Annotated in this window: 47 protein-coding genes, 1 tRNA gene and 2 pseudogenes (1 of these 50 only partly in view); 28 read left to right on the forward strand and 22 right to left on the reverse strand. The window is 73.4% G+C overall.

What is annotated here, in order from left to right:
- Nucleotides 1-87 precede the first annotated feature (87 nt).
- The 9 genes from AACH11_RS05085 to AACH11_RS05125 form a co-directional block, all read right to left on the reverse strand.
- The gene (locus tag AACH11_RS05085) at nt 88-876 is read right to left on the reverse strand and encodes an L-fucose dehydrogenase (RefSeq protein ID WP_341373116.1); all 789 of its coding nucleotides are present in this window, start codon (nt 874-876) and stop codon (nt 88-90) included.
- 15 nt (nt 877-891) lie between these two features.
- Nucleotides 892-1,845, reverse strand: coding sequence for an amidohydrolase family protein (locus tag AACH11_RS05090; RefSeq protein ID WP_341373117.1), 954 nt, complete (start codon nt 1,843-1,845; stop codon nt 892-894).
- An 85-nt stretch (nt 1,846-1,930) separates the two neighbouring features.
- On the reverse strand, nt 1,931-2,611 hold the full coding sequence (locus tag AACH11_RS05095; protein WP_341373118.1) for a hypothetical protein: 681 nt from the start codon (nt 2,609-2,611) through the stop codon (nt 1,931-1,933).
- Between the two features lie 146 nt (nt 2,612-2,757).
- A complete protein-coding gene (locus AACH11_RS05100; protein ID WP_341373119.1) occupies nt 2,758-3,720 on the reverse strand; it encodes a ribokinase in 963 nt (320 codons plus the stop codon).
- A gap of 34 nt (nt 3,721-3,754) precedes the next feature.
- Nucleotides 3,755-5,059 (reverse strand): TRAP transporter large permease, encoded by a 1,305-nt coding sequence (locus AACH11_RS05105; protein ID WP_341373120.1) that lies wholly within the window; start codon nt 5,057-5,059, stop codon nt 3,755-3,757.
- A 46-nt stretch (nt 5,060-5,105) separates the two neighbouring features.
- Entirely contained in the window at nt 5,106-5,687 is a 582-nt protein-coding gene (locus AACH11_RS05110) for a TRAP transporter small permease (RefSeq protein ID WP_341373121.1), read from the reverse strand.
- A gap of 13 nt (nt 5,688-5,700) precedes the next feature.
- On the reverse strand, nt 5,701-6,714 hold the full coding sequence (locus AACH11_RS05115; RefSeq protein ID WP_341373122.1) for a sialic acid TRAP transporter substrate-binding protein SiaP: 1,014 nt from the start codon (nt 6,712-6,714) through the stop codon (nt 5,701-5,703).
- A gap of 28 nt (nt 6,715-6,742) precedes the next feature.
- On the reverse strand, nt 6,743-7,666 hold the full coding sequence (locus AACH11_RS05120; RefSeq protein WP_341373123.1) for a dihydrodipicolinate synthase family protein: 924 nt from the start codon (nt 7,664-7,666) through the stop codon (nt 6,743-6,745).
- Nucleotides 7,663-8,433, reverse strand: a complete 771-nt coding sequence (locus tag AACH11_RS05125) for a GntR family transcriptional regulator (RefSeq protein ID WP_341373124.1) — start codon at nt 8,431-8,433, stop codon at nt 7,663-7,665. Before AACH11_RS05125 ends, AACH11_RS05120 begins: the two co-directional genes overlap by 4 nt.
- 392 nt (nt 8,434-8,825) lie before the next feature.
- Between AACH11_RS05125 and AACH11_RS05130 the strand changes: the two genes are divergently transcribed.
- The 7 genes from AACH11_RS05130 (at nt 8,826) to fae (ending at nt 16,616) form a co-directional block, all read left to right on the forward strand.
- The gene (locus AACH11_RS05130) at nt 8,826-9,998 is read left to right on the forward strand and encodes a beta-ribofuranosylaminobenzene 5'-phosphate synthase family protein (protein ID WP_341373125.1); all 1,173 of its coding nucleotides are present in this window, start codon (nt 8,826-8,828) and stop codon (nt 9,996-9,998) included.
- A 102-nt stretch (nt 9,999-10,100) separates the two neighbouring features.
- Complete coding sequence (locus tag AACH11_RS05135) at nt 10,101-11,003, forward strand: NAD(P)-dependent methylenetetrahydromethanopterin dehydrogenase (protein WP_341373126.1); 903 nt, start codon at nt 10,101-10,103, stop codon at nt 11,001-11,003.
- Nucleotides 11,004-11,098: 95 nt separating this feature from the next.
- The gene (locus AACH11_RS05140; protein ID WP_341373127.1) at nt 11,099-12,679 is read left to right on the forward strand and encodes an ATP-grasp domain-containing protein; all 1,581 of its coding nucleotides are present in this window, start codon (nt 11,099-11,101) and stop codon (nt 12,677-12,679) included.
- A gap of 51 nt (nt 12,680-12,730) precedes the next feature.
- Entirely contained in the window at nt 12,731-13,759 is a 1,029-nt protein-coding gene (mch, locus tag AACH11_RS05145; RefSeq protein ID WP_423228692.1) for a methenyltetrahydromethanopterin cyclohydrolase, read from the forward strand.
- A 149-nt stretch (nt 13,760-13,908) separates the two neighbouring features.
- On the forward strand, nt 13,909-14,874 hold the full coding sequence (locus tag AACH11_RS05150; RefSeq protein WP_341373129.1) for an ATP-grasp domain-containing protein: 966 nt from the start codon (nt 13,909-13,911) through the stop codon (nt 14,872-14,874).
- Between the two features lie 206 nt (nt 14,875-15,080).
- Entirely contained in the window at nt 15,081-16,031 is a 951-nt protein-coding gene (locus tag AACH11_RS05155; protein WP_341373130.1) for a triphosphoribosyl-dephospho-CoA synthase, read from the forward strand.
- Nucleotides 16,032-16,106: 75 nt separating this feature from the next.
- Nucleotides 16,107-16,616, forward strand: a complete 510-nt coding sequence (fae, locus tag AACH11_RS05160; RefSeq protein WP_341373131.1) for a formaldehyde-activating enzyme — start codon at nt 16,107-16,109, stop codon at nt 16,614-16,616.
- Between the two features lie 268 nt (nt 16,617-16,884).
- Here the strand turns inward: fae and AACH11_RS05165 are convergent, their stop codons facing one another.
- Entirely contained in the window at nt 16,885-17,340 is a 456-nt protein-coding gene (locus tag AACH11_RS05165) for a dihydroneopterin aldolase (RefSeq protein WP_341373132.1), read from the reverse strand.
- A 586-nt stretch (nt 17,341-17,926) separates the two neighbouring features.
- On the opposite strand from AACH11_RS05165, the gene AACH11_RS05170 reads away from it, so the two are divergent.
- The 5 genes and pseudogenes from AACH11_RS05170 to AACH11_RS05190 all read left to right on the forward strand — a co-directional run bounded on the left by AACH11_RS05170 (nt 17,927) and on the right by AACH11_RS05190 (nt 23,864).
- On the forward strand, nt 17,927-20,230 hold the full coding sequence (locus tag AACH11_RS05170) for a sigma-54-dependent Fis family transcriptional regulator (protein WP_341373133.1): 2,304 nt from the start codon (nt 17,927-17,929) through the stop codon (nt 20,228-20,230).
- Entirely contained in the window at nt 20,163-20,804 is a 642-nt protein-coding gene (locus AACH11_RS05175) for a flavoprotein (RefSeq protein WP_341373134.1), read from the forward strand. The genes AACH11_RS05170 and AACH11_RS05175 overlap by 68 nt, the downstream gene beginning before the upstream one ends.
- A pseudogene (locus AACH11_RS05180) lies at nt 20,783-22,171 on the forward strand (DUF6513 domain-containing protein); the annotation flags it as partial. The gene AACH11_RS05175 and the pseudogene AACH11_RS05180, both read left to right, overlap by 22 nt.
- 245 nt (nt 22,172-22,416) lie before the next feature.
- Entirely contained in the window at nt 22,417-23,082 is a 666-nt protein-coding gene (locus AACH11_RS05185) for a DUF447 domain-containing protein (protein ID WP_341373135.1), read from the forward strand.
- Nucleotides 23,082-23,864, forward strand: coding sequence for a (5-formylfuran-3-yl)methyl phosphate synthase (locus AACH11_RS05190; RefSeq protein ID WP_341373136.1), 783 nt, complete (start codon nt 23,082-23,084; stop codon nt 23,862-23,864). Before AACH11_RS05185 ends, AACH11_RS05190 begins: the two co-directional genes overlap by 1 nt.
- A gap of 45 nt (nt 23,865-23,909) precedes the next feature.
- Here AACH11_RS05190 and AACH11_RS05195 read toward each other — a convergent pair whose 3' ends face one another.
- Nucleotides 23,910-25,301: a sensor histidine kinase gene (locus AACH11_RS05195; protein WP_341373137.1), complete on the reverse strand. Its 1,392-nt coding sequence runs from the start codon at nt 25,299-25,301 to the stop codon at nt 23,910-23,912.
- 333 nt (nt 25,302-25,634) lie between these two features.
- Here AACH11_RS05195 and AACH11_RS05200 point away from each other — a divergent pair, with 333 nt between their 5' ends.
- The 5 genes from AACH11_RS05200 to AACH11_RS05220 all read left to right on the forward strand — a co-directional run bounded on the left by AACH11_RS05200 (nt 25,635) and on the right by AACH11_RS05220 (nt 33,353).
- Nucleotides 25,635-26,015, forward strand: coding sequence for an Hpt domain-containing protein (locus tag AACH11_RS05200; RefSeq protein ID WP_341373138.1), 381 nt, complete (start codon nt 25,635-25,637; stop codon nt 26,013-26,015).
- A gap of 18 nt (nt 26,016-26,033) precedes the next feature.
- Complete coding sequence (locus AACH11_RS05205; RefSeq protein ID WP_341373139.1) at nt 26,034-28,307, forward strand: putative bifunctional diguanylate cyclase/phosphodiesterase; 2,274 nt, start codon at nt 26,034-26,036, stop codon at nt 28,305-28,307.
- Nucleotides 28,304-30,190, forward strand: a complete 1,887-nt coding sequence (locus tag AACH11_RS05210) for a GGDEF domain-containing protein (RefSeq protein WP_341373140.1) — start codon at nt 28,304-28,306, stop codon at nt 30,188-30,190. The genes AACH11_RS05205 and AACH11_RS05210 overlap by 4 nt, the downstream gene beginning before the upstream one ends.
- Nucleotides 30,191-30,442: 252 nt before the next feature.
- Nucleotides 30,443-32,677, forward strand: a complete 2,235-nt coding sequence (locus tag AACH11_RS05215; protein ID WP_341373141.1) for a DUF294 nucleotidyltransferase-like domain-containing protein — start codon at nt 30,443-30,445, stop codon at nt 32,675-32,677.
- 13 nt (nt 32,678-32,690) lie between these two features.
- Nucleotides 32,691-33,353, forward strand: coding sequence for a 3'-5' exonuclease (locus AACH11_RS05220; protein WP_341373142.1), 663 nt, complete (start codon nt 32,691-32,693; stop codon nt 33,351-33,353).
- Nucleotides 33,354-33,464: 111 nt separating this feature from the next.
- Here AACH11_RS05220 and AACH11_RS05225 read toward each other — a convergent pair whose 3' ends face one another.
- From AACH11_RS05225 to AACH11_RS05260, 8 genes are all read right to left on the reverse strand, one after another.
- Complete coding sequence (locus AACH11_RS05225; RefSeq protein ID WP_341373143.1) at nt 33,465-34,931, reverse strand: DUF1513 domain-containing protein; 1,467 nt, start codon at nt 34,929-34,931, stop codon at nt 33,465-33,467.
- Nucleotides 34,921-36,042: an imelysin family protein gene (locus AACH11_RS05230; protein WP_341373144.1), complete on the reverse strand. Its 1,122-nt coding sequence runs from the start codon at nt 36,040-36,042 to the stop codon at nt 34,921-34,923. Before AACH11_RS05230 ends, AACH11_RS05225 begins: the two co-directional genes overlap by 11 nt.
- Nucleotides 36,043-36,079: 37 nt before the next feature.
- Nucleotides 36,080-37,597, reverse strand: a complete 1,518-nt coding sequence (locus AACH11_RS05235; RefSeq protein ID WP_341373145.1) for a di-heme oxidoreductase family protein — start codon at nt 37,595-37,597, stop codon at nt 36,080-36,082.
- Between the two features lie 132 nt (nt 37,598-37,729).
- Complete coding sequence (locus AACH11_RS05240; protein WP_341373146.1) at nt 37,730-38,965, reverse strand: imelysin family protein; 1,236 nt, start codon at nt 38,963-38,965, stop codon at nt 37,730-37,732.
- Between the two features lie 243 nt (nt 38,966-39,208).
- Nucleotides 39,209-40,984: a cation acetate symporter gene (locus tag AACH11_RS05245; RefSeq protein WP_341373290.1), complete on the reverse strand. Its 1,776-nt coding sequence runs from the start codon at nt 40,982-40,984 to the stop codon at nt 39,209-39,211.
- Nucleotides 40,985-41,028: 44 nt separating this feature from the next.
- Nucleotides 41,029-41,340, reverse strand: a complete 312-nt coding sequence (locus AACH11_RS05250) for a DUF485 domain-containing protein (RefSeq protein ID WP_341373147.1) — start codon at nt 41,338-41,340, stop codon at nt 41,029-41,031.
- A gap of 153 nt (nt 41,341-41,493) precedes the next feature.
- A complete protein-coding gene (locus AACH11_RS05255) occupies nt 41,494-42,690 on the reverse strand; it encodes a GGDEF domain-containing protein (protein WP_341373148.1) in 1,197 nt (398 codons plus the stop codon).
- A gap of 171 nt (nt 42,691-42,861) precedes the next feature.
- A tRNA-Ser gene (locus AACH11_RS05260) sits at nt 42,862-42,951 on the reverse strand.
- Nucleotides 42,952-43,182: 231 nt separating this feature from the next.
- Here AACH11_RS05260 and AACH11_RS05265 point away from each other — a divergent pair.
- From AACH11_RS05265 to AACH11_RS05280, 4 genes are all read left to right on the forward strand, one after another.
- A complete protein-coding gene (locus tag AACH11_RS05265) occupies nt 43,183-44,022 on the forward strand; it encodes an energy transducer TonB (RefSeq protein ID WP_341373149.1) in 840 nt (279 codons plus the stop codon).
- A gap of 2 nt (nt 44,023-44,024) precedes the next feature.
- Nucleotides 44,025-44,279 (forward strand): hemin uptake protein HemP, encoded by a 255-nt coding sequence (hemP, locus tag AACH11_RS05270; RefSeq protein WP_341373150.1) that lies wholly within the window; start codon nt 44,025-44,027, stop codon nt 44,277-44,279.
- 153 nt (nt 44,280-44,432) lie between these two features.
- Complete coding sequence (locus tag AACH11_RS05275; RefSeq protein ID WP_341373151.1) at nt 44,433-46,808, forward strand: TonB-dependent receptor; 2,376 nt, start codon at nt 44,433-44,435, stop codon at nt 46,806-46,808.
- A 20-nt stretch (nt 46,809-46,828) separates the two neighbouring features.
- Nucleotides 46,829-47,521, forward strand: a complete 693-nt coding sequence (locus AACH11_RS05280) for a Fe2+-dependent dioxygenase (protein WP_341373152.1) — start codon at nt 46,829-46,831, stop codon at nt 47,519-47,521.
- 28 nt (nt 47,522-47,549) lie between these two features.
- Here AACH11_RS05280 and AACH11_RS05285 read toward each other — a convergent pair whose 3' ends face one another.
- A complete protein-coding gene (locus AACH11_RS05285; RefSeq protein WP_341373153.1) occupies nt 47,550-48,380 on the reverse strand; it encodes a symmetrical bis(5'-nucleosyl)-tetraphosphatase in 831 nt (276 codons plus the stop codon).
- A gap of 65 nt (nt 48,381-48,445) precedes the next feature.
- On the opposite strand from AACH11_RS05285, the gene AACH11_RS05290 reads away from it, so the two are divergent.
- From AACH11_RS05290 to AACH11_RS05320, 7 genes and pseudogenes are all read left to right on the forward strand, one after another.
- Nucleotides 48,446-49,768 carry a hemolysin family protein gene (locus AACH11_RS05290; protein ID WP_341373154.1) on the forward strand — a complete coding sequence of 441 codons (1,323 nt, stop codon included), beginning with the start codon at nt 48,446-48,448 and terminating at the stop codon, nt 49,766-49,768.
- A gap of 15 nt (nt 49,769-49,783) precedes the next feature.
- Entirely contained in the window at nt 49,784-50,584 is an 801-nt protein-coding gene (locus AACH11_RS05295) for a SapC family protein (protein WP_341373155.1), read from the forward strand.
- Nucleotides 50,557-51,117, forward strand: coding sequence for a MarR family winged helix-turn-helix transcriptional regulator (locus AACH11_RS05300; protein ID WP_341373156.1), 561 nt, complete (start codon nt 50,557-50,559; stop codon nt 51,115-51,117). The genes AACH11_RS05295 and AACH11_RS05300 overlap by 28 nt, the downstream gene beginning before the upstream one ends.
- 142 nt (nt 51,118-51,259) lie before the next feature.
- Nucleotides 51,260-52,426: a Rieske 2Fe-2S domain-containing protein gene (locus AACH11_RS05305; protein WP_341373157.1), complete on the forward strand. Its 1,167-nt coding sequence runs from the start codon at nt 51,260-51,262 to the stop codon at nt 52,424-52,426.
- On the forward strand, nt 52,423-53,550 hold the full coding sequence (locus AACH11_RS05310) for a PDR/VanB family oxidoreductase (RefSeq protein WP_341373158.1): 1,128 nt from the start codon (nt 52,423-52,425) through the stop codon (nt 53,548-53,550). The genes AACH11_RS05305 and AACH11_RS05310 overlap by 4 nt, the downstream gene beginning before the upstream one ends.
- Nucleotides 53,547-54,101 (forward strand): TRAP transporter small permease, encoded by a 555-nt coding sequence (locus tag AACH11_RS05315; protein WP_341373159.1) that lies wholly within the window; start codon nt 53,547-53,549, stop codon nt 54,099-54,101. The genes AACH11_RS05310 and AACH11_RS05315 overlap by 4 nt, the downstream gene beginning before the upstream one ends.
- A pseudogene (locus AACH11_RS05320) lies at nt 54,098-55,431 on the forward strand (TRAP transporter large permease). Before AACH11_RS05315 ends, AACH11_RS05320 begins: the two are co-directional and overlap by 4 nt.
- A gap of 103 nt (nt 55,432-55,534) precedes the next feature.
- On the opposite strand, the gene AACH11_RS05325 reads toward AACH11_RS05320, so the two are convergent.
- Nucleotides 55,535-55,882, reverse strand: a complete 348-nt coding sequence (locus tag AACH11_RS05325; RefSeq protein WP_341373160.1) for a protein tyrosine phosphatase family protein — start codon at nt 55,880-55,882, stop codon at nt 55,535-55,537.
- Nucleotides 55,883-56,015: 133 nt separating this feature from the next.
- A protein-coding gene (locus tag AACH11_RS05330) for a GatB/YqeY domain-containing protein (protein ID WP_341373161.1) crosses the window boundary here: on the reverse strand, nt 56,016-56,438 show its 3' portion. The gene runs 27 nt beyond the window's last position; the window shows 423 of its 450 coding nt (coding positions 28-450); the start codon falls outside the window, past its right edge; it ends in the stop codon at nt 56,016-56,018.

The following is a 56,438-nucleotide window of genomic DNA, read 5'->3' on the forward strand; positions in this document are numbered from 1 at the left end:
CTCGATGCAGATCGAGGCCCTTTTTCATTGCGCGGCCCGGATCTGCCGCGGGCCGTGTGTGGGCCGCGTGGGAGACAGGGCCCGTCGTCAGTCCAGTGCCCGATCCAGGTGGGTGTAGCCGCCATCGACGAACAGCCACTGGCCCGTCGTGTGCCCGGCCCGGGGCGACAGCGTGAAGACGACGCTGTCGGCGATCTCCCGCGGCAGTGTCATGCGCCGCTGCAGCGGAATGCGGCGTTCGATGGCCGCCCGGCGGGCCTCCGGATCGTCGAAGGTCTGCAGCCAACGCGCGTAGGACCCGGTCCAGACCTCGGCCGGCACGATGGCATTGACCCGGATGCCGTCGTCTCGCAGCGTGACGGCCCATTCCCGCGTCAGCGCCAGCAGGGCGCCTTTGGCGGCCACGTAGCCGCTGGTGTCTCCCTGCCCGGTCACCGCCGTCTTCGACGCGATGTTGACGATGGCGCCCCGGGCCTCGCGCAAGGGGCCCCGCAGTTCACGCGTCAGCACCATGGTGTGCAGCAGGTTGCGTTCGAGTGAACCGCGCCATGCCGCGGTGGGTGCGTCCAGGCCGATGCTGTCGTTGCCGCCGGCGTTGTGCACGAGACCGGCGAGCGCCAGCCCCTGTTCTTGCAGATGGTGCCGGACCTCGGCGGCGGCCCGCAGCAGTGCGGACTCGTCGTCGAGCGCGAGGGCCCAGCTGCGGCCACCCGGTGACGCGGCCTGAAGCGCGGCCTGTGTGGCGGCATCCGGCGCCTGCCGATCGAGGATCAGCGGCAGCGCGCCCTCCTCGAGCAGAACCTGCACGATCGCCGCCCCGATGCCCGCCGAGCCACCGGTGACCAGCACCGCCTTGCCACTCAATCCGAGATCCATGGTCGTTCTTCCGTGTCAGTGGCTGCCGGTACCGTCCGGCTGGCCGGTGGTGGGCGCTGGTGCATCGGCCCGCGGACCGCTGATGTCCAGGCCATAGAAGCGGACCGCATTGCCCGTGCGCACCGCCTGGCGCGCATCGGCGGCCAGGCTGTCGTCGATCAGCCTGTCGGCGCAGCTCAGCCAGCGGTCGTAGCCGCAGGCCAGGGTCAGGACCGGCCAGTCACTGCCCCACATCAGGCGGCCGGGTCCGAATGCCTGCAACAGGTGCTCCCAGACGGGCCGCAGCCGGGTCAGCGCGGCCTCGCCGCCCAGACGCGCCGCGCCGCCGGCCTCGGTGAGCAGTCCGCTGAACTTGCACATCAGCTGAGGGGCCTGGCCGAGCGTCGCGAGGCCGGTCTGCCAGCTCGCCCAGACGGGATCGTCCCGGTCCAGCGGGCGCGCCAGTGGTGGCTTGCCGGCGTGGTCGAGTACCACGGGCAGCTCGGGCCAATCGGCGACGAAGCGGCACAAGGCCGGCAGTTCACGCGGTGTGACCAGCGCGTCCAGGCGCAGGCCGAGCCGGATCAGCGTGCGCACCACCGCCGGATGGGGCGCCTGGGCGATCCAGTCGGCCTCGGGCAGGTCCTGCAGCATCGGCCGCACGCCCTTGAAGCGGGGATCACCGGCCAGTGCGTCGAGGGTGTCCACGCTGGCCGGGTCGCTCAGATCCACCCAGCCGACGACGCCGGCGATCCAGGGGTCTGCCGCGGCCAGGTCGAGCAGGAAACGGGTTTCGGCCACCGTCGGTGCGGCCTGGACCAGCACGCTGTGTCCGATGCCATGGGCCCGCGCCAGGGTCTTGAACTCCTCCGGCAGCACGTCCCGGCGCAGTGTGGACAGCGCGGGATCCGGGCCGTCCAGCCAGCCGTAGTCGCCGCGCGCCGGACGCCAGAGGTGGTGATGGCTGTCGATGCGTGGCCGCGGCGTCATGGGGCGATGCTCCGTGTGGGCGCGGAGGTCGATGCGCCCACCCACGGCCGCGCCGTCCGCGGTGTGGGGCTGCCGGTCGGCGGGCTCAGGCGGCGAGCTGCTGCGGTGGGCTGTCGCCGCTCAGGCTGTCGTGGGTGAGGTGCGCCGCTGCGGGGGGTATCGCGGGTCTGGCCCGCCACGGACATGCGGGCCACACCAGCGCATGCCCCAGCCCGGCCCAGCCCCGCTCGGCCAGTGTCCTGCCCAACAGCAGACCGGAGGCGACCGCGGTGCCGGCCACCCACAGGTAGAGCTGCAACAGCTCGGGCAGCGGAACCTGCGCCAGGGGCCGTGCCAGACCGAGGAAGGCGGCGAACAGCCAACTTGAGGAGCTCAGCGCGCCACAGCCCATCACCCAGCGCAGACGGGCCCGACTCAGGCGTACGCCACTGGCCAGCAGCGGGAAGGCCTGGCGGCTCAGCACGATGCCGTTGAGCGTGAGGGCCAGCACCACGACCAGCTTGGCCGCGATCTTGGGCTTGGCCGCCAGCATCGCCGGCGTGCCGCCGAGGTCGATCGCCACGACCGCCAGCCCGGTCAGCCACAGGGCGATCAACGAGCGGTGCACGCGCAGCCGCACGGCCGCGAGGTCCTCGCGTGCCAGGCGCCCCCAGAGCAGACGCCAGTCCGCCTGCAGCACATCGTGCAGCGCGAACACACAGGCCAGCAGGTGGGCGAACAGCAGGCCCAGGCGCAGCCCGGACATCCAGTCGAGAGGCAGGTTCACGATGCGTGACGACTCCGGAACAACGACACAGCGTGAGGGGAAGACCCTCAGCCTGACCGGCGGTGTGCACGATCATCACCTGAAAGAGGGACGGTGTTCAAGCCGGGCGTGGTGTGGATGTCATCCCTAGCTTGATGGGTGGACGGTCACGCCGCTGACGTGGAATGCAGCCAGCGCTCGGCCGTCGGCCGGTCCGGCATGCCGCCGAGTGCGCCACGTCCCTGTACCGACAGGGACGCGGCCGCATTGGCCAGCGTCAGCGCGTCTTCGAGCGCCTGTCCGCGGGCCAGCGCCGCGCACAACGCGCCATTGAAGGTGTCACCGGCGCCGACGGTGTCGACCACCGCCGGTACGCGGTGGCCGGCCCAGTGACGCGGCGGTCGATCCGGCCGCAGCAGCAGGCAACCGTCCGCGCCGAGGGTCACCACCACGGCCGCGCAGCCCCGGTCGAGCAGGCGCTGCGCGGCCTGCTCGACCGGGGCGTCCTCGCCCAGGCCCGCGAGCACGCGCACCTCGCTCTCGTTGGGGGTCAGCAGGTCGCAGGCGGCCAGCAGCGTGTCGGGCAGCGCGCGTGCCGGTGCCGGATTGAGCACCGTCAGCGGCCGTGAGGCGGCCGGCAGGGCGCGGGCGGCGGCAAAGGCCGTCTCGGTGGCGGCCGCAGGCACCTCGTTGGAGGCCAGCAGCACGCGGCAGGCCGCCAGTGGGCCGGCGGCGGCCTGCACCTGCTGCGCGCCCAGGCCGAGTCCCGCCCCGGCCGCGACGGCGATGCTGTTGTCGCCATCGTCGTAGACCAGGATCTGCGCGATGCCGCTGCGTTCGCCGGCGGCGATCTCGACCAGGCGGTGGTCGATGCCTTCGTCCGTCCACAGCTGCAGCGCCATGCGGCCGAAATCGTCGTCGCCGATGCGTGCGAGCACGGCGGTGCGTGCGCCCTGGCGTGCGGCGGCCACGGCGGCGTTGCTGCCCTTGCCACCGGAGCTGATCTCGAAGGCGTGGGCGGCCAGCGTCTCGCCGCGCGCCAGTGGCCGCGGCACACGGCAGACCAGATCGGCATTCCAGCTGGCGATGACGAGCACGTCGGTCGGCGCGTGGGCAGGGTGGTCGGACATCTCGGCGGGCAGGTGAGCGGTTGAAGGAGCGGCCTCAGCCGGCCGGCACATAACCCATCATCTGCGGCAACCACAGCACGATGGGCGGAAACAGCGTGATGACGAGCAGCAGCAGGATCAGCATCAGCAGGAAGCCGCGCCCCTCGCGCACCATGTCGCCGATCGGGATGCCGGCCAGCGCCTTGGTGACGAACAGCAGCATGCCGAAGGGCGGCGTGATCAGGCCGATCATCATGTTGAGCACGGTCAGCACGCCGAAATGGACCAGATCGATGCCGAGCGCCTTGACCGCCGGCAGCAGCATCGGCACGAACACCAGCAGCAGCACGCTGACATCGAGAAAGCAGCCGAGCGCCAGGAACAGGACGTTGACCATCAGCAGGAAGCCGATGCGGCCCAGGCCGAGCGCGTCGACCCATTGCGCCATCGCCTGCGGTACGCCCTCGGCGGTGAACGCGTAGTTCAGCACGTAGCTGCCGGCCAGGATGAGGGTGATGACGGCGCTGGAGCGGGTGCTCTCGGCCAGCACGCCCCACAGCGTGCGCCAGCTCAGCGCGCGGTAGACGACACCGGCCAGCAGCAGCGCGTGCAGCGCGGCCACGGCCGCGGCCTCCGTCGGCGTGAAGGCGCCGCTGTAGAGGCCGCCCAGCAGCACGATCGGCATCGACAGCGGCAGCGCGCCGCGCCACAGCACGGCCGGCCATTCGCGCAGCGGCACCGGTTCGTCGCGCGGCATGTCGCGCCGGCGGGCGATGACGGCCACCGTGGCCATCATCGTCAAGGCCATCAGCAGCCCCGGCACCACGCCGCCGAGGAACAACGCCCCGACCGAGGCCCCCGAGACCAGCGCGTAGATGACCATCGGGATCGACGGCGGGATCATCGGCCCCAGCGTGGCCGAGGCCACCACCACCGCCCCGGCGAAGCCCGGCGTGTAGCCCGGCTTCTTCAGCATCTGGCGGATGGTGACCAGGCCCGGGCCGGCGGCGTCGGCGATGGCGCTGCCGCTCATGCCCGAGAAGACGACGCTGACCAGGATGTCGACCTGGGCCAGGCCGCCGCGGAAGCGGCCGACCAGGATGCGGCAGAAATCGAACAGGCGCTCGCTGACGGTGCCCGCATTCATCAGGTTGGCCGCCAGCACGAACAGCGGCACGGCCAGCAGCACGTAGCTGTTGTAGAGGCCGTTGCAGATCTGTTCGGCCACCAGGCCGATGTCCTGGCCCTTGACCGCCAGGTAGGCGACGCCGGAGACGATCATCGAGAAGCCGATCGGCAGCCGCATCAGCAGGCCGGCGACCAGCACGAGGCCCAGCGCCCCCAGGGGATGGATGCTCATGGAAGGTACGGCAAGGAAAGGGGCGGGCGGACGCGCCGCTGACCGGTCATTGGGTGGGCACGCCGGCGTCCTCGAGATCGAGGCCGCGCAGCGCGCGCCAGATGCCGTGCAGGCTGCGCGCCACCAGCGAGATCAGCAGCAGCACGAAGGGCGCGTAGATCCACATGAAGGGGATCTCCAGCACCGGTGTGCGCTCGATGGCCATGTAGCTGACGTAGTCCCAGCTGGCCGGCAGCGCCCAGGCGGCCAGGCCGCCGAGCAGCAGCAGGGAGCTCACCCGCATCAGCTGCCGCGTGCGCCGCCCGGCGGCGTTCCACACCAGGTCGAAGACCACGTGTTCACGCTCGGGCACCAGGGTGGCCGCGGCCCACAGGATGACGACGACGTAGAGCGAGACGGCGACCTCGTCGGTCCAGGGCAGCGGCCGGTCGAAGCCGAAGCGCGCGGTGACCTGGACCAGGAAGACGAGGAACAGCGCGGTGAACAGCCCCACGCCGATGCCTTCGGCCGCCCGGTGGGCCAGCGCCGCCAGCCGGGTCAGCGGGCCGCTCGGGCCGCTCGATGCGGCATCGCCGCTGGCTGCTGCCGCGCCGGGGGTGGACGTGGGCTGGGGCTGTGGCGTGGCCATCGCGGCGGATCCGTCAGCGCGTGGCGTTGATGCGGTCGAGCAGGCCGGCCGGCCAGGCCTTGGCGATGTCGCTGCCCGCATAGGCCTGCTGCACGTGCTTGCGGAAGGCCTCGACATCGGGCGTCGTCACCGTCAGGCCCTGTTGGCGGAAGTAATCGACGATCTGCGCCTCCTCCTTGATCCGGCCTTCGTTGTTGAAGGCCGAGGCGGCGGCCGCGGCCGCGCGCACCTTCTGCTGCTGGGCCGGGGTCATCGCCGCCCAGGCCTTGTCGCTGATCGCGATGAAGATGCCGTCGACCAGGTGCTGGGTCAGCACCAGCTGCTTGGTGACCTCGTAGAACTTGGCCGCGCGCACCGTGGGCAGCGGGTTGTCCTGGCCGTCGATGGTGCCGGTCTTCAGGCCGAGGTAGACCTCGCCGAAGGCCAGCGGCGTGGCGGTGGCGCCGAGCGCCTCGCCCAGGAACAGCCATTCCTTGGAGCCCGGCATGCGCAGCTTGATGCCCTTGAGATCGGCCGGCGTGCGCACGGTGCGGGCCTCGCGCAGGTTGACCTGGCGGGTGCCCAGGTAGATCGGCGTCAGCAGCGTGACGGCCATCTTGTCGCTGGCCAGCTTGAACATCTCCTGGCCGATCGGGCCGCCGAACACCTTCTGCTGGTGCTGCGGGTCGCGGATCACGTAGCCGGCGGTGAAGATGCTGAACTCCGGCACCTGCTTGGCGATGTCGAAGGCCGAGATCGAGGACAGCTCCAGGTTGCCGCGGGCCATGGCCGCGGGCTCGGTGCCCTGCTTGAACAGCGTGGCGTTGAGGTTGATCTGGACGTCGAACTCGCCGGGCGCGGCCTTGTCCAGGTGGTCCTTGAACACCGTCCACATCTTGCCGTGCCAGTCCTCGGCCACGGCCGGGGTGGACACGCGCAGCAGCACCTTGGACTGGGCGGCCGCGGGGGCGCCCGACAGGCTGCCGGCCAGGGCGGCGGCGCAGGCGGCCAGGGTGCCTGCGGCGCGGCGACGGGTGATCGTGCTCATCGTTGTCTCCTCGGTTCAGCGGGTGGCCTCAGGCCACCTCGTCCACGGCCAGACCGCTGGCGGTCAGGTCCTCGCGCAGGCGCTGCAGGCCCGCGTCGTCGAGCGCCACCAGCGGCGCGCGCACGCGCAGCCACGACGCATCGCCGTCGCGCAGCGCCATGATGCCCTTGAGCGCCGGGATCAGCGCATAACCGCCCAGGCGGGCGAGCAGGGTGGTGATCTGCGTCAGGTCGGCCTCGGTGCTGCCGGCGTCGGGCGTGCAGACCAGCCGGTGCACGCGCCGCGGCCAGAAGTTGGCCAGACCGGAGACGGCGCCGGTGCTGCCCAGCCGGCCCATCGTCGGCAGATCGGGCTCGTTGCCCACGTGCACGGTGAGCTGCGGCATGAAGGCCGCGGCCAGGGCCAACGAATGCTCGCGCTGGCACTGGCTGTCCTTGATGCCGACGAAGACGCCCGGGTGCCGCGCCAGCAGCGTGCGGATCACCTCCTGCGACAGGCCCACGCCGGCCACCTGGGGGATGTGGTAGAGCATGATGCGCAGCCGCGGGTCGGCCACCTGTCCGACGATCCAGCTGTAGCTGTCGGCGATGCCGGCATCGCTGACGCCCTTGAAGTAGAACGGCGGCAGCATCAGGCAGCCCCAGGCGCCGATGGCCAGCGCGTGGCGGGTCAGGGCCAGGATGTCGGTCGGTGCGGCGGCGCTGGTGTGCACCAGGATGCGTGCGGCCGGGATGCCGCCGGCGACCAGGGCGTCGACGGCGGCGATGCGCTCGGCCACGCTGAAGGAGAGCCCTTCGCCGGTGGTGCCGAACGGGGTCACGCCGCCGGCGCCGGCGGCCAGCAGCGCGCGGGCATGGGTGGTCAGGCGCTCGTGGTCGATGCTCAGGTCGGCGTGCAACGGGGTCAGCAGGGCGGGCCAGATGCCGGGCAGGGAGGAGGTGGGTGCGGTCACGGTCGGGCAGGCGGCGCAGGCCGCGGGTTGGGTGTCGGTGGGGCGTCGGCCGCGGCCGCATCGGGCCGCGCGGTGGCTTCAGGCAAGGGCGGGCGCGGCAGGCCCAGCACGCGGCGGTGGGCACTGTCGATGTGGTGGCCGATGCGGCGCGCGACCTCGTCGGCATCGCGCGACTTGAGCGCCTCGATGAACCACAGGTGCTCGCGCATTGCCGGCACCAGGGCCTCGGGCGACAGCGTCGCGCCTTCCAGCCGGATCAGCCGCACGCGCAGGCTGTTGATGCGGTAGGTCTGCGACACCAGGTCGTTGCCCAGCGCATCGATCATCTGGTCGTGCAGGCCCCAGTCGATGGCGGTTGCGTCGTTCAGCAGCGTGTCGTCGATCGGGCCGTGGCTGGCGCGCGTGATGATGTCGAGGTGCGCCTGCTCGATGGCCTGCAGCTCGGCATCGCTGACGCTGGCCGCGTAGCGGCGGGCGGCCTCGCGTTCGAGCAGCAGGCGCAGGCCGAAGGCGTTGTTGACCAGGCGCACGTCGACCTGGGCGATCTGCAGCCCGCGCTGCGGCACGGTGCGCAGCAGGCCCTCGGCCTCCAGGCGCGGGATCAGCTCGCGCACGGCGCCCAGCGGCATGCCCAGCAGGGCCATCAGCTCGCGCTGGGAAACGAACTGCCCGGGCCGGATGTTGGCCTGCAGGATCTGCTGGCGGAAGTTCTCGTAGGCCTGGGCACGCAGCGTGCCGGTGGCGCAGGCGGGGTCGAGGGCGGACATCGGGTACGGTCGGAAACCGGGGGTGTGGCGCGGGTTGCCGTGGTGGCAGCGCGCTGACATGTTAGTCAGCACCGGCCATCGGCGGACCCGGGAGATCCCTGGTCCGACCCCGGCGCCCGGCGGCGTGACAGTCTGTCCCCGGCGCGTGACAGCGGCGGCGGGCCGGGTGCCCGGCCCGCGGGCCGTCGCTGCCGTGCGCCGCCGCGCGCTGCGCCCGTGCGTCCTGGGCAGGGCGCGGGTCCAGGCGGTGTTCCTGCCGCCGGCACCCGCCAGGGAACGGCTCTTGCTGTCAGGACCTGATGCCGATGCCGGCACCGGGCGCACAGCCCCGGGCCGGCCGGCGGACCGGCGACCGTCCATCGCCTGCGCCGGTCCTGCTGCGGAGACTGCTGATGAACCTGCTCGACTGCCCGACCATGACCGGTGCGCGCGCCCAGACGCCGCGGATCGCCGACACTGCGCGCCCGATGGACCGCCTGTTCGACCGCACCTTCGACCGCACCTGCCCGCCTGACGCCCTGACGGTTGCCGACGCCGCCGGGCGGGCGGCGGCCGCGCGCGACATGGGCGTCGAGATCGAGGCCGCCGGCCGCCTGCACCTGGGCTTCCTCGACCCGGCGGCGACGCTGGGCCGCCGCTACGGCAGCATCGGCCTGGTGATCGACGACCCGGTCGTGCGGCTGCGGCTGCGGCCGGCCGAGCGGGACGCGGTCCTGCTCGCCCCGGCGCTGGCCGCCGACGAGGCCGCGCTGGCGGCCGATGGCGCCGCCGATGTCTGCCGGTTGCAGACCTGGCTGGAGCGGCTGCGGGCGGCCAGCGGTCTGCGGACCCCGGTGGCCGTCGAGCTGGTGACGCGGCTGCCGGCCCATGCCGGCTTCGGCTCCGGCACCCAGCTGGCGCTGGCGCTGGCCCGCGGTTTTGCGCTCGTGCACGGCCTGGCTGTCGACACGCCGACGCTGGCGCGCTGGGTCGGCCGTGGCCTGCGCTCGGGCGTGGGCATCGCCGGCTTCGACCAGGGCGGCCTGCTGGTCGACGGCGGTCCGGCACCCGACGGCCGGCCGGCGCCGCTGCTGGCGCGGCTGGACCTGCCGGCCGACTGGCGGGTGCTGGTGGTCGGTGATCCGCGGCTGGCCGGGTTGTCCGGCCAGCGCGAGGTGCAGGCCATCGGCCAGTTGCCGCCGATGCCCGCGGCCAGCGCGGCCGAGATCTGCCACCGGGTGCTGATGCAGCTGCTGCCGTCCGCCGCGCAGCAGGATTTCCCGTCCTTCGCCGAGGCGATCACCGTGATCCAGGCCCGGCTCGGCGCGCATTTCGCCCCGGCCCAGGCCGGCAGCGCCTACACCAGCGCCGCGGTCGGCCGCCTGCTGGAGGCGCTGCGCGCCGAGGCCGGTGCCGGCATCGGCCAGAGCAGCTGGGGCCCCACCGGTTTCGCCTTCTTCCCCGATGCGGTGCAGGCCCGTGCGGCGCTCGCCGCCGTCGAGCAGGCCGGCCGGCTCGATCCGGCCCTGCGCCTGGATCTGGTCGGCGCGCGCAACCACGGCGCACGCTGGCAACCGGCCGGCTGAGACCGCGCCCGGCCCGGCCTGGCCCGGCCGCTCCTTCCGACCCGATCCGATCCGATCCGACCCGGCGCTCCGCGCCCCGACCGACCCGCAGACCCCGCCGCCATGGAACGCCCCTACATCCTCCACATGTTCACCCCGGGCCGCCAGATGAGCCCGTTCGACATCAACATGGCCGCCGACGCCGGCTGGCAGATGGTCGTGCCCTATGCCGAGTGCGGGCTCGACGCGATCGCCGGCCTGACCCAGGACACCATCTTCTCGCGCGGGCCCAAGGGCGTGGCCCGCACCGGCATCTTCATCGGTGGACGTGACGCGCTGCTGGCCGCCGACATGCTGGACCGCGCGGCCGGCGCGATGGTGCCGCCCTTCGTCGTCTCGCTGATGGCCGATCCGAGCGGCGCCTACACCACCGCCGCGGCGATGGTCGCCTGCACCGAGGCCGCCTTGCAGCGCCAGGGCCGCGGCCTGGCCGGCCAGCGCGTGGTCATCCTCGGCGGCATGGGGCCGGTGGGCCGCATCTGCGGCGTGCTGGCGGCGCAGGCCGGCGCCTCGGTCGCGCTGTCCAGCCGCCAGGGCATCGATGCGGCCGAGGAGGCCGCGCGCCAGACGGCCACGCGCTTCGGCGTCGCGCTCGAAGGCGTCAGCGGCGGGGACCGCGCCGCGGTGCGCGCCTCGGTGGCCGAGGCCGACGTGGTGCTGGCCTGCGCCGCCGCCGGCGTGCAGGTGCTGTCGGCCGAGGACCTGGCCTGCGCGCCGCGCCTGGCCGTGGCCGCCGACGTCAACGCCGTGCCGCCGGCCGGCATCGCCGGACTGGGCGTGATGGACCACGCGGTGCCCCTGGCCGGCACCTCGGCGCTCGGCATCGGCGCGCTGGCCATCGGCAACGTCAAGTACCAGACCCAGCACCGGCTGCTGCAGGCCATGCGCGAGACGGTCACGCCGCTGCGCCTGGGCCATGCCGAGGCTTTCGACAGGGCCCGTCAGGTGCTCGCGACGACCACCTGACGCGCGGTCCGTGCGGCCACGCCGCCACCGTTCGGGTGCACACTGTGCCCGCGCGGCCGGCGCCACCGGTCGTCTCCCGACCTTCACGGTTCACGATGTCCCTGTTGCTGCGTCCTGCCACCGCGCACACCCGTGCACCCCTGCGACTGGCCGTGCTCGGGCTGTCGGCCCGCCAGCTGGCCGAGCGCGCGCGCGAGGAAGGCTGTGAGGTGGTGCTGGCCGCCGACCTGTTCGGCGATGCCGACACCCGGCGCGCCAGCCGCCGCTGGTGCGATCTGCGCCTTCAGGCCGACGAGACGGTGCAGCCCGGCCTGGAGGCCGGGTTGCAGTTGTCGGAGCCGGGCTTCGCGGCCGCGCTGCGCCAGGCCCGGGCGGCCGGTGCGGCCGGCTGGCTGGCCGGTGCCGGTTTCGAGGCCCAGCCGCGGCTGCTGGCGCTCGGTGCGCGGCTGCTGCCGCTGTTCGGCACGCCGCCGCTGGCCCAGCAGGCGGTGCGCCGGCCGCAGGCCTTCTTCGGCCTGCTGGCGCGCCACGGTCTGCCGCACCCCGACTGGTTGCCGCTGCCGGCCACCGACGAGGAGATCGCTGCCCTCGGCAGCGGCTGGCTGCTCAAGCAGGCCCATGCCAGCGGCGGCGCCCATGTGCGGCGCTGGCAGCTGGGCGAGCCGGCGCCCGCCGCGGGCTGGGCCGAGGGCAGCTATCTGCAGCGCCACATGCCCGGCCAGCCGATGTCGGCCACCTTCGTCGCCGATGGCCACGTCGCCGAGCTGTTGGGCTACAACCGGCAGATCGTCGCCGGGCGCGGCGCGCGGCCGTGGCGTTTCGCCGGCGTGATCGGGCCGCTGCCGGTGCCCGCCGCGGTGCGCTCGGTGATCGAGCAGGCGCTGGCGGTGCTGGTGCCGGCCTTCGGCCTGCGCGGCTTGTGCAGCCTGGACTTCCTGTGGGACGGCCACGGCCTGCCGCAGCTGCTGGAGGTCAACGCACGGCCGCCGGCCAGCCTGGCGCTGTATCCGCAGGCCGCGCCGCTGAGTGCCCATCTGGCCGCCTGCTGGCCGCCGGTCGACGACGCCGGCACGCCGGCCTGGCCGGCCAGCCCGGTGGCGGCGATCGCCCGTGCCGTCGCCACCCTGGCGCCGGCCGAGACGTCCGCCGGTGAGCGCGCCGGGGCGGCGGTGCTGCGCGGCGATGGCCTGCCCGCCAGCGACACGCTGCCGCAGGCCGAGGCAGGGGCCTGGATCGGCCTGTGTGGCGGCGGTGCGCCCGGCCACGGACCGGCGCCCGTCCGTGGCCTGCGGCCGCCGGCCGGGCCGGCCACCTTGCGCGGTCTGCGCCTCGTCTGTGCCTTGCAGGGCCTGACCTGCACGCCCGCGCTCGCCAACGCCCTGGCGGCCCAGCCGGGCTGCCACGATCTGCCTCAGCCCGGCGCCTGGCTGCCGGCCGGCCAGCCGGTGTGCAGCATCAGCGCCATCGGTGTCGACGAGGGTTCGCTGCAGGACCAGCTGCAGCAGCGCGCGCTCGGCGTGCAGCGTCTGCTGGAGCGCCACGCACGGGCCGGCGACGCCGCGGCCGCACCGGCGTCGGCCTCGCCTTCGCCTTCGCCTTCGCCGGTGGTGTCCGATCCGTCCGCCTCTCCCTCGCCGTCCGCCATCCCGTCGACGGTGGCGCCGACCACCGGTTGACCGCCGCCTCCACCCGCCCGGCCCACCGCGCCGTCCACCCGAGTCCATCCGATGTCCAGCCCGCAGCCTCCCGCCGTCCCCCTCACAGATGCCCCGCCGATCACGCCCCATCTGAGCGTGAACGCCGGCGGCAATGCGCTGACCCTGCGTCTGCTGCACCAGTGCGATGAGCTCGGGCTGCAGGTCAGCAGCGGCCCGTCGGGCTGCACGATCATCGATGCCGGCCTGCAGGCGCCGGGCAGCGTGGCCGCCGGTCTGCTGATCGGCGAGATCTGCATGGGCGGGCTGGGCTCGGTCGGCCTGGTGCCGGGTGCGCAGCACGGCTGGCCGGCCTGGCTGGAGGTGCACAGCGCGCAGCCGGTGCTGGCCTGTCTGGGCAGCCAGTACGCCGGCTGGAGCCTGGCCGCGACGAAGGAGGAGACCGGTGGCCGCCGCTTCTTCGCGTTGGGCTCCGGCCCGGCGCGCGCGCTGGCCGGCAAGGAGGACCTGTTCCGTGAGCTGGCCTACCGCGACCGGGCGGATGCCGCCGTGCTGGTGCTGGAGGTCGATCGCCTGCCGCCGCAGGTCATCATCGACAAGCTGGTGCGCGACTGCGGCGTGCCGCCCGAGCAGCTGACGCTGATCATCACGCCCACCACCAGCCGGGCCGGCACCACCCAGGTCGTCGCCCGCGTGCTGGAGGTGGCGATGCACCGGGCCCACGCGCTCGGCCATACGCTGGCCGACATCGTCGAGGGCAGCGCCTGCGCGCCGCTGCCGGCCCCCTCGGCCGACGGTCTGGTGGCGATGGGCCGCACCAACGACGCCATCCTCTACGGCGGCCAGGTGCACCTGATGGTGCGCGGCAGCGAGGCGGCCGCGCAGCAGCTCGCGCGTGATCTGCCCTCGGGCAACTCGCCGGCCCACGGCCGCTCCTTCGCCGAGCTCTTCGCCGAGGCCGGCCACGACTTCTACAAGATCGATCCGGGCCTGTTCGCGCCGGCCGAGGTCTGGGTCAGCCACCTGGACAGCGGCCGCACCTGGCATGCCGGCGGCCTGCAGATGGACCTGCTGCACCGGCTGTGGATGGAAGCGGCCTGAAGGCGATCACCTGCGCTGTTTGCGCCACCTGCGCAGCCCGCACCGCCCGGCCACGGCCCCGGCCGCATCGGTGAGCCGGAGCGGCGGATCTTGCCCGCCGGTCGCTGTCCAGCCCCTGAGATGACCCGTCACCCGAGGAGAGCAGCCGCATGCGCGTGGCGATCATGACCGACGAGACCGGCTGGCACACCCGCCAGCTGCAGGCCGCGCTGCGCCAGCGCGGCGCCCAGGGCCGCTGCGTCGATCTGGCCGACTGCCACATCGACACCACCGCGGCCTGGCACGGGCTGCAGATTCCGGGCTTCGGCCGTGGCCTGCCCGACGCGGTGCTGGTGCGCGGCATCGCCGGCGGCAGCTTCGAGCAGGTCACGCGCCGGCTGGGCGTGCTGCACGCGCTGCGCGAGCTGGGCGTGCCGGTCTACAACGACGCCCGCGCGATCGAGCGCAGCGTCGACAAGAGCATGACCAGCCTGCTGCTGCATGCCGCCGGGGTCAGCGCCCCGCCGACCTGGGCGCTGGAGGACGTGGCGCTGGCGCGGCGCATCGTGCTGCGTGAGATGGCGGCCGGCCATGCGCTGGTGCTCAAGCCGCTGTTCGGCTCGCAGGGCAAGGGCCTGGTGCTGATCGGGGATCCCGCGCGTCACGGCCCTCAGGCCCGGCCGGCGCTGCCGCCGCTGGAGAGCGGCTACGGCCGGCTGGCCTATCTGCAGCGCTTCATCCCGCCGCAGGCCGAGCCCGGCCATGACTGGCGGGTGATGGTGGTCGGCGGGCGGGCGATCGCCGCCATGCGGCGCATCAGCGCCCACTGGGTGCACAACGTGGCCCAGGGCGCCCGCTGCGAGGCCGCCGCGCTGACGCCGGCACTCGCCCTGCTGGCCGAACAGGCCGCTGCGGCCTTGCAGATGGACTACGCGGGCGTGGACATCATGCCCGGCCCGGCGGGGGCGGCCGGTGGCCCGGATGCGCTGCAGGTGCTGGAGGTCAACGGCGTGGCCGCCTGGCAGGGCCTGCAGCGGGTGACACCGTTCCCGATCGCCCGCGCGCTGGTCGATGATCTGCTGGACCGGCGCTGCGCCGGCCTCGCGACGGCCAGCCCCGTGCAGCGCTGCGCGTGAGCGTCAGGACGACGCACGGGTGAGGGTCTTGCGGCGGGTCGCGCTGTCACACCCCCTCAGGCCCCCTCACACCCCGTCACCGTCCGCCGTCCCTCGTCGCCTCGCCCCGTTCCGCCCGTCGACGTCCCTGCCACGCGCCATCGGCTCGCGCCTTCCCGCGACCACCTTCCCGCGCCACGCCCACCTGACCGCCGTCCACCTGACCGATGCCCACCGACACCTGCCCGTCACCCCCGCCCACCCCCGCCGCCACACCCGGCCTGGACCTGCAGGCCGCCCGCGCGCTGCTGAGCGCCTGCGGCTGGGACGTGGCCGTCTGCAAGCCCGGCAACGTCAGCATCGGGCGCGACGGCCACCGCATGGTCGCGCGCCAGTTCCTCGACAGCGCGCAGGCGGTGGTGCCGGCACTGTGCACGGCCGGCCGGCCGGTGGGCCGCCGTGTGCATCTGGCCATGAGCGCCAGCCTGGCGGCCGCCGGCTGCAACACCAACCTCGGCATCGTGCTGCTGGCCGCGCCGCTGCTGGCCGCGCACGAACGCCTGGTCGGGCAGCCGGCGGCCGCACGCGACGACATCGCCTGGCGCGCGGCCTTGCAGCAGGTCTGCGCGGCGCTCGACCGGGCCGATGCCGCCGAGGCCTGTGCCGCGATCGCGATGACCCAGCCCGGCGGCCTGGGCCGGCTGCCCGAGCACGACGTGCAGGCCCCTCCCACGCTGGCGCTGCAGCCGCTGATGGCGCTGGCCGCGCCGCGCGACCGCATCGCCGCCCAGTACCGTGACGGCGGCCGCGAGCTGTTCGACATCGGTCTGGCCGCCTGGCGGGCGACCGCGGCGCAACCGCCCGCCCGGCGCGTGATGCAGGTCTGGCTGGCCTGGATGGCCAGCGGGCCCGATTCACACATTGTGCGAAAACACGGCGAGACGCTGGCACACACTGTCATGGCCGCGGCGCAGCGCTGGCGGGACCGGCTGCAGGCCGGTGAGCAGCCGGATCTGCCGGGCGCCTGCGCCGACGACTGGCTCGACTGGGACCGCTCACTCAAGCAGGCAGGCCTCAACCCGGGCACCTGCGCCGATCTGACCGTGGCCACGCTGCTGCTGGCTGCCGTGCGGGATGAGGATCTTCCCGTACCCCCGGTCGCGTGGCACGGAACGTGATTGAAGTTGCTTCGCGCCGCACCCGCGGCGAGCCTGTCCACTACCCTGACAACCGCTCACAGGAGATCAAGCACCATGGCAAAGATTGACCGCATGATGGTCGGCGAGTCGCTGGTCGGCGATGGCAACGAAGTCGCCCACATCGACCTCATCATCGGCCCGCGCGGCACGCCGGCGGAGTCGGCCTTCGCCAATGCGCTGGTGAACAACAAGGACGGCTTCACCGCCCTGCTGGCCGTCGTCGCACCGAACCTGATGTGCAAGCCGGCGACCGTGATGTTCAACAAGGTCACGATCAAGGGCGCCAAGCAGGCCGTCCAGATGTTCGGCCCGGCCCAGCGCGGCGTGGCCATGGCCGTGGCCGATTCGGTCGAGGACGGCACCATCCCGGCCGACGAGGCCGACAACCTGTTCGTCTCGGTCGGCGTCTTCATCCACTGGCTGGCCGAGGACGACAAGAAGATCCAGGACTACAACTACCGCGCCACCAAGGAAGCTCTGGCGCGCGCCGTCGGCAACTCGCCGACCGCCGCCGAAGTCGTGGCCAAGAAGGGCTCGTCGGCCCATCCGTTCGCCGCGGGCTGACAGCCCTCGGGTGACGGGGCGCCGCGCATCCGGCGGCGCTCCGTTCCGTGCACGGTCGCGGTGCTGGCCAGGGGGCGGCACCGCGGCAAGCAGGTCAGCCGGAGTCTGCCCCGGCTGGTCGATGTTCAAGGGCCTGGCGGCTTGCCGGGCCCTTTTTTTCTGCCGCTCGGACTGAGGTGAGGCGAGGCTGCCCGGCCCGGCCCGGCCCGGCCGTTCCGGGCCGCGGGCGCCTGCCGCGGCGCAGGGCCGCGCGTCGGTCGTCGGTCGTTCAGCGGCGCTCGGGCACCATGCCCGCGCCGATCAGGCTGAGCACCGGGGTCGCCCCGTGCGGTGTGGCGGTGCCGGCCCGGGGGGCGGCCTCCCGCTCGATCTGCACGCCGACGGCGGCCAGATCCGGGAACTTCTGCGGCTTGACCACCTTCACGCGCACCCACGCGGCGCCGAACTCGCCGATCGTGATGTCGCAGATCGCCTCGGCGAAGGCCTCCAGCAGCTGGATGCGGTGCTCGGCCGCCAGGCGCAGCAGGCGCTCGCGCAGCATGCCGTAGTCGATGGTGTCGGCGATCTGGTCGGTGTCGCAGGCGCGGGCACGCGGCAGGCCGGCGACGACGTCGATGACCAGCGGCTGCGGCACGTGCAGCTCGCTGACATGGATGCCGATCACCGTCTCCAGGCGCAGGCCTTCGATCAGGATCAGGTCGAGGGCAGGGCTGACAGCGGTCATCGGGCCGGATTCGGATGCGGGGCGGGCTGCGGAGACGAAGGCCATGGTGAGGGGCACCGGCGAAGGCGCGAGGGCTGGGGCGGGGCAGGGGGCGGGGTGCGGACCGGTGCGGCCGGCCATGGACAGGCGGGGCCGCGCGGCACCCGTCGGAGGGCCCACCGGCGCAAATTATGGGCCAGGGGTGTGGCCCGGCGATCGGTGCCGGCCCTGTGGACGGCAGGCGGGCGACGCAGTCCGCACGATCCACGTCGCGTGCAGGCTGTCCCCGGGCCCGGCGGCTGCGGACGGCGATGGATCGCCGGTGTCGGCGGCGATGCCGGTGCCGGTGTCGGTGTCGGTGTCGGTGTCGGTGCCGACACGCTGCCACGGCCGGTGCTCGGCGCCACTGTGCGGCCGGGCCTGCGGGCTCGGCGTTTCCCCGCACGGTGAAGGGCCGTGCCGCCGCCCAAAATCCGCGTGCCTGCCCGGTTCTGTGGCCCGTCCGCGCGCCTGCAGCCCCGTGTGGCCAGGACCGGTCTCCGCCTGCTGCATCCGCCGTCCGTCGTCCGCCCCATCCCAGCCGCACCGCCCCCGCCCGGAGACCACCATGAACCTGGACCTGGCCCCCGCCCACGACCCGGCCAACGAACTGCTGAGCCCCAGCGTGCGCGACCACGCCGATCGCGTGCTGCAGGCCGTGCGCCAGGGCGCGCGCGAACGCGCCGGTGACGTGGTCGCCCAGTCCTGGAGCCGCTGCGTCAACGAGTACCGGCTCCACCCCGACCGCGCCCGCACGCCGCCGGTGCTGCCGCGCGTCGAGCTCGAAGCGCGCCGCGCCCGCGTGGCCGACATCATCGAGTGCGCGCGCTACGAGATGACCAGCCTGTACCAGCAGCTGGGCGACACCGAATCGGCGGTGGTGCTGACCGACACCGACGGCGTGATCGTGCACATGGTCTCCTCGCCCGAGTTCGCGGCCGAGGCGGCACCGCTGGGCCTGCGCCCGGGCGCGCGCTGGAGCGAGACCGAGGCCGGCACCAACGGCATGGGCACCTGCCTGGCCAGCGCCGCACCGGTGTGCGTGCGCCGCGAGGACCACTTCTTCAGCAAGCTCACCGAGCTGACCTGCTCGGCCGTGCCGGTGTTCGATCCCTCGGGCGAGATCGCCGCCGTGCTCGACGTCACCAGCCGCTCCAGCCTGATGCAGCAGCACCTGCTGGTGCTGCTGGGCATGACCGCGCGCATGATCGAGAACCGCCTGCTCGACAAGCGTTTCCGCCACGCCCATCCGCTGCATTTCCACAGCCGGCCGGAGTTCGTCTACACGCTGCACGAGGGCAAGCTGGCGCTCGACGACGACGGCCGCATCCTGGCCGCCAACCGCAGCGCCCTGTTCCAGCTCGGCGTGCCGACCGTGGCCGAGATCCGCGCCCGCCGGCTCGAGGATCTGTTCCAGACCTCGCTCGGCGACATGCTGCAGCGCTCGATGAGCGCCAGCTACCACCCGGTGGTCACCTATCGCGCGAATGCCGCGTTGCGCTTCTTCGCCGTGGCCCGGCGGCCGGCCGAGGATGCCCAGGGCCAGCCGGCGCGGCCGATGGTGCCCGGGCTGCCCGCGGTGTCCGCCAGCCTGGGCGATGCCGGCCGCAGCCGTCCGGTCGTGCCGGCTCGGCCGGCCGCACTGTCCGCGGCGGCCACCGCCACCTTCCGTGATCCGCGCCTGGCCCATGCGCTGGACACCGGCCGCCGCGTGATCGCCCGCGGCACGCCGGTGCTGCTGTGCGCCGAGACCGGCGCCGGCAAGGAGGTCTTCGCCCGGGCGCTGCACGAGTCCAGCCCGCATGCCCGTGGCGCCTTCGTGGCTGTCAACTGCGCCAGCCTGCCCGAGACGCTGATCGAGAGCGAGCTGTTCGGCTACCGTGCCGGTGCCTTCACCGGCGCGCAGAAGACCGGGCGCCGGGGCAAGATCCTGCAGGCCGACGGTGGCACGCTGTTCCTCGACGAGATCGCCGACATGCCGCTGGAGCTGCAGGCCCGGCTGCTGCGCGTGCTCGATGAGCGCCAGGTCACGCCCCTGGGCACCGAGGAGACCCATCCGGTCGATTTCCAGCTGATCAGCGCCAGCCACGGCCGGCTGCCCGATCTGGTGGCCCAGGGCCGCTTCCGCGAGGACCTCTACTACCGCCTGTGCGGCATCGAGCTGGCCCTGCCGCCGCTGCGCGAGCGCGCCGACAAGCGCGAGCTGATCCGCGGCCTGCTGCAGACCGAGGGCGGCGCCGACACGGTGCTCACGCCCGAAGCCGAACGCCTGCTGATGACGCATCCGTTCCCGGGCAACATCCGCCAGCTGCGCCATGTGCTGCGCAGCGCGGCCGCGTTGTCCGACGGGACGCCGATCACGCCCGAGCACCTGCCCTCGCTGCAGGGCGCGTGTGCGACGCTGCCGATGCCCGGCGTCGCCGCGACCGTGGCGGGGGGCGGCACCGGGGCGGTGGTCGGCCTGCTGGCGGGCGCAGCCGCCGGGGGCGTGGGTGGGGCCGAGGCCGCCGCCCAGGGCGCCGACGCCTGGGGCGACGCGTGCCGGGATCTGCCGGCCGGCCAGCAGACGGCCGCCTCCGCGGCCGGTGCGGTGCCGTCGGGCGTCATGGCGGCTGCCGGTGCGGCCGGTGCATCAGGCTCGCCCGGCCGCGCCGCGACGCCCGCCCGCCCACCGGCCACCGCCGACGACGAGGCGGCCGCCGCGGTCGCGCGCCTGAACCCGATCCAGGCCAACGAGCGCCAGGTGCTGCTGCAGATGCTGGAACAATACCGCTGGAACGTCAGCAACGTGGCCAAGGCCCTGGATGTCTCGCGCAACACCCTCTACCGCAAGCTGCACAAGCTGCACATCGACATCTCCAGCCCCGACTGAGCCCACCGGCGCCGTCCACGGCCGGCGCTTCGCCTGGTGCGTGACCGGCAGCGGCCACGGCCTGCAGCAGTCGCTGGCGCTGGCCCGCCGCCTGCCCGATCTGGACCTGCTGTTGTCGGCCGCCGGCGAGGAGGTGCTGGCGATCTACGGCCTGACGCTCGACGTGCTCAAGCGTGATTTCCGCGTCGTGCGCGACAAGACCGCCTCGGGCGTGCCGGTCGGCCAGCTCTACGAGAACGTCTATCACACGGTGGTGATCGCCCCGGCCACCAGCAACACGGTGGCCAAGTGCGCGCTCGGTCTCAGCGACACGCTGCCGACCAACATGTATGCCCAGGCCGGCAAGCTCGGCATCCCTGGCATCGTCTTTGCCTGCGATACCGAGCCCGTCGTCGTCACCGAGGCCCCGCACGGCTGGGTCACGCTGCGCCCGCGCCGCGTCGAGCTCGACCACGTCGAGCGCCTGCGCGGCATCGAGCACACCACCGTCGTCGCCTCGGTGGCCGAGCTCGAGGCCGCGCTGTCGCGGCGCCTGGACCAACTGTCTCTCGCATGGAACACATCGTCTTCCTGACCGGCCGTCTGGCGCAGCCCGCGCTCGAGCGCGTGCTGCACGGCCTGTGCGAGGGCGAGGAGCCGCCGCCGTTCAGCTGGGAGGTGCGCGAGATCGGCGTGCAGGTGGCCGCGCTGATGACCGCCGACATGGTGCGCCGGCGCGTGCCCGCCCCGCTGGGCGCCGACCGCCTGATCCTGCCCGGGCGCTGCCGGGGCGACATCGATGTGCTGGCCGCCCACTACGGCGTGCCGGTGCAGCGCGGCCCCGAGGAGCTCAAGGACCTGCCGCGCTTCTTCAGGCGCCAGGCGCGGCCGGTCGACCTCTCGACCTGGCGCACCCGCATCTTCGCCGAGATCACCGACGCCCCGCGGCTGGACGTGGCCGCCACGCTGGCGCGCGCCGAACAGCTGCGCGCCGAGGGCGCCGACGTGATCGACCTCGGCTGCCTGCCGCAGACGCCGTACCCGCATCTTGAGGAGGCGGTGCAGGCGCTCAAGGCCGCCGGGCACGCGGTCAGCGTCGATTCGATGGACCCGCAGGAGCTGCTGCGCGGCGGCCGTGCCGGTGCCGACCATCTGCTGAGCCTGCACCTGGACACGCTGTGGATCGCCGACGAGGTGGCCAGCGTGCCGGTGCTGATCCCGCGCCAGCCGGGCGACGCGGCCTCGCTCGACGAGGCGATCACGCGCCTGCAGGCCCGCGGCCGACCCTTCCTGGCCGACCCCATCCTCGATCCGCTGCCCTTCGGCTTCACCGACAGCATCGTGCGCTACCACGCGCTGCGCCAGCGCCATCCGGACATCGACATCCTGCTGGGCGTGGGCAACCTGACCGAGCTGACCGAGGCCGACACCTCGGGCATCAACGCGCTGCTGCTGGGCATCTGCGCCGAGCTGGACGTGGCCGCCATCCTGACCACGCAGGTCAGCGGCCATGCGCGGCGTGCGGTGCGCGAGGCCGACTGGGCGCGGCGCATCATGCATGCCGCCAGGTCCGGCCGTCAGCTGCCCAAGGGCCTGGGCGATGCGCTGATGACGGTGCACGACAAGCAGCCCTGGCCCGACAGCGCCGAGGAGATCGCGGCCCAGGCCGCCGCCGTGCGCGACCCCAACTTCCGCATCCAGGTGGCCGAGGACGGCCTGCACGTCTACAACCGCGACGGCCTGCGCACGGCCACCGGCGCGATGGACCTGTGGCCGCGGCTGGGCCTGCAGGACGACGGCGGCCATGCCTTCTACATGGGCTACGAGCTGGCCAAGGCCGAGCTGGCCTGGCGCCTGGGCAAGCGCTACGTGCAGGACGAGCCGCTGGACTTCGGCTGCGCCGCGCCGCGCGCCGCCGAGCCCCTGGACGCCTGGTGCGGGCCGGGGCCGACCCGCTCGCGCCCCGGTGCCGGTCAGGCGCGGGCCGACCGGGGCGCGCCGCCCGTGGACCCGGCCCCGGTATCCGCCGCGTCCGCCGCGTCCGCCGAGCCGCCCCCGACGGCAGGCGCGGCGGTCACGGCGGCCGGACCCGAGGCCGGACCCGAGGCCGACGTGGCGGCCGCTCGCCTGCCGCACCGCCTCACCGATCCGTGTGTTGACGCCCGCGCCGTCAGCCCCGGCGCCGCCCCACCGACCGACCTCGCCGCATGAACGACACGATCTACGAGGCCATCGTCAGCACCCGCGCGCCGGATGGCCGCGCCCATGCCGCGCCGATGGGCATCCGCTACCGCGAGGACACCGCGGGCCGGCCGCAGGTGCTGCTGATGCCGTTCCGGCCCTCGGCCACGCTCGACCACATCCTGCACGGCCGCTGCGCGGTGCTCAACCGCGTGGTCGACGGCCGCGTCTATGCCGGCTGCATCACCGGCCGGCGGGACTGGCCGCAGCGGCCGGCCCTGCACGTGGACTGCGGCGTGCTGGAGGCCGCGCTGTCCCATGCCGAGCTGCGCCTGGCGCGCATCGAGGACGACGCCCAGCGCCCGCGCCTGTGGTTCGACGTCGTGCACGAGGCGCAGCACGCGCCCTTTCTGGGCCTGAACCGGGCCCAGGCCGCGGTGGTCGAGGGCGCGGTGCTGGTCAGCCGTCTGCACCTGCTGCCGGCCGACAAGATCCGCCGCGAGTTCGCGTGGCTGCAGATCGCCATCGACAAGACCGCCCGGCCGCAGGAGCACGAGGCCTGGTCCTGGCTGCGCGCGGCCGTCGACGCCCATCTGGCGGCCCAGGCCGGGGGCGTCGATGCTGTTGATGCAGCCGATGATCCGCTGCGCCCGACCGGCCTGGGCGGCTCCTCGCGCTGGGTGGAGCCGTGATGCGGGTGCTGGTCAGCGTCCGTGATGCGGACGAGGCGCGCGCGCTGCAGGCCGCCGGTGTCGACTACATCGATCTGAAGGAGCCGGCGGCCGGCGCGCTCGGCGGCCTGCCGACGGCCGAGATCGTGCGGCTGGTGGGTCTGCTGCGTGCGGCGGCGGGTCCGTCACGGGGGGCGGCGGTGCCGCCTGCACCGCCGCCCGTGCCCCGCATCAGCGCGACCATCGGCGACTGGCCGGCGCAGGCGCTGGAGATCGTGCTGGCGCAGGCCGAGGCCGTGGCGGCCTGCGGCGTCGATCTGGTCAAGATCGGTGTGCGGCCGGATCCCGGGCCGGCCGCCGTGGCCCTGCTGGAGGCGCTGGCCGGGCGCGCGCGGCAGTGGCAGGCGGCCGGCGGCCCGGGCCTGGTGCCGGTGCTGGTGGCCGATGCGGGCGTGCCCTGGACGGTGCTGGATGCGGCGCTGGCACCGGGCCGGCTGACGGCCTGGGCCGCGCTGATGCTCGACACCGAGGACAAGCGCGGCGGCAGCCTGCTGCAGCGCTGCGGCGAGGCGGCGCTGCGCGAGACCGTCGCCGCCGTGCGCTCGGCCGCGGCGGGCCAGGCCGTGCCCGAGCTGGGCCTGGCCGGCGCGCTGGGCCTGGACGATCTGCCCCGGCTGCGGGCCATCGGCCCGGCCTATGCCGGCTTCCGCAGCGCGGTGTGCGCGGGCGAGCGTGCCGGGCCGCTGTGCCCGCAGCGGCTGCGGGCCCTGCTGGCCGCGCTGCGGCCGGCGGTGGCGGCCTGAGTCGCTCAGGCCGCGCGGGCTCTGCTCGGCCGCCGCGCGGCGCGTTCAGAAGCTGCCGCTGCCTTCGCCCAGCGTGAAGTAGAAGCGGGCGCCGCGGCCCGGCTCGCTGTCGGCCCAGATGTCGCCGCCGTGGCGGCGCACGATGCGGCGCACCGAGGCCAGACCGACGCCGGTGCCGGCGAAGTCGCTGCTGCTGTGCAGGCGCTGGAAGACGCCGAACAGCCGGTCGGCGAAGCGCATGTCGAAGCCCGCGCCGTTGTCGCTGACGACGAACACCGCACGGCCCGACTGCCAGGCGCGCTCGAAGCGCAGCTCGGCCCGGCCGACCTTGGCCGAGTACTTCCAGGCGTTGCCCAGCAGGTTCTCCAGCACCATGCGCAGCAGGGTCGGATCGCCGTCGGCCTGCAGGTCCTCGGCGATGTGGATCTGCACCTCGCGCGCCGGGTTCTGCCGCCGCAGGTCGTCGAGCACGTAGCCGGCGATGCGGCTCAGGTGCACGCGCTGGCGCGCCAGCGGCCGGGTCGACAGCTGCGACAGCGACAGCAGCGCGTCGATCATGTGGTTCATGCGCGCGGCCGCGCCCAGGATGCGGTCCAGGTGGTCGTTGCCGACCCGGTCCAGGCCGCTGGCATGGTCCTCCTTCAGGATGCGGGCGAAGCCCTCGACGACGCGGATCGGCGCGCGCAGATCGTGCGAGATCGTGTAGCTGAAGGACGCGTACTCGGCGGCCAGTGCGCGGGCGGTCTCGGCGTCGACGCTGGCCGCGCCGGTGGCCAGCGGCAGGCCGGGCGAGGGGGCGACCGCGCTGCGGCCGGCCGCGGCGCTGGTCGCCGCGTCAGCGGCCGTTGCCAGGGTGGGCGATTCCGCGCGGGCGTCCCGGGCGCAGCCGGCCTCGGCCGGCAAGGGCAGCAGCAGGCCGCAGTGGCCGGCGAAGGCGCCATCGGCATCGTGCAGGGCCTCGGCCCGCAGCAGCCAGCCGGTGGGGCCGGGTGGCTCGCCCGTCGCGTCGGCCGCGTGCGGCCGCACCACCAGCGCCTCGATCGCGCCCTGGCCTTCGAGCCGCTGGCGCAGGCTGTGCGCGTCGTCATCCAGGCCGTGCCAGCAGGGCTGGCCGATGGTGCAGGGCAGGGGGGTGTCATCGCCGGTCGCCTCCGGCGTCGCCTGCTGCATCCAGTGCAGCCGGTGGCTGGCGTCGCTGCGCCAGGCCAGACCGGGTTGCAGCCGCAGCCAGGCCTCGCGCTGGCGCTCGACCGCCTGCAGGGCCGCACGCGCCTGCTCGTGACCGGACTGCCAGGCCAGCAGCGTCAGCAGCAGGACCGACAGGGCCAGCGCCAGGGTCAGGCCCGTGACGGTCAGCCAGTGCGCCGCCCGGCCGGCGGTGGCCAGCAGTGCGGCGCCCGACAGGGCGGCCAGCAGTCCGGCGACGGGCAGAGGCATGCGGAGCAGCTGGCGGGGGGCCTGAAGGCCGACGACTCGTTCTCTCCACATGTGGGGGATTGTAAGGAGACGTTGCGCGTGCTCTGCTGGCAGACCCGCTGGCGCGCGTCGCTGATCGCGTTCGCGTTGCGCCGGCGCCGCACCGGACCCGTCCGTGTGCCGCCATCACGCCGCCTGACGGTTGTGGTGGAATAGGCCCCTGAACAAGGGGGGTCCGGTCGCTGTGCTGGTCCGGTCGCCCATCCTGGTCATTGCGTACCGCCGATGTCCCTGCCGCCGTCCGACCCTGATCTTCCGCCTGGCCCGTCCGCGGCCTGTCCGGTCGCGCTGAGCGTGCCGTCGCCGTCCGTCGCGGCCGGCGGCCGCGGTGCGGCCCGGCTCGATCCGTCGGCGCTGGCCCAGCTCGAACGCATCGACACCGATGGCGAGCTGCTGCTGCGCGTGCTGCGCACCTACCTGTCCACCCTCCACAAGACCCGGCCCGTCCTGCGGGCCTGGGCCGCTGATCTTGACGGTCATTTCAGGGCCGTCCACACCCTGAAATCGTCGTCGGCCTCCATCGGGGCCCTGGCGGTGTCGGAGCTGTGCGCCAGCATCGAGCAGGCCCTGCGTGACGGGCGTGTCGATGATGTCGGCCGCCTCACGTCGGCCCTGTTGCACGAGATCACGCAGGTCGAACTGGCCGTGCGTGTCCGGCTGAACCACACGCGCTGAACCCGCATCGCCGACCCGATGATCACTCCGTATGCCGTGGATCCCGACCCGGAGGCCGCACGCCCCAAGGTGCTGCTGGTCGACGACGACGATGTCACGCTGATCCTGACGGGTGTCGCGCTGCGCGAGCGCGGCTTCGACATCATCGAGGCCTGCAGCGGCGAGGCGGCACTCGGCAAGCTGGCCCAGCTGACGCCCGACATCGTGGTGCTCGATGCGCTGATGCCCGGCATCGACGGCTTCGAGACCTGCGTCGCGCTGCGGCGCCAGCCCGGCTTCGAGTACCTGCCGGTGCTGATGCTGACCGGGCTCGACGACGAGGCGTCGATCAACCGCGCCTACAACGCCGGTGCCACCGACTTCTACGTCAAGAGCACGCAGTGGAGCCTGCTGGCCGGCCGCCTGCGCTACCTGCTGCGCTCGGCGCGCACCCGCACCGAGCTCGAACGCAGCAAGGCCAAGCTGGCCCGCGCGCAGGATCTGGCCCGCATGGGCAGCTTCGACTGGCGGCGCGAGGGCGTGCAGCCCCATGCCCAGCTGTCGATCTCGCCCGAGGGCCTGCGCGTGCTGGCGCTGCCGCCGCACCAGCGCGTCAGCCTGCGCCGGGTGCTGTCCTACGTGCTGGCGCCCGAGCGGCGCGGCTTCCTGCGCGTGCTCGCCGAGATGGACCGCCAGGGCTCGGTGCTGGCCATGGACGTGCCCTTCGTGCTGCCCGACGGCCGCCACCGCGTGCTGCACGTCGAGGCCGAGCCCGAGTACAACGAGCAGGGCGCGAGCATCGGCTACACCGGCATCCTGCAGGACGTGACCGAGCGCCGCGTGGCCGAGGACCGCATCCGCCACCTGGCCAACTACGACTCGCTGACCGGCCTGCCCAACCGCCGCCAGCTGATGTGGCGCGCCGAGCGCGCGCTCGAACACGCGCGGCGCCAGGGCCATCAGGCGGCGATGCTGCTGATCGACCTCGACCGCTTCAAGGTCATCAACGACAGCCTGGGCCATGCGGCCGGCGACGAGCTGCTGGTCGAGGTGGCGATGCGGCTGCGCTTCTGCGTGCGCCACAGCGACATGATCGTCGACCAGTCGCTCGACAGCATGGGCCCGCGGCTGTGGCGCTCGCTGGAGGCGGTCGGCCGGCTCGGCGGTGACGAGTTCATCGCGCTGCTGCCCGAGGTCGGCCCCGGCGACGTGCAGCGCGTGGCCCAGCGCATCCTGGAGGCGCTGCGCGCGCCGATCCTGATCGAGGGCCAGGAGTGCTTCGTCACCTGCAGCGTGGGGGCCGCGCTCTTCCCGGCCGACGGCCACAACGTCGCTGATCTGCTGCGCAATGCCGACGTGGCGATGTACTCGGTCAAGAACGCCAGCAAGGACGATTGCGCGCTCTACAGCCCGATGCTGGCCGGCCGCGGGCGCGAGAAGCTGGAGCTGGAGATGGCGCTGCACAAGGCCATCGAGCGCGACGAGATCGTGCTGCACTACCAGCCCAAGATCGATGTCACCCAGTGGCGCATGGTCGGGACCGAGGCGCTGATGCGCTGGCAGCGCGGCAGCACCCTGGTGCAGCCCGGCGACTTCATCCCGCTGGCCGAGGAGACCGGCCTGATCGTGCCGCTCTCGGAATGGGCGCTGAACGAGGCCGCGCGCCAGGCCCGGGTCTGGCAGGAGGCCTACGGCTTCGAGGATTCGGTGGCCGTCAACCTGCCGACGCGGCTGTTCGAGCGGCGCGATCTGGTCGAACAGGTGCACCGCGCGCTGACCCGCCACCAGCTGTCGAACGTCGCCATCAAGCTCGAGATCACCGAGACCGGGCTGATGAAGGACGTCGATGCGACCATCCCCTCGCTGTCGCAGCTCAGCGACATCGGGGTCGAGATCTCGATCGACGACTTCGGCACCGGTTACTCGTCGCTGGCGCGGCTGACCTCGCTGCCGATCTCGGAGCTCAAGATCGACCGCAGCTTCGTCAAGGACCTCGGCAAGGCCGAGAACCGGGCGGTGGTCAAGACCATCATGGCGCTGGCGAAGTCGCTGAAGCTGCGGGTGGTCGCCGAGGGGGTCGAGAACCTGCACCAGGTGGCAGTCCTGCACGGTCTGGGCTGCAGCGTGATGCAGGGCTACCTGTTCAGCCGCCCCGTGGCGGCCGATGACCTGCGTGATTGGCTGCAAGGTCACGTGCTGCCTCCTGAAGGTTTGCGCGAGCTGCTGCAGCCGGCCTCCGAGCGGGTCGAGCCGGCGCGCAGCCTGGCCGGAGCGGTCCCGCGCCGCCGCCGTGCCACCGCTGCCGTCCGATGAGCCTGCCTCCTTCCTCCGCGCCGTCCTCCTCCGCCGCACCGGCCGCCGCCGCCAACAGCCCGGCCACGCTGGCCAAGGGCGCGCTGCGCCGGCTGGCCCTGGCCAAGCTGGAGCCCACGCCCGCCAACTTCGCCCGTGCCTATGCCGAGGAGGCCGGCGAGCCCGCGGCCGCCGAGCATGCGCTGCCGGCCCGCCACCGGCCGGTGATCGACCGCCTGGCCGCCCGCTGCACCGACGACCCCGGCCTGCGCACCGAGCTCGGCGCCACGCTGATGGCCGGCCGGCTCGACGAGCTGCCGCGCCTGCTCGAACGCCAGGCGGGTGCCGCCGTCGTGCAGGCCCGGCAGTGGGCCGAGCTGGTCGAGCGCCTGGCCCGCGGCCTGGAGCGCGGCAGCCGCCACTGGACCGGCGGCCGCAAGAAGGACAGCCTGCAGCGCGTGCTCGATGCCTGCCGCAGCGATGGCCCGCGCCTGCAGTCGCGCCTGCGCACGCTGCTGTCGACCTGGGAGGCCGATGCGCCGGACGAGCCGGTCGAGGCCGCCGAGGGCGGCGACGCGACCGTCGGCGCCGATGGCCCGTCCGGTGCCGCCACGCCCACTGCTGTCACCGCTCCCGCCGAGCCGCCGTCCGGCCCCGCCGCTGGCACGGGCCACGCGGCCGAGCTCCGCGCCGCCGCACCCCCCGGTCACCACCCCCGCATCGTCGAGGCCCTGGCCACGACCGTGCGCGCCGGCCTCGCGCCGCAGGAGCCCCGCGCCCGCGAGCTGGCCGACGAGCTGGCCGCGCTGGCCGAGCGCATCGCCCGCGAGGGCGCGACGATCAGCCTGGCCGAAGGCGTGGCCGAGGTCTGCCAGCGGGTGCGCTGCCTCTATGGCCTGCGCCACGAACTGGTCGACGAGCTGCTGGGGCTGTGCCGCACGTTGACCGACGGCATGGCCGAGCTGGCCGAGGACGGCAGCTGGGCCCAGGGCCAGGCCGCCGCCCTGCGCCAGCGTCTGGACGGCCCGCAGGGCGCGCGCGCCGTGCGCGCCGCCCGGGCGCTGCTCAGCGACACCCGTGAGCGCCAGCGCACCCTGGCCAGCCAGCGCGCCCAGGCCCGCGACGCGCTCAAGCAGGTCATCGGCCAGATGCTGACCGAGATCGGCACCCTCGACGAGGCCACCGGCACCTTCAACACCCAGGTGCTGGCCCATGCCGACACCGTGCAGGCCGCCGACACGCTGGAGAGCCTGGCCGAGGCCGTGCGCCAGATGGTGCAGGACAGCCATGCCGTGCATGCCGTCGTCCATGCCGCGCGCGAGCGGCTGAGCGCCGAGCACGGCCGCGCCACCGCGCTCGAGAGCCAGGTGCGCGGGCTGGAGGCCGAGCTGCGCCAGCTGTCCGAGGAGGTCGGCACCGATGCGCTGACCCAGGTCGCCAACCGGCGCGGCCTCGGCAAGGTGTTCGAGGTCGAGCGCGCCCGCGTCGAGCGCGAGGGCGTGGAGGTCGCGCCGCTGGCCGTCGGCCTGCTCGACATCGACAACTTCAAGAAGCTCAACGACACGCTCGGCCACGCGGCCGGCGACGAGGCGCTGAAGAGCCTGGCCGCGCGGGTCAAGGAATGGCTGCGGCCGATCGACCATGTCGCGCGCTTCGGCGGCGAGGAGTTCGTCGTGCTGCTGCCGGCCACGCCGGTCGACGAGGCCCAGGCGGCGCTGACGCGGCTGCAGCGCCGGCTCAGCGCGGCGCTGTTCATGCACGACGGCCGCGAGGTCTTCGTCACCTTCTCGGCCGGCGTCACCGCCTGGCGGCCGGGCGAGGCGCTGGAGGTCGCGCTCGAACGCGCCGACGAGGGCCTGTACGAGGCCAAGCGCACCGGCAAGAACCGCACCTGCATCACCTGAGGCCGGGCGCGGCGGCCGACGCCGGCCACGGCCGGACGGGCGGGCCGGGCCTGCCGCCCATGCCGCCCATGCCGTCCGAGGTGTGCGTGGTGTGCCTGGTGTGCGTGCCGTCCTGGCCACGGGTTCCGCCCGCGCCGCAGGGGCCGCGTCCACCGTGCCCGACGCATCCTTGCGCTGGATCAGCCGCGGCCCAGGTCGCTGAGCCGACGCGCGGGCCAGCCGTGCGCGGCGCAGGCCTGGTGTCAGGCGGGCATGCTCCGATGGGGGTCTTCGCTGCCGTCGCCGAGACCGTCCGTGCCCAAGGCCTTCAATTTCGCCGTCACCCCGTTCGACGCGCTCGATGCCGCGCAACGCCAGCGCGTGCGCGACGCGGTCGACATCGACTACGTGCCCGAGGGCCGGGTGATGCTGCAGCCCGGCGAGGCGCCGAGCCATCTGCTGGTGCTGATCAAGGGCCATGTCCAGCAGTGGGACGGCGAGGAGCTGCTGGCCACCTGCGGCCCCGGCGAGTGCTTCGACGGCCGCGCGCTGGTGGCCGGTCGCTGCGGCAGCCGCTTCGTCGCCGCCGAGGAGGTGCTGGCCTACCGCCTGCCGCGCGAGACGGTGATGGCGCTGATCGCCGACAACGACACCTTCGGCGCGCTGCTGTTCGCCGACCTGTCGCACAAGCTGAGCGCGCTGACCGCCGCCCAGGACCAGCACGAGCTGCAGAACCTGACGCTGTCGCGGGTCGACCAGGCTGCGCTGCGGCCGGCCCTCGTCGTCGATGCGGCCACCGACATCGTCAGCGTCGCCCGCCTGCTGCAGGCGCACAAGGCCAAGTGCGTGCTGGTCGCCGGCCTGGGTGCCGGGCCGGGGTCGGCTGCCGCGGCGGCCTCGGTGGTCTCGACGGCGGTGGCACCCGGGGCGTCCGGTGTGCCTGGTGTGCCCGGTGTGACCGGTGAGCCCGGTGAGCCCGGTGAGCCCGGTGCCCTCGGCATGCCGGCCGGCGAGGCGCTGCAGGACCTCGGCATCTTCACCGCCACCGGCCTGCAGCGCGCCATCCTCAGCGGCCGCGAGCTCGCGCGCCTGCCGGTCGGCGAGCTGGCCAGCCGGCCGCTGGTGACCGTGCGCGGCAGCGACGTGCTGGTCGATGCCCAGGCGACGATGATCCGCCACCGGGTGCAGCGGGTGGTGGTGCTGGCCGATGGCGTTGCGCCCGGGGCGGCGACAGGCCGCGCGCAGGACGGGCCCGGTGCTGGCACGGGTGCAGGTGCAGGTGCACCCGGCACCGCCGCCGCCGCCGCCGCCGCCGCAGCAGCCGCAGCCGCAGCCGCAGCAGCAGCCGATCCGGCCGCCATCCCGGTCGGGCCCGGCGCCTTGCCCCCGCTGCTGGCCCGCCCGGCCATCGCCGGCATCCTCGAACAGCTGGATCTGCTGAGCTTCCTGTCCAACCACAGCGTGCTGATCACGCGCCAGATCCTGGAGGCCGCCTCGCTCGATGATCTGGCCGTGGCCGCGCAGCAGATCGAGCGCGTGATCGGCCTGCTGCACCGCGGCGGCACCCGGGTCGCGCACATCGCGCGCCTGGTGCAGGAGCTCAACGCGGCGCTGATGCAGCGCACCTGGGCCCTGCTGGCGCCGCCCGTGCTGCAGCAGGTCAGCTGCCTGTTCGTGATGGGCAGCGAGGGCCGTGGCGAGCAGCTGCTGCGCACCGACCAGGACAACGGCCTGGTGCTGCGCGACGACTGGCGCGAGGCCAGCGGCGCCGACGAGGCCGGGCTGGGCGCCGCCTGCGAGGCCTTCTCGCAGGCGCTCGAGCGCTTCGGCTGGCCGCCGTGCCCGGGCGGCATCATGGTGCGCAATGCCGACTGGCGGATGAGCGTCAGCGCCTGGAGCGCGCGGGCGCGCGGCTGGCTGCTCGAACCCTCGGCCGACGCGCTGATGGCGCTGGCCATCTTCGTCGATGCCCAGCCGGTGGCCGGTGACGCCCGGCTGCTGGCCACCGTGCGCGAGGCCGTGGCCACGCTGGCCGCCGACAGCGACGTGCGGGTGGCGCGCTTCGCCGCCGCCGCGCTGCAGTTCGATGCCGCCGACACCAGCACCGGCAGCGCCTGGTGGCAGCGCCTGTTCACGCTGGACGGCGGCGCGCAGGACACGCTGGACCTGAAGAAGGCCGGCATCTTTCCGCTGGTGCACGGCGTGCGCGCGCTGGCGCTCGCCCAGCGCATCGAGGTCACCGGCACCGTCGCGCGGCTGGACGCGCTGGTGGCCGCCGGCGCGCTCGGCGCGGCCATGGCCACCGATCTGCGCGACAGCCTGCACTTCTTCATGGGCCTGAAGCTCAAGACCGGCCTGGCCGCGCGGCAGCAGGGCCGGCCGGCCGGCAGCGGCCTGCACTGGGACCGGCTGAGCAGCCTGGACCGCGATCTGCTGAAGGACACGCTGGGCGTGGTGCGGCAGTTCAAGGGCCTGCTGCGCCAGCGCTTCCGGCTCGACACCCTGTGAACGGGGGCCGCCGATGAACCCGGTCGACGGCATCGAGGGCGCGTGGCGCGGGCTGGTCCGCGCCTGGGACCGCTGGCACTGCGGCGACGAGCGCTATGCCTTCATGTGGGAGGCCGAGCCGCCCGACGAGGCCGTGGTGCTGGACTGCGAGACCACCGGCCTGGACGTCGGGCGCGACCAGATCATCTCGGTCGGCGCGGTGCGCATCGTCGGCGACCGGCTGCTGACCAGCGAGCGGCTGGAGCTGCTGATCCGGCCCACGCGCGCGCTGTCGACCGAGGCCATCCGGGTGCACGGCCTGCGCCTGCGCGACCTGCAGGACGGGCTCGACATCCAGGAGGCGATGGCGCGCCTGCTGCGCTTCATCGGCAGCCGGCCGCTGGTCGGCTACTACCTGGAGTTCGACCTCGCGATGATCCACCGCGCGATCTTTCCCTGGCTGGGCGTGCGGCTGCCGCAGCGCCGCATCGAGGTCTCGGCGCTGTACCACGACTGGAAGCACCGCCAGCTGCCGCCCTGGGCCCAGCAGGGCAACGTGACGATCGACCTGCGCTTTGCCACGCTGATGCGCGAGCTCGACCTGCCCGAGCGCGCGGCCCACGATGCGCTCAACGACGCGGTGATGACGGGGCTGGCCTGGATCAAGCTGCGGCGGTTGCTGGGCGAGGGGCGTTGAGGCGGCTGGGGCGGCTGAGGCGGGAGCGGCCGTCGCAGCCACGGCCACGGCCCGTGTGGCCGACGGCGATGTCGCCGCTGTCGACACCGCCGCGGTGAGCGGCCACGGCGCTCAGCCCGCCTGCCACTGCCAGTGGTTGTCGATCTGCAGGCCGTCCACCGCGCTGCCGGACTGGGGCTCGGTGGCGTCGGTGCGGCGGCGCTGGGCCTGCTGCAGCCCGCCGACCCACCAGCGCGCGCCGTCGCCGGCGGCTGCCAGCGCATAGGCCTGCTCCAGGCTGCGCAGGCCCACCCAACGGCCATCCTGCGCATACAGCGCGACGCCGTCGACCCGCGGGCAGCTGACGGCCCAGCCGGCGCCGGTGGCGCACAGATCGCCGCCGTAGCCGGCCAGCGGCAGCGGGGCGTCGATCGCGCGCAGGCCGTCGGCGTCCAGCAGCGCCAGCACAGGGGCCCGGGCGCGGGCCTCGGCCGCGTCGTGCTCGGCCTGCAGCGCGATCGCCAGCCAGGGCCGGGGGGGGCTTGTCGGGCCTGCCGTGCCGGCCGCGAGCGCCGCGGTGGATGCGGTGGGCTGGCCGGCCGCATCCAGCCGTGCCGATGTGGTGGACATGGGCGCCGTGGTGGATGCCGAGTCGGGTGCGGAGGTGTTCGCCGAGGTGGCGGACGGGGTGGCCGCCGTGTTCGCCGGGGCCACTGCCGAGGGACCCGGCCGCCCCCGCGGGCTCGGCCGCTCGTCCGCGGGCCGGGCCAGATGGCGCAGGCTCAGCCGCGGATCGTCCAGCCGCCACTGCGCCAGCAGCCGGCCGTCATGGCCGTCCAGGCGCACGATCGACGAGTCCATCGTGCCCAGGGCCAGCTTGCGGCGGCCGGTCTCGGGCAGCGTGGTGATGCCGCCGTTGGCCACGTACAGCGCACCGGGCGCCTCGGCGCCGGCCCAGATCAGCTGGTGCGGGTCGCGGCCGCCGCTGGGCCAGACCTCGACGGTGGCGAGGCTGGCGGCGTCGCGCCGCACGATGCGGCCCAGGCCGTCGAGCAGATCGGTCTCGGTCGACAGCAGCCAGCGGCCGTCGGGCGAGGGCAGCAGGTGGCCGTTGTAGCGGCGGTCGTCGTCGGCCCAGCGCCACTGGGCGCGGTGGCCGGGGCCGGCCCAGCGCAGCAGCCAGTCGCCGGGCCGGCGGGCGACGGCCAGCAGCGCGCCATCGGTACCCGCGATCACCTGATGGGCGCGGGTGGGCACGTCGAGCGCGGCCAGCACGCGCAGGGCGCCGCCGTCGGCCGGCAGCGCCAGCCAGCCGATCTGGTGCTGGCCGTCGCGGCGCTGCCAGGCGGCGCTCAGCACGGTCTGGCCGGCGGCCGCGCGCCGCAGCGCGGGTGGCAGCGCCGCGGGGTGCTGGGCTGCGGGGCGTGGGGCCGGCAGGGGGCCGGGGCCCGGGCCGCCGGTGGCCGGTGCGCGGCCCGGGTTCGCGGCGCTGCCCGCGCCGGTGCCGGCCGCCGCCCAGGCGTCGCCGACGCACCACAGCCCGCCGCCCAGGCCGAAGGCGGCCAGCCGGCGCAGGGCGTGGCGGCGCTCAGTCGCCATCGGCGTCGGAGAAGCCGATGGTCACGTTCAGCGCCGTGGCCACCTCGTTCTCGGCCAGATGCTTGAGCGTGCCGAGCGCGCGCACCGCGGCGGCGCTGCGGGCGGCCGCCCCGGGGCGGGCCGCGGGCAGGCTGGCATCGACGGCCCGCACCGCCTGCAGCAGGCGGTCGGCCAGCGGGTTCAGGCCCTTGCTGCGCAGCTGGGTCTCGAAGGGCACCAGGGCGCCGTCGGCCGGTGCGCCGTCGGCATCGTGCACGCTCATGTGGCGCAGGGTGGCCCAGTGCGCGGCCCAGCTGGCCACCGTGCTGGCGCTGGCCGCGCGGGGAAAGTCCGTCGGCCGGCCGCTGGCCGCCGGCTTGCCGATCTGTGCCCAGCGCAGGCGCTCCAGCCCGCCGACCCACTGGTTGACCCATTCGGCATAGGCGGCCAGGGTCTGGGCCTGGGCGGCCTCGTCGAGCTCGCGGGCGGCCACGTCCGGTGCGGCCAGCGTGGCCTGGGCGGTGCGCAGTCCGTCGGCGGCGCGGGCCAGCTCGTCGGCGATGGCCACCGCGTAGTCGCACTCGGGCGTGCCGGCGGCCACCGGCCGCGTCCACAGCAGATGTTCGAGCGCCGGCAGGCCCTTGGCCGGCGTGCCGATGCGCTCCAGCGCGGCGCCGTCGCGCGGCCGGGCCGCGACGGCCTTGTCGATCAGGGCCGGGCGGGTCGGCTGGAAGTCCAGCTGGCGCAGCGACTGCTGCTCGATCAGCGGGCCCAGCGCCACGGCCGACTGGCGCTCCCAGCTGCGGGTGGCCTGCAGCCAGGCCGCACGCGGCGCGGCCAGCGCCGATGCCGGGGCGGAGGACGGCCGGGCGCTGGTGCTCTGCACGGCGCTGCAGCGCTGGCGCAGGGCCTCGGCCAGCGCCTGGCTGTCGCGGGCGAAGCGCCCGGCCGCGGCCAGGCCGTCACCCTGCAGGCCGGCCACCAGCTGGCCCGGGGTGTAGACCGGCACCGGTGTGCGGCGCCAGTCGTTCTGGGCCTGCACCGGCGCGGCCGTCCACAGCAGGCCGGCGCACACCAGGCCTGCGGCGTGGGCGATGCGGCGGTGGCGCGGCATCCAGGGCATCCGGTTCATGGAGCATCCAGTCGGGTGTGCGGACATCGCGCGGATCTCAGAGGGAATTGACGAAGGCCACCAGGGCCTCGCGGTCGGCACGCGACAGGCGCTTGACATGCTCGCGTGCGCCTTCGGCCTCGCCGCCGTGCCAGAGGATGGCCTCCAGCACGCCGTTGGCGCGGCCATCGTGCAACAGGCGCTGGTGGCCGTTGACGTCGCGCATCAGGCCGATGCCCCACAGCGGCGGGGTCTTCCACTGGCGGCCGCTGGCCCGGAAATCGGGCCGGCCGTCGGCCAGATCAGGGCCCATGTCGTGCAGCAGCAGGTCGGTGTAGGGCCAGATGCGCTGGCCGGCCACCTTCGGCGTGCTCAAGGCGGGGAAGGGCGGCTCGCCGGTGACGTAGCTGGGCCGGTGGCAGCTCGCGCACTGGGCCTGGGTGAACAGGTCCTGGCCGCGGCGCACCGGGGCGTCCTCGGCCCGGCGGCGGGCCGGTGGCGCCAGCGTGGCGGTGTAGAAGATCACGTGGCCGAGCGTCTCGTCGTCGATCTCGGGCCGCTCGGCGCTGGCCTGGGCGGCGGTCAGCACGCCACCGCCGGTGCGTCCGCCGCCGCCGTGGGCCGCGGCCAGGCAGTCGGTCTGCGCGGCCGTGCAGGCCTCACGCGCGTTCAGCCGGCTGGTGATGCCCATGTCGCCGAGGAAGGCGCCGGCGCTCTGGTGGGCCACGCTGCCGGTGTTGGCCTTCCAGCCGAAGCGGCCGATCACCTCACGTTGCGCGTACATGTCCCACACCCGGTTGGGCATGCCCTTGATCGGACCGGGCTGGCCGGCCTGGGCGCGGGCATTGGCCAGGATCTCGGTCTCGGGAATGGCCTCGATCAGCCCCAGGCCGATGACCTGAGGGGCCACCCGCGGGCTGATCATGACGTCGTGGGCGAGCGGCCCGTAGCCCGGGTCGACGATGCGGTAGAGCGGCTGCCGCAGCACGTAGCGCGTGCCGTCGGCCATCCGGCCGGGCAGTGGGCGGGCGCGGATCTCGACCCGGCCTTCGGGGCGCACGCCCTGGACGGCGGCGTTGTCGAGCTGGTCGCCATAGACCGGCTCGGGCCGCACGCCGGCCTGCGGATCGGCCGGCCCCGGCACCGACAGGCGCAGCAGCAGGCCGACCGTGGCCTCGGGCCGCGGGCCCAGCGTGCGCCCCCAGTCCGGCGGCGCACCGCGGCCGTCCATCACGTGGCAGCCGCCGCAGGAGCGGGCGATGAAGTGCGGGCCCAGGCCGTCGCGCGCGGTGGTCGAGGCCGGGGCCTCGACCCAGTTGCGCTTGAAGAAGGAGTTGCCGATGACGAAGCGCGCCTGCTCGGCATCGTCCAGATCGGCCAGCGGGAACGAGTAGGCCTGGCGGCCGGTGGCCTCCACCGTGCCACGGCCGCCGGTCTGGATGCCCAGCGGATCGGCGTCCGTCGGGGAGGAGGGATCGGCGGGCGCAGCGATGATCCAGGAGGAGAGGACCAGCGACGACAGCGCCAGCCCCGTGGCGAGCGCGAGGCGCTTGGCTGGGGACTGCAGGACAGGCATGGCAACACGCGGCCGGGGCCGCCGTGACAGGAGGACGGATGGCGACCGCACGCCAGCGCGCCGTCCAGGACGGGCGCCGCCGCGTGCGGCCGGTTCAGCGGATCACGGGCGCCGTGCGCCTCGGGATCCGTGTCAGGGCTCGACCAGCGTCAGCTTGGCGATGCCCACCGCGCTGGCGGATTCGACCAGCAGCTTGGACTGCGCGACCAGGCTGGCCACCGTCTGCTCGATGATCGGCCGGCCGGCCGAGCCCTTGATGATCGCGCGGTCGAACGGCGCCGGAATGGATTCGGCCGACTGCACCGAGCGGCTGATCTGGGCGGTGGTCTTCTCGGCCAGGGCGGGATCGCGCACGGCCACCAGGGCCGCGATGCCCGGGCCTTCGATCACGCTGCCGTCACGCCGCACATAACGCCCGGTCCAGACGTTCTGGATGCCCTTGGCATTGGTCGCGGCGTCGCGGTGGGTGTTGTCGGAGAAGCAGGAGTGCTCGTCCTCCTGGTCCTGCGAGTTCAGCGCCACGGTCAGGCGCTCGCCGGACAGCTCGCCACGCGACAGCGAGCCCAGGCCGACGATGATCTTGCGCACCGATTCGCGGCCGCCGCGCTCGAAGCGCGCGCGGTAGTTCTTGCGGTCCGGTTCCCAGGCCGCGACCAGACCGGACAGGTCATCGACCAGCAGCTCGGTGGCCACCGTCAGATAACGCGCACGGCGATCGGCGTTCGGCGCCTTGCCGGCCACGTAGTCCTCGAAGCTGCGGTTGCCGGGGCCGGTCTCGCTGCGGTCCTGACCCCACAGCAGGAACTCGATGGCGTGCCAGCCGGCGCTGATGTTCTCCTCGCCGCCGCGTTCGTTGGCCTTGGCCAGCGCGGCCTTGGTGATCGCGAACTTCGGCTTGTTGACCAGGCCGGCGCCGGGCTTGCCTTCGACGTAGTCGACATAGGACTCGTCGAGCGGCCAGGCGTTGAGCTGGCCTTCCGGGCCCTTGGCGTCGTCGATCGGGCCACCGTAGAAGCGGAAGGCCTCGGTCTGGCCATAGGACTCGCGGGCGGCCAGCCAGGCCTTGCGGGCGGCGGCCAGGCCCTCGGCGCTCGGCGCCCGGGTGAAGGCCTGGATCGCCGATTGCAGGTCGCGTGCGGCGGCCAGCGTGTCGGCGTAGCCGGCCTGCACCAGCACCGCGTAGTGACGGGCCACGGCTGCAGCGTCGACCGGTGCGGCCGCCGTCGGCTGGGCCTGGGCGGCCGCCGGTGCCGCAGCCTGTGCCCGGACGGCCTGAGGGGCCACCAGCGTGGTGCCGACCGCAGCGGCCAGCAATGCCGCGCGCCACGGGCGCAGGACGGAACGGGAGGTCGGGGCAAGGGACTTCATGGTCGTGCGGGGTTCGGGATCAGGACAATTCGTCTTTATATCAGGAACGAGAACCATTCTCGTTAACCGACATCAATGGAGACCTCGGGTGGCGATCCCGCACCGCGGTGGCCGCAAACGACACGGCCCGCCCTCCGTTGCCGAAGGGCGGGCCGTGCGGGACCGCGGCCGGACGCTGGCCTGGCAGCGTCCGGAGCTGGCGGTGTGGCCCGGTGCGCGATGGCGCGCACCGGAGCGGGAGCCTCAGTGGCCGGAGGCCGCCGAGGCGCCCAGACCGGTCTCCGAGCGCACCTGCTGGGCGTCGAAGTTCTCGCGCTCCTTGGCCGCCTGGGCGCTGTTGTCCAGCACCGAGAACAGCCACACGCCGACGAAGCCGATGGTCATCGAGAACAGCGCGGGCGAGCTGTACGGGAACCAGGCCGAGCCCTTGGGGTTGCCGAGCGTGGCTTCCCACACCGACGGCGAGACGATGGTCAGACCCACCGACGAGGCCAGACCCAGGAAGCCGCCGATGACGGCGCCCTTGGTCGTGCAGCCCTTCCACAGCATCGACAGGAACAGCACCGGGAAGTTGGCCGAGGCGGCGATCGCGAAGGCCAGCGACACCATGAAGGCGATGTTCTGCTTCTCGAAGGCGATGCCCAGGATCACGGCGACGACGCCGAGGGCCAGCGTGGTGATGCGCGAGACCTTGAGCTCGGCGGCCGGGTCGGCATGGCCGCCCTTGAACACCGTCGCGTACAGGTCATGCGAGACCGCCGAGGCGCCCGACAGCGTCAGGCCCGCGACCACCGCCAGGATGGTGGCGAAGGCCACGGCCGAGATGAAGCCGTAGAACACGTCGCCGCCCACCGCCTTGGCCACCAGCACCGCGGCCATGTTGGCCGTGCCCGCGCCGCCCTTGATCACGCCCTTGGCCGTGTCGGCGAACTCGGGGTTGGTCAGCACCAGGGTGATGGCGCCGAAGCCGATGATGAAGATCAGGATGTAGAAGTAGCCGATCCAGGTGGTGGCCCAGAACACGCTCTTGCGGGCTTCCTTGGCGTCGGGCACCGTGAAGAAGCGCATCAGGATGTGCGGCAGGCCGGCGGTGCCGAACATCAGCGCCATGCCGAAGCTGATGGCCGAGACCGGATCCTTGATGAAACCGCCCGGGCCCATGATGGACAGGCCGACGGCGGCCGGATCGGTGGCCTGGGCCTTGGCCAGCGCGGCGGCGGCGCTGGCGGCGGCCTCCGGCGTGGTGGCCGCGGCGCTGGCGGCGGTGGCCGCGGCGATCGCCGCATCCTTGGCGTTGGCGGCCATGGCGGTCTTGACCTCGACGCCCTTGGCGAACAGCGCCTCCGGCGAGAAGCCGAACTGCGACAGCACCATGAAGGCCATGAAGGTCACGCCGCACAGCAGCAGCACGGCCTTGATGATCTGCACCCAGGTGGTGGCCGTCATGCCGCCGAACAGCACGTAGACCATCATCAGCGCACCGACCAGCACCACCGCGACCCAGTAGTCGAGGCCGAACAGCAGCTTGATCAGCGAGCCGGCGCCGACCATCTGCGCGATCAGGTAGAAGGCCACGACCACCAGCGTGCCCGAGGCCGCGAAGGCGCGGATCGGGGCCTGCTTGAAGCGGTAGCCGGCGACGTCGGCGAAGGTGAACTTGCCGAGGTTGCGCAGGCGCTCGGCCATCAGGAAGGTGATGACCGGCCAGCCGACCAGGAAGCCGATCGAGTAGATCAGGCCGTCATAACCCGACGCCATCACGGCCGCGGAGATGCCCAGGAAGGAGGCGGCCGACATGTAGTCGCCGGCGATCGCCAGGCCGTTCTGGAAGCCGGTGATGCCGCCACCGCCGGTGTAGAAATCGGCGGCCGAGCGGGTCTTGGAGGCCGCCCACTTCGTGATCCAGAGCGTGCCGGCCACGAACAGCGCGAACATGATGATGGCCGTCCAGTTGGTGGCCTGCTTGGCGGTCTGGCCCAGGTCACCGCCGGCGGCGTGGACGGCGCCGGCGGCCAGCATCAGGCCCGCGGCCGTGAGGCCGCTGCGGGAAAGCGTGCGCGGGTTCACTTCTTCGACTCCTCGGCCAGCAGGGCGCGGTTGAGTTCGTCGAACTCGGTGTTGGCCCGGCGCACGTAGAGGCCGGTGATCACGATCGTGAAGACGATCACGCCCAGGCCGATCGGGATGCCGACCGAGGTCACGCCGCTGCCCAGCGGCTGGGCCAGGAACGGCTTGTTCCAGGCGATCAGGGCGATGTAGCCGTAGTAGACGACCATCATCAGGATGGTCAGCATCCAGCCGAAGCTCGACCGCTTCGAGGTCAGCTGCTGATATTTCGGGTTTGCCCTGATCCGGGCCACCATGGGGTCGGTCATCGCTTGCTCCTTTGTCGATGTGGTCGATGCTGGAGCAAGTCTTGATGTCGAGTCTGACCGCGTGCTGACCGGCATGACCCGCCGCCGGTACGGGGGCCTTGCATTGATGCAGCGCAGTCGGACGGCGATGCGGCCGCGTCTGTCAGGAAGACGTCATGCGGCACCGCCATGCGCGCGACGGCTGGCGGCCAGCGCCTGTTCGGCCCGTTGAATGACCTCGGTCAGCGGCTCGTCCTCATAGAGGCCGCCGACATGACAGGCCCAGCCGACCGACAGCGCATAACCGATGCGCTCAGGGCCCACGCGCAGCCGCTGCAGCGTGGCGTCATCCACCAGCCGGTGCGCGAGTTGCTCGGCCTGGCCCGGGCTGACCTCGGGGGCCAGCAGCCAGAAGCCGTGGGCGTCGCTGCGGCAGCACAGGTCGCTCAGCCGGATGCGTTGCATCATCTGGCGCGCGGCATGGGCCAGCACGGTCTCCAGGCCCGCGGTGCCGTGCTGCTGCGCGATCTGCTGCGCATCGTCGATCTCCAGCTTGAGCACCGCATAGGGCCGGGCACTGAGCACGGTCGGCAGCGCCCGTTCGGCGAAGGCCTCGGGCGTGTAGAGGCCGGTGAGGCCGTCGCGCCGGCTGCGGTCCCCCTGGCGCTGGCGGCGCTGCTCCTGCACCAGGAAGAAGAAGCCCGCGCTCAGCAGGCCGACGGCGCTCGCCGCGCCCAGCAGCAGCCGTTCCGGTGACGGGGTGGGGGGCAGCCGGTCGCCACGCAGCAGCAGCCAGGCGGCCAGCATGCCGCAGCCCAGGGCCAGGCCACCGAAGGCCATGGCCAGCAGGCGACGGCCGGGCGGCCGCCGACGCGGGTCGGGTCGGCCGCTGCGCAGCGCCAGCCCGATCCAGCCCAGCATGGGCGCGCTGGCGGCCGCCGCGGCCGCCGGGCCCAGGCGTGGCGGGGCATCGGGCCACTGCGTGGCCAGCAGACCCAGCACGCCCAGGCCACCACAGCCCCACAGCAGCCGCGCGCGCACCGGCACGCCCAGCACCCGTGCGAAAGCCCGCATCGCCAGCGCCGGCAGGCTCATCAGCGCGATGGCCAGCAGGATGCGCAGGCCCAGCGCGACGGCCGGGATGGGGGAGGACGCCGGATCACCGCGGTCCGGATGCAGGCCGGCCTGCAGCGCGCCGAGCGCCGCGGCGCCGCCCAGGCCACAGGCCCAGGCCCAGTCCCGCAGCGCGGCACGCTCGGGCTCCGCCGTGCGTGCGAAGGCTGCCGCGCAGGCCGCGGCCAGCAGCAACAGGGCACCGAGTGCCCATTGCAGCGTGGCCGGTTCCGGAAAGCCTGGACTCAGGACAGACACCTGTGACACCCGAGAGAAGAGGTTGCGGGTGTCGCATGCGGACCGCGCCACCCCTGTGGCGGGTTATCGGCCGTGTGGCCGGGGTCTTGACCCGGCCGCCGGTGCGGCGGGCCGCGGGTGGGCGCCGGAAAAGAAAAAACCCCAAGCACATCAAGCACTTGGGGTTTCGTTTGGCGGAAGCGGTGAGATTCGAACTCACGGAGGGGATCAACCCTCGCCGGTTTTCAAGACCGGTGCCTTAAACCACTCGGCCACGCTTCCCGGTGGTCGTCCGGGCGCAGGGCGGGACCGGACGGACGCGTGATTCTGACAGAGAACGCGTTGCTCGCCGTCGCCGTCGCCGGCCCCGCATCCAGCGGCCCGTCGGGTCTGTCCGATCGGCGATCCGGGTCAACCCGCATTTGCCCGGCGTGTCAAGTCTTGTCCGACAAGTTGACATCGCCCAAGGAACTTCAATAAGAACGATTCGTGTTGCGATTACAGTTCGGCGCCATGAACTCCGCTGTACTTCCTTCGCAGCCCGCGCCGCGCGCCGCGGCCGCCGCGCGCCAGGTGCCGTCGGGCCCGTCGCTGGTGCAGCCGCCGGTGGGCGCGCCGGCAGCGGTCGCGCAGGCCTCCGGTGAGGTCGCCGGCTGGCAGCCGTCGCGCGGTCCGCGCCCGGCCATCGTCGGCATCGTCGCGCTGCACGCGCTGCTGGGCTGGGCGCTGTTGCAGGGCAAGGTGTTGCCGCAGGCCGTGGCGCAGGTGCCGTTGTTCGTCTCGATGATCGATCTGCCGGCGCCGCCGCCGGAGCCACCGCCGCCCGCGCCGCCACCCACGCCGCAGAAGAAGGTCGTGACCCGGGCCGACGTGACGCCGCCGCCGATGCCGCTGCCGCCGCCGGAAGTGCAGGTGTCCGTGCCCGCACCGCCCGCGCCGCCGCCGGCCCCGCCCGCGCCGGTGATCGACACCCCGGTGCCGGTGGCCGCGCCCGTGGTCGCCGCCGCGGTGGCCGCACCGCCGGCGCCGCCGGCCCCGCCGCCCCGGCCGGCGCCGGTGGCCCCGCGCGAGGTGCCGTCGTCCGCGCTGGCCTATGTCGAACTGCCCGAGGTGGTCTATCCGCGCCTGTCGCGCCGCAACGGCGAGTCGGGCCGGGTGGTGCTGCGCGTGCTGGTCGGCCCCGATGGCGGGATGGCGCGCGAGGTCACCGTGGCCCAGTCGTCCGGCCATGCGCGGCTGGACGATGCGGCCATCCAGGCCCTCAAGCGGGCGCGCTTCAAGGCGTTGATGGTCCAGGGTGTGGGCCAGACCGTCTGGGCGCTGGTGCCCATCGATTTCGATCTGGAGAGCTGATCATGTCCGTCGCCATGGCCCTGTCCGGGTCGACTGCCGAACTGCCCCTCGACAGCAGCGTCGTGCGCGAGCCCTCGTCGCAGGCCGCGCTGCCCTCGGCCGCACGGCCGGCCATCGAGGTGCCGGACCTCGCCGCGATGCGCCGCTACAGCAGCCGTCAGCTGCTGGGCCGCGACAAGGAGGTGCTCATCGAGCACCAGGGCAGCGTCTACCGCCTGCGCCAGACCGCGTTGGGCAAGCTCATCCTGACCAAGTGAGTCCGGCGCCGCCTGGCGGCGCCAGCACCTCGGTTCGACCGCCGGGTCACGCTGTCGCGTGCCTGGCTTTTCGTCCGTTTTTCCTCGGCACCAGCCAGCCCGCGCCAGCCCGTGCTTGATTCCTGTCGTCCTCCTCTGAACAAGCACTCGACCATGCGCACATCCCAGAAGTCCCGTCAGGCCCGTCGCGGCCGTTCCTCGTCTGCGGCCACGCCGGCAGCCGACGCTGCCCGTCTGCTGCCGCTGGGCGCACTGGCTGCCGGCCTGGGACTGCTGAGCCTGCCGGCTCTGGCCCAGGACCAGGCCGCCGCCGCACCGGCCGCCGCGGCCAGCGCCGCCGGCCAGCAGCCCACCGTGCTGCCGGGCCTGAAGGTCAAGGCCAAGGTCGAGACCGACGCCAACTCGGTGCGCGCCACCACCACCGGCATCGCCAAGGGCCAGCAGGACCTGCGCGACATCCCGCAGGCCGTCACCGTGCTCACCGAGAAGCTGCTGGACGACCGCCGCACCGACACCGTGCAGGACGCGCTGCGCCAGACCGGCGGCGTCTCCTTCCTGGCCCCCGAAGGCGGCGAGCAGGACATCCGCCTGCGCGGCTTCAGCCTGGCCCAGACCGGTGACATCTATTTCGACGGTTTGCGTGACCCGGCCTTCTACGACCGCGACACCTTCGCCTTCGACCGCGTCGAGCTGCTGAAGGGCTCGGCCTCGATGCTGTTCGGCCGTGGCTCGACCGGCGGCCTGGTCAACCAGTCGTCCAAGCAGGCCTATCTGCGTGACGGCTATTCGCTGGACGTGACGGCCGGTGACGGCAAGTTCGGCCGCGTCGTGGTCGACCTGAACAAGAAGACCGGCGAGAGCACCGCACTGCGCGTCAACGCGATGAAGACGGAGGCCGACAACTGGGGCAACTTCGTCAACAAGCACGGTGCGGCGGTCGATCTGCGCCACGGCATCGGCGAGCGCGACGAGTTCGCCGCCTCGATGTACCACCTGGACAACTTCAACGGCATCAACTACGGCATGCCGTGGATCCGCACGAACTCGGCCAGTTCCACGCCCGCCACCATCATCAAGGACATGAACCCGCGCAACTACTACGGCGCGGCCAGCGACTACAACTCCGGCAGCGCCACCCACGGCACGCTGCAGTGGACCCGTCGCCTGGGCATCGGCTCGGAGCTGAAGACCACGCTGCGCCACGGCGTCTACGTGCGCGACATGCGCGCCAGCACGATCCGTTTCTGCACCAGCGCGACCACCAACGCGGCCTGCTCGGGCTTCACCACGCCCGGCCTGACCGGCTCCTCGCTGCTGACGGCCGCCACCCCGCTGCAGCGCGGCACCAACAACAAGATCCAGAACCTGCAGACCACCAATCTGCAGAGCGACTACAGCTTCCGCGCCAACTGGGGCGGCAAGCGCCATGACGTGATCACCGGCGTCGACCTGTCGCAGGAGAACTTCGACGGCTTCGCGCCCAACGTGCTGCCCACCGGTGTGACGCTGAACAAGAACAGCACCATCACCTACTACGGCACGCCCAACGACGGCAGCGGCTCGGTCGACGAGACCCAGCGCCTGCGCCGCCAGGCCTCGTCCTTCGACACCTCGTCGATCGGCCTCTACGCCCAGGACATGGTGTGGCTGACCGACGAGCTGAAGCTGCTGGCCGGCCTGCGCTGGGACAACTTCGGCGGCCACTACAAGACCTACCAGACCGCCACCAGCACCACGGTGCCGATCGGCACGGTGACGGCCGACCGCGGCCGCCGCGACCATGTCTGGAGCAAGCGCCTGGGCCTGATCTGGCAGCCGAGCGATCTGCAGAGCTATCATATCTCCTACAGCACCTCGTTCAACACCTCGGGTGACTCGTTCCAGTACGACGCTGCCGGAACCAACACGCCGCCGGAGAGCAACCGCAACATCGAGATCGGCAGCAAGCTCGACCTGTTCGCCAACCAGCTGAGCGTGCGCGCCTCGCTGTTCCACGCGACCAAGCTCAACGAGCGCAACCGCGACAGCGAGAGCCTGACGCCGCTGGACGACTACCTGCTGTCGGGCAAGCGCCACGTCGCCGGCCTGGACCTCGACATCGCCGGCCGCATCACGCCGGAGTGGGAGGCCTTCGTCAGCTATGCCTGGATCCCGTCGGCCGAGATCGACAAGGGCGCGCTGACGGCGTCCGGCTCGATCACGGGTGAGCTGCAGGGCCAGCGTCCGTCGCTGACGCCGCGCCACAGCGGCTCGGTCTGGAGCACCTACCAGGTGCTGCCCAAGTGGCGCGTCGGCGGCGGCCTGAACGTCCGCAGCTCGATGACGCCCAACCGCAATCCTGCGGGCATCGTCGCGCCGAAGTGGGTGACCGGCGACCTGATGCTGGAGTACACGCACGACGACAACTACAGCGCCAAGCTCAACGTCAAGAACGTGACCAACAAGCTCTACGCCGATTCGATCTACTCGGGCCACTGGGTCCCGGGCGCGCCGCGCACCATCCAGGTGACCGGCAGCGTGAAGTTCTGAGCCCTGGAGTGACCTGAGCCATGCTGTTGCACGTCCGTCAGGTGCTGACCGCCGACGAGGTGGCCCGCGCCCGCACCATCCTGCTGGAGAGCCCGTACTGGCGTGACGGCAAGGTCACGGCGGGCGTGCAATCGGCCCAGGTCAAGAACAACCGCCAGCTCGAGCAGCTCAGCCCGGACACCCAGGCGCTGCAGCAGCTGGTGCTCGACGGGCTCAACCGCAGCCCGTCCTTCTTCTCGGCCGCGCTGCCACAGCGGGTGTTTCCTCCGCTGTTCAACCGTTATGGCGGCGCGGCCAATTCCTTCGGGTCGCACGTCGACATGGGCGTGCGCTACCTGCCCGGCCCGCGCGGCGAGAAGCTGCGCACCGACATCAGCTGCACACTGTTCCTGACCGACCCGGCCGACTACGACGGCGGCGAGCTGGTCATCGAGGACACCTACGGCGAGCAGCGGGTGAAGCTGGCCGCCGGCGACATGGTGCTGTATCCGGGCACCAGCGTGCACCGGGTCGAGGCGGTCACGCGCGGCGAGCGCATCGGCTGCTTCTTCTGGCTGCAGAGCATGATCCGCAGCGACGAGCAGCGCCGCCTGCTCTACGACATGGACCAGCACCTGATCCGGCTGCGGGCCGAGGTCGGCGAGATGGATCCGTCGGTGATCGGCCTGACCGGCACGTACCACAACCTGCTGCGGCTCTGGGCCGAGGTCTGAGCGGCCCGCGCCACGGCGGGCGCGCGGCTCAGCCCTGACCGGGCGCCTGCGCCTGCGCGCAGCGCACCTGGATCAGCTCACGCCGGCCGCCGTCGACGCGGGCGGCCGTCAGCGCGCCGCCCCAGACGCAGCCGGTGTCCAGCGCCAGCAGATCGTCGCGGCTCTTCAGCCCCAGCGTGCTCCAGTGGCCGAAGGCCACCGGCTGGCCGGCGCTGCGCCGGTCCGGCACCTCGAACCACGGGTGATGGCCGGGCGGGGCGGTCTCGGCACCGTCCTTGGTCGCGAAGTCCAGCGTGCCGTCGGCGCGGCAGAAGCGGATGCGGGTGAGCGTGTTGACGATCATCCGCCAGCGCGCGATGCCCTGCAGCGCCGGGTCCCAGCGCGCCGGCTGGTTGCCGTACATCTGGCGCAGGAAGCCGGCGCGGTCCGGTCCGCGCAGCACGGCCTCGACCTCCGCGGCGAGTGCCAGCGCGTCGGCGCGGTCCCATTGCGGCACCAGGCCGGCATGCACCAGCAGCCAGCCCTCGGCTTCGTCGGCCAGGCGGCCGCGCTGCACCAGCCAGTCCAGCCAGGCGACGCGTCGCGGATGCGCGAGGATCTCGTCGAGCGTGTCGCTGCGGTGCGCCGGCCGTGCGCCCGCATCGACCGCCAGCAGGTGCAGATCGTGGTTGCCCAGCACGAAACCGGCACTGGCGCCGAAGCCGTGCAGCCGCTCCAGCACCTGCAGCGAGGCCGGCCCGCGGTTGACCAGATCACCCAGCACGTGCAGCGTGTCGCGCGAGGGTGTGAAGCCGATCTCGGCCAACAGTCGTTCAAAGGCGTCGCAGCAGCCCTGCAGGTCGCCGATCAGGTAGTGCATGAGGGGGATTCTGCTACGCTGCGCGCCGTGTGCATTTCGAGAGCGGGCGCGGATGGCGCCATGCCATGGACGTCGCCCTTCTGATCTTCCTCATCCTCCTCAACGGCCTGTTCGCCATGTCCGAGATGGCGCTCAGTGCCTCCCGCAAGGCCCGGCTGGCCGTGCTGGTGGAGGCCGGGGAACACGGCGCGCAGGCCGCGATGGACCTGCACGAGAACCCGACCAAGTTCCTGTCGACGGTGCAGATCGGCATCACGTCGATCGGCGTGCTCAACGGCATCGTCGGTGACGCGGCCTTCAGCGGTCCGCTGTCGCACTGGCTGCAGGCCAACATCCCGGCGCTGTCGGTGGCCGCCACCGACATCATCGCCACCGCCGTGGTGGTCGCCGGCATCACGCTGCTGACCATCATCTTCGGCGAGCTGGTGCCCAAGCGTGTCGGCCAGATGCACCCGGAGCGCGTGGCCGTGCTGGTGGCGCGGCCGATGGAGCTGCTGTCGATGGCCACCCGGCCCTTCGTGCTGCTGCTGTCGGCGGCCACCGAGACCACCTTGCGCCTGCTGGGCATCCGCGACGTGCCCAACCGCAGCGTGACCGAGGAGGAGATCGCCGCCAGCCTGGAGGAGGGCGTGGACGCCGGCGTCATCGAGGCGCAGGAGCACCAGATGGTGCGCAACGTCTTCCGCCTGGACGACCGCCAGATCGGCTCGATGATGGTGCCGCGCGCCGAGATCACCGCGCTCGACCTGAACGCGCCGCTGCCCGAGCTGCTGGCGCTGATGTCCGAGCACGGCCACTCGCGCTATCCGGTGTGCCGCGGCGGGCTCGACGAGGTCGTCGGCGTGATCGATGCCCAGACGCTGCTGCCGGCGCTCAGCGAGGGCCGGCTGCCGGATCTGGAGCAGCTGATGAAGCCGCCGGTCTTCGTGCCCGAGACGCTGTCGGGCATGGAGCTGCTCGACCACTTCCGCGCCAGCAGCGCCGAGCTGGTCTTCGTCGTCGACGAGTACGGCGCGGTGCAGGGCGTGATCACCGTGCGCGACGTGCTGGAGGCCATCACCGGCGAGTTCTCGAACGCCGCGTCGGGTGATGCCTGGGCCGTGCAGCGCGAGGACGGCAGCTGGCTGATGGACGGCCTGATCCCGGTGCCCGAGCTCAAGGACCGCCTGGAGCTGCGCGAGCTGCCCGAGGAGGACCGTGGCCGCTACAACACGCTGGCCGGCATGGTGATGCTGCTGCTGGGCCGCCTGCCGCAGACGGCCGACATCGTGCAGTGGCAGGGCTGGCGTTTCGAGGTCGTCGATCTCGACGGCAAGCGGGTCGACAAGGTGCTGGTCAGCCGTCTGCCCGACGCCGACGGGGATGCGGCGCAGGCCGCGGCCGACTGACACGACCTGCCGCCGATGCTTCGCGCGCTCCGCGCGCCTGACCGAGGCGGCCGCGGCCGCCAGAACCTGACGATCATGCTCAACGAACAACTCCACCGCCAACCGGTCGCCCTCGACCGCATCCAGCACCGCACGCTGAAGCTCGACGCCGCGCAGCGCGACCTGACGCCGATGCGCGGCCTCAACGCCTTCTTCGTCGCCAGCACCGAGTTCGCCGACGCCTGCCGCGACTATCCCGTCGTCTGGGTCAAGGCCGGCACCGGTGACGATGGCGTGCCGCAGATCGCGCCGATCGCGGTGCTCGGCCTGAAGGCCGGCCAGAACCTGTGCCTGGACGGCGATGTCTGGCGCACCCGCTACGTGCCGGCCGCCCTGCGCCTGTATCCGTTCGCGCTGGCGCGGGTCTCGCCGGAGCAGGTCGTGGTCGTCATCGAGCCGGACTATCCCGGCTTCAACGCGCAGATCGGCGAGGCGCTGTTCGACGAACAGGGCGAGCCCAGCGCTTTCACCCGCGACATCCAGCAGCAGCTGGAGCTGTTCGAGCAGGAGGTCGAGCGCACCCGTCTGGTCGGCCGCCTGCTGCTGGACAAGGGCCTGCTGCGCGACATGCGTTTCGACGCGACCCTGCCCGGTGGCGAGCAGCTCAGCGTCGACGGCTTCCTGACCATCGACGCCGACAAGCTGCGCGCCTTGCCCGAGGCCGACGTGATGCTGCTGCACCGCAACGGCGTGCTGGGCCTGATCCACGCCCACCAGGTCTCGCTGGGCAACATGACCAAGCTGGCCGAATGGCATCTGGCCCGCAGCGCGAGCTGAAGCCGGCTCGCCCGGGCGCGCCGCCCGCCTCGGGCCGGGCCGCCGTGGCCCAGCGCGTGGCCGCCCAGCCCGGCCTGCGGGCCCAGCCCGGCCACCTGATCCGCCGCGCCCACCAGATGGCCGTCGCCCGCTTCGCCGAGGCGGTCGGGCGCGACATCACGCCGCTGCAGTACGCGGTGCTGCTGTGCCTGCACGAGCGCCCCGGCATCGACCAGGTGACGCTGGCTGCCGAGGTGGCGCTGGACAACTCCACCACGGCCGATCTGGCCGTGCGGCTGGAGAGCAAGGGCTGGATCACGCGCGAGCTGCTGCCGCGCCGCCAGCGCGCGCTGCGCCTGACCGACGAGGGCCTGGCCCAGCTGGCGCGTCTGACGCCGGCCATCGCGCAGCTGCAGCAGCGCCAGCTGGCCGGCCTGAGCGCGGCCGAGGCGCAGCAGCTGATGGTGCTGCTCGAACGCTTCGTGCTGGGTGCGGAGGCCTCGGGTGCCGACGCCCCGACGGGCCCGGACATCCCGCCACCGGACCAACCCTGAGCGGGTAAACCTGCGCTGCAGGGCCTGCACCTGTCCCGTAGAGTGATTGTCATTCAGGATACTGAATGAGCCCGCCGCCCGGGCCGTGCCCGCCGCCGTCCGGCCGGGGCGCCGCGGCCGGCGCACCGCACGGGGAGGTTCCATGTTTCCGAAGAACGCGTGGTACGTGGCCGCGATGGCCGATGAAGTCGGCGCCGAACGCCCGCTGGGCCGGCGCATCTGCGGCGCGCCGCTGGCGCTGTGGCGCGATGCCCAGGGCGTGGCCCATGCGGTCGAGGACTGGTGTCCGCACCGCGGCGCGCCGCTGTCACTCGGCCGCGTCTGCGACGGCGCGCTGGTCTGCGGCTACCACGGCCTGGCCATGGGCTGCGACGGCCGCACGGTGGCCATGCCGGGCCAGCGCGTGCGCGGCTTTCCGCCGGTGCGGGCCTTTCCGCTGGTCGAGCGCCATGGCTTCCTGTGGGTCTGGCCGGGTGAGGCCGCCCTGGCCGATCCGGCCGCCATCCACGACTGTCCGTGGACGGCGCCCGGCCATGCCGACGACTGGGCCTTCGGCGGCGGGCTCTTCCACGTCAAGGCCGACTACCGGCTGATGATCGACAACCTGATGGACCTGACGCACGAGACCTATGTGCACGCCGGCTCCATCGGCCAGAAGGAGATCGACGAGACGCCGTGTGAGACGCGGGTCGACGGCGACGTGGTGACCACCCGGCGCGAGATGCACGGCATCATCGCGCCGCCGTTCTGGCAGATGGCGCTGCGCGGCGTCGGGCTCGACGACCAGGCGCCGGTCGACCGCTGGCAGATCTGCCAGTTCTACCCGCCCAGCCATGTGCTGATCGAGGTCGGCGTGGCCCAGGCCGGGCGCGGCGGCTTCGACGCTCCGCCCGAGGCCAAGGCCTCGGCCGTGGTGGTCGACTTCATCACGCCCGAGACCGAGACCACGATGTGGTACTTCTGGGGCATGGCCCGGCGCTTCGCGCCGCGCGACGCCGCGCTGACCGCGCAGATCCGCGAAGGCCAGGGCCGCATCTTCAGCGAGGACATCGAGATGCTGGAGCGCCAGCAGGCCAACCTCTCGGCCTGGCCGGAGCGCGCGCTGCTCAAGCTCAACATCGATGCCGGCGGCGTGCAGTCGCGCCGGGTGCTGGAGCGCTGGATCGCGCGCGAGCAGGCGCCCGACGGTGGCGCGCCGCGGGCCGGGGCAGGCGCGGCGGGCGGACCGGCGGAGGCCGCCGTGGTGGCGGTCCCGGTGGCCGGCCCCGCGCAAGTGCCCGTGCGCCAGGCCGGCGGAGTCGGCGCATGAGCGCCGGGCCGATGCGCGAGCTGCTCGTCAGCCGCGCGTGGCACGAGACGCCCGACATCCTGGCCGTCGAGCTGCGTGATCCGCACGGCGCCGCGCTGCCACCGTTCGAGGCCGGCGCCCACATCGACGTGCACACGCCGGGCGGCCCGGTGCGGCCGTACTCGCTGTGCGGCGACCCGGCCGATGCCGCGGTCTGGCAGATCGCCGTGCAGCGCGAGCCGGACTCGCGCGGCGGCTCGCGCGCCGTGCACGAGCGCCTGCGCGCCGGCGATCGCCTGACGGTCGGGCTGCCGCGCCAGGCCTTCGGCCTGCACGACGACCCCGCGCCCGTGCTGCTGCTGGGCGGCGGCATCGGCATCACGCCGCTGCTGGCGATGGCCGAGACGCTGCACGCGCAGGGTCGGCGTTTCGCCCTGCATCTGGCCGTGCGCGAGCCGCGGGCGCTGGCCTTCGCCGACCGGCTGTGCGTCGCCCCCTGGGCTGATGCGGTGACGGTGCACTGCAGCCAGGGCGCCGACCGTCCGGACGAGCGCTGCAGCGGGCTGCGCATGGCCGGCCGGCTGGACCTGGCTGACGCCCTGCGCCGCAGCCGGACGGCCGCGGCGACCGGCCTCGACGGCGGGCGGACCGGTCCGTCCGCCGTCGCACCGCCATCGGCTCCGTCCGTGGCGCCCCCGGCGCCCGCCGCCTCGTCAGCGCTCCCTGCGACGCCGCACCCGCGGATCTACGCCTGCGGCCCGCAGCGCCTGCTGCAGGGCCTGCGCGAGGCGGCCCAGGCCGTCGGCTGGCCGGCCGACCGGCTGCACTGGGAGGCCTTCGGCGCCGATCCGGCCGCCGGGGCCGCGGACGGCGAGACGCGGCCCTTCGAGCTGGTGCTCGCGCGCAGCGGCCTGACGCTGCGCGTGCCGGCCGAGCGCAGCGCGCTGCAGGTGATGCTGGAGGCTGGCGTGCCGGTGCTCAGCTCCTGCGAGCAGGGCGTGTGCGGCAGCTGCCTGACGCGCGTCGTGGAGGGCCGGCCGCAGCACCGCGACCAGTACCTGACACCGGAGGAGCAGGCCGCCGGCGACCAGTTCCTGCCCTGCTGCTCGCGCGCCGAGGGCCCGCGGCTGGTGGTCGACGCATGATGACCCGCTGCTGGCGGGCGTTGGCCGGGCTGTGCGCCGCCCTGGCCGGGGCCGTGACGCTGGGCCTGGCGGCGATGGTGGCCTGGAGCATCACCGGCCGCACACTGGGCTCGGGGCCGGTGCAGGGCGATGTCGAGCTGATGCAGGTCGGCATCGCGCTGGCGATCTCGCTGTCGCTGCCCTGGTGCCAGTTGCACCGGGCCCACCTGATCGTCGACTTCTTCACCCAGCGCCTGGCCCCGCGCGGACGCGACCGGCTGGACGCCGTCGGCGCGCTGCTGCTGGCGGCCACCTGCGCGCTGCTGGCCTGGCGCAGCGCCGCCGGGGCGCAGGCCGTGCGCGCGGCCGGCGAGGAGACGATGATCCTCGGCCTGCCGATGTGGTGGGCCTACGCGATGCTGGCGCCGGGGCTGGCGCTCAGTGCGGCGATCGCCGCCTGGCAGGCGCAGCGGCTGTGGCGCGGGCTGGCGGCGGCGCCCGAGGGCGATGTGCCGGCGGTGGCCGACCTGGTCGTCCCCACCGCTCCCGCCGACGGGAGCCGTCCGTCATGAGCGCCACCACCATCGGTCTGCTGATGTTCGGCGGCATGCTGGTGCTGATGGGCCTGCGCGTGCCGATCGCCGCGGCCATGTTCATCCCCGGTGCGCTCGGCTATGGCGCGCTGGCCGGCGAGCCGGCGCTGATGAACCTGCTCAAGGGCAGCGCCGTCGCCCGCCTGACGGTCTATGACCTGAGCGTGATCCCGCTGTTCCTGCTGATGGGCCAGTTCGCGACCCAGGGCGGCCTGTCGCGTGCGCTGTTCGAGGCGGCGGCGGCCTTCGTCGGCCATGTGCGCGGCGGGCTGGCGATGGCGGCCATCCTGGCGGCCGGCGCCTTCGGCGCGGTCTGCGGCTCGTCGGTCGCCACCACGGCCACCATCACCCAGGTCGCCTACCGGCCGATGCGGGCGCTCGGCTACGACGGGGGCCTGACCACCGGCGCGCTGGCGGCCGGCGGCACGCTCGGCATCCTGATCCCGCCCTCGGTGCCGCTGGTGGTCTACGCCATCCTGACCGAGCAGAACGTGGGCAAGCTGTTCGCTGCCGCGCTGCCGCGCTGCTGCCGGGCCTGCTGGCGATGGCCGGCTACATCGCCGTCATCGGCTGGCAGTGCCGGCGCGATCCGACGCTGGCCCCGCCCCGGACGCCGCTGCCCTGGCCGCAGCGCTGGCGCGCGCTGGCCGCGGTGTGGCCGATCGCGCTCGTCTTCGTGCTGGTGTTCGGCGGCATCTATGGCGGGGTGTTCTCGCCGACCGAGGGCGCGGCCGTCGGCGCGCTGGCCACGCTGGTCGTCGCGCTGGCCCGCCGCGAGCTGGGCTGGGCCGGCGTGTGGCGCAGCGTGGCCGGCATGGCCGAGACCTCGGCCATGGTGTTCATGATCTTCCTCGGCGCCGACATGATGAACGCGGCGCTGGCGCTGACCCAGATGCCGACGGCGCTGGCGCAGTGGGTCACGCATCTGGACGTGCCGCCGCTGGCCGTCATCGGCGCCATCATGCTGGGCTACATCCTGCTCGGCTGCGTGATGGACGAGCTGTCGATGATGCTGCTGACGGTGCCGGTGCTGTTCCCGGCGGTGATGGCGCTGCCGCTGTTCGGCCTCGGCCCCGAGGCCAAGGCGATCTGGTTCGGCATCCTGGTGCTGATGACGGTCAGCTTCGGCCTGATCGCGCCGCCCGTCGGCCTCAACGTCTACGTCGTCAACAGCCTGGCCAAGGACGTGCCGATGGCGGTGACCTACCGCGGCGTGCTGCCCTTCCTGGCCACCGACCTGCTGCGCATGGCGCTGCTGGCGGGCGTGCCCTCGCTGACGCTGGGCGTGGTCGGGTGGTTCTTCGGCTGAGGCCGGGCCGTTGGTCCCGGGCGGCCGGGCGGCCCGGGGATCGCCCGGCCGCGTGCGACGCGGCCCGGTCGGCGCCGCCCAGGGGCGGGCGGCGCGTCGGGCTTCAGCCCAGGGCCAGCGCCTGCAGGTACAGCTTCTCGGCGCGGGCGCCGGAGCGGCAGAAGGCCAGCAGCGGGCGCGGCAGTTCCTTCAGCAGCGCGGCGAAGGCCGCGATCTCCTCGGGCGACTGGTAGCCACCGGCCACCGGCAGGAAGCGGAACTGCAGGCCGGCGGCCTCGGCCGCGGCCTGGACGCTGGCGGCGGTCGGCTGGTCGGGCCCGTGCTCGAAATCGGGCCGGTTGCAGACCACGCTCTTGAAGCCGGCGCGGGCCACCTCTGCCATGGCCTCCGGCGTCAGTTGAGGGGCGACGCAGACGTCGGCGGCGATGGGGCGCAGGGGCAGGGTGCTCATGCCCTGGAGCTTAACCCGAGGGGCCGGGCCGGGCGCCCCGGCGTCCCGGTGCGGCGGCGTGCCGGGACGGGCCGGACTGGCCTGCGCCGCCGCCGCGATCCAGCCGGCAGGCAATGGCCGGCCGGCCGGGCCGTCACTTCGTCAGCGCGGCCTTGACGGCGGCCGAGACCTGGGCCATCTCGGCCTGGCCGCCGAGCCTGGCCTTGGCCGCGGCCATCACCTTGCCCATGTCGCCCGGGCCGGCGGCGCCCAGCTCGGTGACGATGGCCGCCACCGCGGCGGCGACCTCGTCGGCCGACAGGCGCTGCGGCAGATAGGCCTGCAGCACGGTGATCTCGGCGGCTTCCTTGGCGGCCAGATCCGGGCGGGCGGCGCTCTCGTAGGCGGCCACCGAATCCCGGCGCTGCTTGATCAGCTTGTCGACGAGCGCGACCACCATGGCGTCGTCCAGCGTCACGCGCTCGTCGACCTCCTTCTGCTTGCAGGCGGCCAGCAGCAGGCGGATGGCCGACAGGCGCTCGGCGTCCTTGGCGCGCATCGCGGTCTTCATGTCCTC

The organism is Pseudaquabacterium rugosum, assembly GCF_038066575.1.
Classification (GTDB): Bacteria; Pseudomonadota; Gammaproteobacteria; order Burkholderiales; family Burkholderiaceae_C; genus Pseudaquabacterium; species Pseudaquabacterium rugosum.

Excerpts from the sequence above, each read along its gene's own strand:
- AACH11_RS05085 (WP_341373116.1), bottom strand. The coding sequence starts at position 876 with ATGGATCTCGGATTGAGTGGCAAGGCGGTGCTGGTCACCGGTGGCTCG.
- AACH11_RS05090 (WP_341373117.1), bottom strand. The coding sequence starts at position 1,845 with ATGACGCCGCGGCCACGCATCGACAGCCATCACCACCTCTGGCGTCCG.
- AACH11_RS05100 (WP_341373119.1), bottom strand. The coding sequence starts at position 3,720 with ATGTCCGACCACCCTGCCCACGCGCCGACCGACGTGCTCGTCATCGCC.
- AACH11_RS05105 (WP_341373120.1), bottom strand. The coding sequence starts at position 5,059 with ATGAGCATCCATCCCCTGGGGGCGCTGGGCCTCGTGCTGGTCGCCGGC.
- AACH11_RS05110 (WP_341373121.1), bottom strand. The coding sequence starts at position 5,687 with ATGGCCACGCCACAGCCCCAGCCCACGTCCACCCCCGGCGCGGCAGCA.
- AACH11_RS05115 (WP_341373122.1), bottom strand. The coding sequence starts at position 6,714 with ATGAGCACGATCACCCGTCGCCGCGCCGCAGGCACCCTGGCCGCCTGC.
- AACH11_RS05125 (WP_341373124.1), bottom strand. The coding sequence starts at position 8,433 with ATGTCCGCCCTCGACCCCGCCTGCGCCACCGGCACGCTGCGTGCCCAG.
- AACH11_RS05130 (WP_341373125.1), top strand. The coding sequence starts at position 8,826 with ATGAACCTGCTCGACTGCCCGACCATGACCGGTGCGCGCGCCCAGACG.
- AACH11_RS05135 (WP_341373126.1), top strand. The coding sequence starts at position 10,101 with ATGGAACGCCCCTACATCCTCCACATGTTCACCCCGGGCCGCCAGATG.
- AACH11_RS05140 (WP_341373127.1), top strand. The coding sequence starts at position 11,099 with ATGTCCCTGTTGCTGCGTCCTGCCACCGCGCACACCCGTGCACCCCTG.
- mch (WP_423228692.1), top strand. The coding sequence starts at position 12,731 with ATGTCCAGCCCGCAGCCTCCCGCCGTCCCCCTCACAGATGCCCCGCCG.
- AACH11_RS05150 (WP_341373129.1), top strand. The coding sequence starts at position 13,909 with ATGCGCGTGGCGATCATGACCGACGAGACCGGCTGGCACACCCGCCAG.
- AACH11_RS05155 (WP_341373130.1), top strand. The coding sequence starts at position 15,081 with ATGCCCACCGACACCTGCCCGTCACCCCCGCCCACCCCCGCCGCCACA.
- fae (WP_341373131.1), top strand. The coding sequence starts at position 16,107 with ATGGCAAAGATTGACCGCATGATGGTCGGCGAGTCGCTGGTCGGCGAT.
- AACH11_RS05165 (WP_341373132.1), bottom strand. The coding sequence starts at position 17,340 with ATGACCGCTGTCAGCCCTGCCCTCGACCTGATCCTGATCGAAGGCCTG.
- AACH11_RS05170 (WP_341373133.1), top strand. The coding sequence starts at position 17,927 with ATGAACCTGGACCTGGCCCCCGCCCACGACCCGGCCAACGAACTGCTG.
- AACH11_RS05175 (WP_341373134.1), top strand. The coding sequence starts at position 20,163 with ATGTCTCGCGCAACACCCTCTACCGCAAGCTGCACAAGCTGCACATCG.
- AACH11_RS05185 (WP_341373135.1), top strand. The coding sequence starts at position 22,417 with ATGAACGACACGATCTACGAGGCCATCGTCAGCACCCGCGCGCCGGAT.
- AACH11_RS05190 (WP_341373136.1), top strand. The coding sequence starts at position 23,082 with ATGCGGGTGCTGGTCAGCGTCCGTGATGCGGACGAGGCGCGCGCGCTG.
- AACH11_RS05195 (WP_341373137.1), bottom strand. The coding sequence starts at position 25,301 with ATGCCTCTGCCCGTCGCCGGACTGCTGGCCGCCCTGTCGGGCGCCGCA.
- AACH11_RS05205 (WP_341373139.1), top strand. The coding sequence starts at position 26,034 with ATGATCACTCCGTATGCCGTGGATCCCGACCCGGAGGCCGCACGCCCC.
- AACH11_RS05210 (WP_341373140.1), top strand. The coding sequence starts at position 28,304 with ATGAGCCTGCCTCCTTCCTCCGCGCCGTCCTCCTCCGCCGCACCGGCC.
- AACH11_RS05215 (WP_341373141.1), top strand. The coding sequence starts at position 30,443 with ATGCTCCGATGGGGGTCTTCGCTGCCGTCGCCGAGACCGTCCGTGCCC.
- AACH11_RS05220 (WP_341373142.1), top strand. The coding sequence starts at position 32,691 with ATGAACCCGGTCGACGGCATCGAGGGCGCGTGGCGCGGGCTGGTCCGC.
- AACH11_RS05225 (WP_341373143.1), bottom strand. The coding sequence starts at position 34,931 with ATGGCGACTGAGCGCCGCCACGCCCTGCGCCGGCTGGCCGCCTTCGGC.
- AACH11_RS05230 (WP_341373144.1), bottom strand. The coding sequence starts at position 36,042 with ATGAACCGGATGCCCTGGATGCCGCGCCACCGCCGCATCGCCCACGCC.
- AACH11_RS05235 (WP_341373145.1), bottom strand. The coding sequence starts at position 37,597 with ATGCCTGTCCTGCAGTCCCCAGCCAAGCGCCTCGCGCTCGCCACGGGG.
- AACH11_RS05240 (WP_341373146.1), bottom strand. The coding sequence starts at position 38,965 with ATGAAGTCCCTTGCCCCGACCTCCCGTTCCGTCCTGCGCCCGTGGCGC.
- AACH11_RS05245 (WP_341373290.1), bottom strand. The coding sequence starts at position 40,984 with ATGCTGGCCGCCGGCGCCGTCCACGCCGCCGGCGGTGACCTGGGCCAG.
- AACH11_RS05250 (WP_341373147.1), bottom strand. The coding sequence starts at position 41,340 with ATGACCGACCCCATGGTGGCCCGGATCAGGGCAAACCCGAAATATCAG.
- AACH11_RS05265 (WP_341373149.1), top strand. The coding sequence starts at position 43,183 with ATGAACTCCGCTGTACTTCCTTCGCAGCCCGCGCCGCGCGCCGCGGCC.
- hemP (WP_341373150.1), top strand. The coding sequence starts at position 44,025 with ATGTCCGTCGCCATGGCCCTGTCCGGGTCGACTGCCGAACTGCCCCTC.
- AACH11_RS05275 (WP_341373151.1), top strand. The coding sequence starts at position 44,433 with ATGCGCACATCCCAGAAGTCCCGTCAGGCCCGTCGCGGCCGTTCCTCG.
- AACH11_RS05280 (WP_341373152.1), top strand. The coding sequence starts at position 46,829 with ATGCTGTTGCACGTCCGTCAGGTGCTGACCGCCGACGAGGTGGCCCGC.
- AACH11_RS05285 (WP_341373153.1), bottom strand. The coding sequence starts at position 48,380 with ATGCACTACCTGATCGGCGACCTGCAGGGCTGCTGCGACGCCTTTGAA.
- AACH11_RS05290 (WP_341373154.1), top strand. The coding sequence starts at position 48,446 with ATGGACGTCGCCCTTCTGATCTTCCTCATCCTCCTCAACGGCCTGTTC.
- AACH11_RS05295 (WP_341373155.1), top strand. The coding sequence starts at position 49,784 with ATGCTTCGCGCGCTCCGCGCGCCTGACCGAGGCGGCCGCGGCCGCCAG.
- AACH11_RS05300 (WP_341373156.1), top strand. The coding sequence starts at position 50,557 with ATGGCATCTGGCCCGCAGCGCGAGCTGAAGCCGGCTCGCCCGGGCGCG.
- AACH11_RS05305 (WP_341373157.1), top strand. The coding sequence starts at position 51,260 with ATGTTTCCGAAGAACGCGTGGTACGTGGCCGCGATGGCCGATGAAGTC.
- AACH11_RS05310 (WP_341373158.1), top strand. The coding sequence starts at position 52,423 with ATGAGCGCCGGGCCGATGCGCGAGCTGCTCGTCAGCCGCGCGTGGCAC.
- AACH11_RS05315 (WP_341373159.1), top strand. The coding sequence starts at position 53,547 with ATGATGACCCGCTGCTGGCGGGCGTTGGCCGGGCTGTGCGCCGCCCTG.
- AACH11_RS05325 (WP_341373160.1), bottom strand. The coding sequence starts at position 55,882 with ATGAGCACCCTGCCCCTGCGCCCCATCGCCGCCGACGTCTGCGTCGCC.